The organism is Butyrivibrio sp. AC2005, from assembly GCF_000424145.1.
Classification (GTDB): domain Bacteria; phylum Bacillota; class Clostridia; order Lachnospirales; family Lachnospiraceae; genus Butyrivibrio.
Genome location: NZ_AUJI01000031.1, coordinates 1 through 57,671, shown reverse-complemented (window position 1 = coordinate 57,671; position 57,671 = coordinate 1). Strand labels below are relative to the sequence as shown.

The window sequence follows — 57,671 nt, the reverse complement described above, 5'->3', positions numbered from 1 at the left end:
GGAATATGCGTAGACACTCCTTCCATCTGCATATTGTTTTCCTGAAGATCATGAACAAGTCTTGTTACCTGTTCATTACCGGTGATGTTTGAACCATAAAGTAAAACCCCTCCATACTGATGCTTTTGAAGCGCTTCCCTAATTTCAACAGCTTCATTCAGATCGGTAACATTTTCCTCATTCCAGGTGCGAAAAGCCGGAATTATCATCTGCGATATTTTTTCGTCCATTGACATTTTGGAAATAACTCTATCAACTTTTTGTTCTGAAGCATTACTATTTTCATAGTTAGCGAAAAATAATACCCCTACCATAATGGTTGAAATAACCCCGCATGTAATAATCCTTTTTAAAGAAAGCCTCATAAGAATAATTCTCCTTTGTTATCAAAAATCAGTTAGATTCTCAACATTATCATATACAGCATACCATAGTATGTCCAACAAATGTCCATATGACAGGACTCACATCTTTTTATTGCATAAGAATTTTCTATGAAATAAAAAACCTCACGGTTTCTTTTCATACCGTGAGGCTTTTCTTTCGCATTCCTCTAAGTTCATAAAAGGCTGCTGATTTCGGTCCGATACAGCCATCGTTTGTTATATCAGTACCGCCCATAGGTGCGCTGAACATTCTGTTTCGAAAAGTAGTGCGGCCTAATGTGATTGTTTTACAAAGATTAGGATATTTTCTTTCCATTGATGATATTCCTTCCTAAAAATAAGCTTTTTTTAACAATACAAAATATTTTCTCCGATGCCTATCACCTATGTACTAATATGATACAACTTTTTGTTGTAACAAAATATTATCAATATATTATAATCTGAATATGAAAAATATAGTGAGTATTGAGGTTTTAAATGAATGAGTTTGACGGAATTGTTTTAGCAGGGGGAAAAAGTAAAAGAATGGGAACGGACAAGTCGGAGATTGTTTTTGACGGAAAGTCCTTCCTTCAGATACAGGCAGATAAACTCAGGGACCTTGGCGCAGGCAGAGTCTATGTTTCAGGTAAATCTTCACCTATTCCATATGCCCACCACATAATGGATGTAATACCTGACATGGGGCCGCTTGGAGGTCTCTATTCCTGCTTTTTGGAATGTAAATGCAGTAACGCGCTTGTGCTCAGCGTTGATGTGCCGCTTATATCACCAAAAACACTGGATAGCCTTCTGGATAAGCATTTTTCCGGAGGCTATGATGCTACTATATTGTCCCATGATGGCAAGGATGAGCCTCTCATCGCTGTTTACAGAACTGATTCCACGTCAATTCTAAAAGAACTCTTGACCGCAAAAAAGCTGGCAGTCAGAGCCTTTCTTGATAGGCTATCCTGCCAGCGTTATGAGTTTAATGGCAATGCAAAAGAATTGATCAATTGTAATTCCCAATATGATCTGAAGCTACTCTACTCATGAGCTTTATTCAATTGCAGCGGCTTCTCCACACATTCCTACCGGAATGCCCTCTCTGTTACCGCCAAACAGAATCTTCACATCACTGTCAAAAGGTATTGCCTTTCTATATTACTGTTTAAAAAACTGATCAGTTTTCAATCGTGATAAGGTCATCAGAGAAAGCTACCTGTCCCTGTTCCTTGAATGATACGTTTTTAAATTCGCCGGCATTTTGCACTATTGTCATGATCACTGTGGGATGGCCTGCTTCCCTTACCTTATCAAGATCCACCTCCACAATAGGCTGGCCTGCCTTCACAGTATCACCTGCCTTTACAAATGCCTTAAAGCCTTCACCCTTCATATTGACAGTATCAATACCGATATGCACAAGGAGCTGTACTCCTCCGGGTACCTCCATTCCGAATGCATGGAGTGTGTCGGAGAGAGTTGCTATCTTGCCATCACACGGAGCAGCAACCGTACCTTTAGCAGGCTCTATCCCAACGCAGGGACCAACCATACCCTGTGAAAAAACCGGATCCGGTATATCCTTCATCGCTACTAATTCTCCTTCTGCTGTAGCCTTCATCGTTATCGGAAACTCTACCGTCACCTTTTCTTCCTTCTTAAACTTATCAAACAGTCCCATATTTCTCCTTTCCAATAAATCTTATGATTTACCAAAATACCTTCTTAATCCTATGCAAATATTATTTCATATCTGCGCCATTTGTAGCTATGACTTTTTGATACCAGTAAATTGTAAAAAGCCGCCACTATACCGGTATAATATAGTGGCGGTTTCTTAAAGGCGTCATCTTACGCATGATTCAATCCCTCGGCAAGAAGGGCCTTATACTCTTCAAAGCTTATCTTTTTTCCTCCCATGCTCTTAAGATGCTCAGTCTCAAATTGACAATCAATCATTACATATCCATTGTCTTCCAGTATTTTGGATAGCAATATCAATGCCACCTTTGAACCATTTTCCATGTCAGAAAACATACTCTCACCAAAAAAGCATCTGCCAAGGCTGACTCCATAGAGTCCGCCTGCCAGCTGTCCATCAATAAATGATTCAACGCTTAAAGCCAGCCCATTGTCACAGAGTTTCTTATAAGCAGCTTCCATATCATCATTTATCCATGTGCCTTCCTCCGTATTCTCACGCTTCATCCGGCATCTATGCATGGTATCCGCAAAATCCCTATTAATTCTTATAGATATTTCATGCTTCCTAAAAAATTTTCTCATCGAATGTGACACATGTATTTCAGATGGGCAGATTATGAACCTCTCTTTTGGTGCCCACCACAAAATCGGATCCCCATCTGCATACCATGGAAATATTCCATTGCTATAGGCCAAAACAAGTCTGTCAACACAAAGGTCTCCCCCAATAGCCAAAAGCCCGTCATCTTCAGCAAGGCGCGGATCCGGGAACATTATTTTCTTATTATCAATCCGATAAACCGGCATAAGAATTCCTTTCTGTAGATTATTGTTTTTTCCAAGAAAAATTTAATAAAACAGGCTCTTGAAACCGAAAAAATAAAGGTATATCATAAAAGAACATCAGTTCGATTAGCGCATCTGTTATCGCACGAATACATATGTGAAAGGAGCACCTATGCCCAGAACAGACAGAGCAAGCCAGTTCCAGCCCTTTGCAGCATTAAAAGGGTTTGAGGAGGCACTCAGAGAAAAAGAGAGAATTGAAGTAGAAAAAGCTGTTCTGTCAGATGAAGCACTGGATTATCTTGATTACCAGCTCTCTACTCTTAAAGTAGGCGATATGGTCTCAGTTATCTATTATGATTACGGCGCCTATGTAAAGAAGACCGGAATATTATCGGGCATCAGAAAGGATGCCCGATACCTCACGGTTGTTACTACTGATATAAGTTTCGATACTATCAGAGAAATACGGCTTTAGCTAAGATTTTCAGCCTTTTCTCTTCCTTTTTCTGCCGGCTATAAGCCTGACAATCGCAAATATCACAGCAAATACAGCTGCCAGCATCCAGATCAGGACTATATCTATTATCAGAATGCCTATAAATGCCATTAACCTTTACCTCCCGTCGGAATCATTCCTGATTTCGGAATACAATCCTTCCATTATCCATTTCATCTATTATTGCGAGCGAAGTAACATCATATCCCATCTGCCTGAGGTCATCCCCGCCATTCTGGAAGCCTTTTTCGATGCAGATGCCAATTCCCTCGACCTTTGCCCCTGCCTGATCGCAGATCTCTATCAAGCCTTTCATGGCATTACCTATTGCAATGAAATCATCAACTATCAGCACGTGATCATCAGATGACAGATAATCCCTTGCTACGGTTGCGTCGTATTCCTTTCCGTAGGTATAGGAACTGACTCTTGATACATACACGTCATCCCCCAGGTTAAGGCTCTTCGACTTCTTTGCAAACACAACCGGTACCTCAAAATGATTTGCAACAGCACAGGCAATGGCTATTCCGGAAGCTTCTATCGTAAGAATCTTTGTTATATTCCTATTCTTATATTGTTCATAAAACGCTTCGCCAATAGCTGCAAGAATACCGACATCAATCTGGTGATTTAAAAAGCTGTCTACTTTAAGAATGTTGCCGGGATATACCTTACCATCCGACAAAATCTTATCTTCCAAAAACTTCATTGTATGTACCTCCTTGATGAAACGATAACAAACAATAAATCAGGTTCACTTTTCCTAATAATACCATTAATCAGATGCAAAAAAGACAGATTTATGAGACTCTTCGGATTGTTTTCATATCCGGAAACGTAATAAGAATAACTGATGCCTACCCCGGCTGTAACTTTGAAGAGCCTATAAGAACTGTCTATGATGAAAATGGAAATGGTACCGTTGTTCAGGGAGAAGGCGGCTGAAAAAAATTTTTAAAAAATTTTTTTAATTCTTTGCAACATTTTTCCTACGTCGTTTGTATATAAGGTAAGAGCGCAAATAAACCAGCTAAATACAAACAAAAACAAGAAAGAAGAAAAGAGGGAAAAAGGTATGAAAAGAATGAACAAAAAGCTTATGAGTGTTTTATGTATGGCAATGACAGTTTTTAGTATGACAACATGTGATGTTAAGGTATCAGCAGCGGGTTACTTCTACCCGTCATCACAGCCCAAGACAACTACTGAGAGCAATACAATCACAGGAAACAATTCAACTACCGGGAACAAGACAACTACTGAGAATAAGACAACTACCGGAAATAAGGCTCTTATTGGAAAAGAAAAATCAACTTTAAGCAGCAGCTCCTATCTCACTACAGAACAGCAGTCAATCCTTAATAAACTTGACACCGACTACACAAAGGTTAACTGGGGTGTACAGTATTCACCTAAGGGAATGGATGGAATCATTATTTCCGTAGCTCCTTATCAGGAAGGCAGATATCCTTATCTTTTAGTAGCTATTACAAATATCTATAACGAGGATGTAACCTTCTCTGCAACAGGATATGCCAAGGGACAGAACGGACAGGAAATTGCAGATATTTCATTCTATGAGGAAGCAATAAGACCCGGTAACACAATCGCAAAAGCAATATACTGTGACAACACACCGACCGGAGAGATTCACTGGGATAGCATTGAATTACCCAAAACATATGGCGAAAGCACTTATTGGGAAGGTGACTGGTCTTTTTCCACAGATATCAATGGATATTACCAGATTGACTATACTGTTAAATCTGAGGACTACATGACACCCGGATACGTAACAACTCTCCTTCTTGATTCATATGGCAACGTAATCGACGTAGCATATGATTATAACTGTGATAAAGGCTATTATGTATCAGACAGCATCCAGTTCTACGCAAAGGATTACGACAGAAAAGTTGTTGATGTCGCTATGTTTACAAATCCTTTAATCGCAAAATAACTCTTAAGGTAAGCAAATCCCCTGGCCATGACTGACCAGGGGATTGGTTTATATATGACATTAAAAAATATTTCTTAGATACCGTTTACCAAACTGCCACGCGGTCTTCGGGAGCAATATACATGCCATCTCCCTCAGTAATCCCGTAGAAGCTTAAGAAATCATCAAACTGGGCGAGGGTTGCATTTATGCGCAGATAATGTGCCGGATGCACATCAGTCAGGATCTGGTCCTTTACAGCTTCAGGCGTTGACTGATCGCGCCACAATTTCGCGTACTGTCTGAAAAACGTGTCATAATCAAATCCCTCTGTCTGTTTTGCTATATAGAGAAGGCATTTCATACTCGTCATATCGGCGATTGCCTCTGTCTTGACCCTGTCACCTGAATATTTTATGCCTTCCATCGGGACAAATCCGTCATACCATGTTACAAGTTTCGCGACACGATCCCGGAACGCCGCATAGTCCTCATCTGTCCACCAATTATTCTTGTGACCGTCTTTGTCATACTCCGCTCCGTTGCTATCAAATGCATGGGATATCTCATGGCCGATGATCATTCCGATTCCGCCCATTTTCTGCTCGAAGCTCATATCTTCATTGTAGATCTCACCGACAAGAATTCCCGCCTGAATATTGATGCTATTGTTGTATCCCGTATAGGTCGCATTGACCGATGATGCCTGAAGCTCATACTGATTCCATTTGTAAACATTGGCTTTTGTCCCTAGTAGGCTGGCTTTCAGCCCGGTTTTGAATCTCGTAATCGCCTTGACAGCTTCCAGGAGGCTTCCTCCTTCGTCAGGTCCGGCAAAGTCAAGCCCGGACCAGTCTTCCAGTTCGTCCGGGTAGACAACATTCACACGCATATTGTCCAGTTTTTCTATAGCCGCTTTCCTGGTTTCTTCACTCAGCCAGTCGACATCATTTTCAAGCATTTCCCGATAATATTTTTTGAATTCTTCAACAATACCGGTTATATCTTCTCTTTGTTGCTCGTTGCAATACTGCCTTACATACAGATTATCCATCGGGATGGGCAGGTAACCATTAATTGTTGCAAGTGCGATAAAATCATCATTTGCTTCTGCATCGAGTCCTGACATAGCGCCATATAATTTCGCAACCGCTCTGCTCGTCTCCTTATCCAAAAGATCATTCAGTTCAGATGCAGTTTTAACAGCAAGCCAGTCTTTGATCAGTGGAACGTTTTCTTCTGTATATATATCTTTCAGCGCGGAAAAGTACTCCGGAACCGTAATGCAAATAGTATCTCCTCCGGTAAATCCTTGCGCCTCCAGCATTTTATCAACCGGAATGCCCTCTGCCATTTCTGTAAACTCCCCGTAGGTATAACAATCACCGGAATCGGAATTTTTCCCCCGCTCATGTTTATCGGAAGGAATTGCTTCAGCCAGCAAAGTTTCATAGGCAATCGAATTCTCAAACATTTTTGAAGCCTCTTCTTCACTGTATCCCAATCTTACAAGCATATACTCGGCTACCTGCTTTGCCTCATTGTAAAACAGATCTCCGGCATCGGTCCGGTTCCTGTACTCTTCCTCTATACCGAGCGTCAGGCTTGGCGGATCAATATACGCTATATAAACTAAAGAATCGACCGGATCCGAATCCACATTCACCGTGAACGGATACAGCTGCATCAGATTGTCCTCCGAACACAGATAGTTGTAGAGTTCGTCAAGGCTGTCTATGTCCCTTATGGCATCCATATATGGTACCGCAGGACTAATGCCCTGAGCGTCACGATAATCCCAGTCCGTCACAAGCGCATAGAGTTTGTGCACAAGTTCCGCATCATGTCCTGTCAGACTATCATCAGTGAGCATCTTCATCTGTCTGTCACTTACGATCAGTGCGGCTTCACTCAAAGGAGTAAGCGAAGCAACCATGTCCGAAGGAGTCGTGTTCAGTATCCAGTCTTTGTTGACATATAATGCGAAATTATCCTTTAATTCAGCAGGGGTGTCTTTCGTAACATTGCCGATAATGTCCGGATTCAGCCAACGCCCATCAAGAATCTTTCCTTCGCTGGCAGCCTCAGCAAATTCTTCTCCGCCAGACTCGGCAGGCTCTTCCGACTGGGCTGGCCCGGCAGACATTTCACCTGAACATGCAGTGGTTCCAAGCAGAGCCAGTAGCAGTAAACCGCATAACTTTTTTCTCATCACATGCTCCTTTCGTCCCTCTATGCATACATTATATCAAAAAAGTGGACGTAGCAGGCTACGTCGAGTCTTTTGGAACTTCGTTATCAAGTAAGAATGCGCTTGATGGGTACCTCTTAAAAAAGCTACAGCCCCGGGGGACGATCAAACTCGTTCCGGGGCTGTTTTGTATAGTATTATACGCTTTAATAGTCTACATTACTCCTCATCGACTATCTCATTTGCTTTCTTATATTCAGCCAACATCTTCGAATAGTATTTTTCATCCGTAGCTGCCTTTGAAATATCATCAATTCTTTTTTGTCCTGTGAGCCATGCATATACATTTTGGACTTCCAGATGTTCCTCTGCTCGTCCTTCTGCACGTCCTTCCGCATGGCCTTCTGCATGACCTTCCCTTCTGGCAGCATTTATACCTGTCACCCAGTCAGCTCGCGCCATCTCTTCTTCCAATAACATAGCCTGCACCTCCTTGTCTTTTGAAAATGCATCTACTTCCTTACGGATGTCATCATACATCTCGTCGCCCTGCGTCATTTCCTTTACCTTATCGTTATTAATATCGGCAATCATAGCAAGCAATTTTAATAGTCCGATATCTTCATCTTTATTGTATCTATCAGACAAAAAGAGTTCAAGTGCCTTGTCCAGCTGCACAAACGCCATTTGCTTAAGAGCAGGAAACTCCATTCCTGTATCAGTTACAATCTTTTTCACTCTGTGAATATATCGATCTGACTTAAACTCCCTGAATACTTTAGGACTCTTAACCATCAGGACTATAACGATAACCCCCTTTACATTCCCATAATCGACATCCTTCCTACTCTGTCCCTCTTCTACAGAGAATTGAATCATCAGCATATTTGATGCATATATATCCACACGATTAAATATATAGTCCTGTGCTACAGCTTGAAATTCAACATCAAGCCGCTTGCCATCTCTTAGCCATGCCGGCACATCAGTCACAATCGCCTTAGAATACTTACTAATTGTCATTCCTTCATTAGATGCTGATTTCTCAACTGCTCCATATGACTCTCCCATTGTCCTCTGTAAAAGAAAATCAAGTCTTTCCGGATGAACATCCGGTGAAAACGCCCTCTTAGCAATAGCATCATCATAAAGATTTGCTAGACGCTCACCGCTAATAATCTTTAAAATATTCTCCTTTGTCTCTGCATCCAGGTCACTCATCTGGGCTTTTTTAATCAAGTCTTCACTGCTTGGGTTAATCCCCATTGTCCTTTGTCCTCCATGTTACAATACTTGAAAATAAGTTCATTCTTTGAATCCTTCTTAATGTTTTTCTTAAAACTTTAGACTTATTTTCATACACTAATTATATTTTCTTTACTGTCCAATAATCATACCTGCTCAACCGCATGCATGCTAGCAATTTCAATCTATACGTGATAGAATTAAATAGTACAGACATCGCAACAGATGATGATATCCGCTCCGGAATGGTCACCTGGGTAAAACTGTTTAAAGCAACTACATGGGAGGAAATCGATATGATCACAAAAGATAATCCCTCATTTGAATCTACTGCCGAATCCATATTTATCTCTAATGCTGACAAAAATGTTGTAAAAAGATGTCGAGAAAGGGAAGATTTTTATCTCGAACAGGAAGCTCGTGAAAAAGAAATGGCAAAGCTAAAACAGACTATTGCAGAGAAAAATAGCACCATCGCTGAGAAAGATGCACTATTGCAAAAATATATCGAACAATTTGGTGAACTAAAATAGAGAATGCATATCCCCTGGCCAGATGACCAGGGGATAATATTATTTAGGACATAACATATATTGCGAGTTTTTCTATCTTACAGGAATGCTTTTTATCCTTAACGCTATAATTAATACCTACCTTTAATACTGTGCCCGTGTATCCATTAAATACAGTTGAATATTGTTTTTCATCAATTTGCTCAATTGCCTTTGAACTGCTCTTATTCCACTTTAGTTCTACAATAAGTGCTGGGCATGAAGCATTTTTCTTTGGCCAAAATACCATATCGGCAAAACCTTTACCTGTTGGAAGCTCATCAATTCGTGCATAATAATCAATACTGCTTATAAAAGCCATTTTTATGACACTTCTGAGAGCCTGCTCGTTATTATAAAATGTTGGAGCAGTTATTTCTGAATGCATTTCTTCTATAATTTGTGCTACAGTATCTTCGTCCATCCTCCAAGTTGCCTCAAGAAGCTTATCTGATTTCTGGACAGCTTTAATAAGTTCTTTTTTGTTTCCGTTTTTTACTGCTCTCACAAATTCACTTTTTATCTCATCATTTGGAATAGATACTTTTTCTTCATTTTCATCATAAGCAAGATAACCTAAATGAATCAAAAGCGTTAAAACATCATCCCTGCTTTCCATCGAAGTAAGGTCATTCTGAAAAGAATTGGTATCTACTTTGACTTTTGATCCTCCAATCATATCAACTACAGAATCTTTTAAACCATCAAAGTTCATGTCTATATAATCGCGTAAGGATTCATAGGTTTCCGTTTTAACCCAGTAATTACTCATTTTCTTTCTAAGTATTGACTCCATTACCGATTTAGGATTGAAAAGATGTTCATCAGCTACATGATATCCATCGTACCAGGCTTTCAAATCGTCAAAGCTTATGCCGTGTTTATGGCACAAACCAGCCACTTCCTCTTCTGTAAATCCAATATATTCCTGCAGAGGTCTTGGCTCCACCATACTGTATTCGTAAAAATCGCTCATTGCAGACTCATGACCATATTTTTTAATAGGAAGGATACCAGTCATATAAACACCATCAAAAAGGCGATCTGTAAATGTGCTCTTAAAAAGTGATCTGAGTAGATTGATGTATTTTTCTAATATCTGCTCATTTCCTTTGAATTCTCTAAAAGGAGCATCCCATTCGTCGATGATGAGAATAAGTTTTTGACCATTGATGGCAACATACTTACTAAAAGCATCTACAAGATTAGCTTCATTAGTAACTTCCGGTAAGATATTTGAAAAATCATCTATAACATCTTTTTCTATCTTATCAATCAAATCTTCACCACTTTTTAAAGTAGAAATAAAAAATGTCATATCCAGATAAACTACATCATGCTTATTAAGATGCGTTTTAAATGAACTATCTTTGGATATATTTAAGTCCTCAAAAAGATCCATCGAATTACACTCTTTGCAGTAATACGCACACAGCATTTTGGCGCCAAAGGATTTCCCAAAACGCCGAGGTCTACTGACACATACTAGTTTTTGAGACGTTGAAAGGCATGAATTCATAAAAGAAATGAGCCCTGACTTATCGATATATTCGCTATTGCGTATAGTCCTAAAGCCATCATTCCCTATGTTTATATATTTTCTTGGCCCACTTGCAGTCATTGGAGTTTTTAACTGAAAACCATTCTTATAAACGTAATCAGTAGGTATTTCCCATCTTCCTTTTACAAGTTTTGCACCGGGTATTTTCCCTTGAGAGCACAAAGAATTTACCTGTCTTTTAGAAATATTCCACTTTTCTGCAGCTTCTTTAGATGTCATGATTTTCCCTCCATACATACATTATATCACAAAAGTGGGAAGTGGGAATCCCACTTCCCACTTTTGTGTATAGTGAGCCCCAAAAATCATAGCCTACCCCTGGCAATTATGCTTTCAGCATTTAATAATACATAATATTACGAAAATCAACCCCGGAAACGATATCGACATTTAAGAAAATCTTTTAATATAAATCCCCTTTACAAATTCAATAAATTAATGTTAACTTTAACAAGTTCAATATCACGAACAGTTATGAATTATCAATTCATAATCATTTTTCCTATTTATTTCTATTGCAATCCATTTTTTCCCCATAAACAAGGAGGATTGTTTACTTGAAAAATATTCACATGCACAAAAATTATGCTTTTATGAAAGCAAAAGGAAAAATCGGCTATAACATGACAAATGATTATATGTTCAGGACCGTCTTACAGAACAACAAAGGAACCCTTAGAGGGCTTGTCGCCTCTATCATGAACTTTAAGACAGAAGACATTAAAGATGTAACGATTGAAAATCCCATAGTTATTGGCGATGCCATGTCAGATAAGGAATATCGATTGGATATCCTTGTCACTCTCAATAGCTCTGCCACACTAAACATTGAAATGCAAATTAATAATTACAGTGACTGGACTAACAGATCTCTGGTATATCTTTGCAGGGAGTTCGACAGTTTAAGCCATGGTGAGCTTTATGAAAATCTAAAGCCTGTTTATCAGGTCAGCTTCATTGATTTCAGATTATTTTCAGATCATCCGGAATTCTTTGGAAAGTACCAAATGCGGAATGTGCTCGATGGCTACCTCTACAATAGTAATTTTAATCTGTACGTGATAGAATTAAATAGTACAGACATCGCAACAGATGATGATATCCGTTCCGAAATGGTCACCTGGGTAAAACTGTTTAAAGCAACTACATGGGAGGAAATCAGAATGATCACAAAAGATAATCCCTCATTTGAATCTACTGCTGAATCCATATTTATCTCTAATGCTGACAAAAATGTTGTAAAAAGATGTCGAGAAAGAGAAGATTTTTATCTCGAACAGGAAGCTCGTGAAAAAGAAATGGCAAAGCTAAAACAGACTATTGCCGAGAAAGATAGCACAATTGCTAAGAAGAATAGCACTATTGCCGAAAAAGATGAAACTATTGCAGAGAAAAATAACACCATCGCTGAGAAAGATGCACTATTGCAAAAATATATCGAGCAATTTGGTGAACTAAAATAGAGAATATATATCCACTGGAGCGAATATTGGATCCAGGCGGACTTATTTTTAAAAAACTACAGCCCCGGAAACGATTATCAACTCGTTCCGGGGCTAGTATGTTCATTTGCTTTCTTATATTCAGCCAACATCTTCAGATAGTATTTTTCATCCGTAGCTGCCTTTGAAATATCATCAATTCTTTTTTGTCCTGTGAGCCATGCATATACATTTTGGACTTCCACATGTTCCTCTGCTCGTCCTTCCGCATGGCCTTCTGCATGACCTTCCCTTCTGGCAGCATTTATACCTGTCACCCAGTCAGCTCGCGCCATCTCTTCTTCCAATAACATAGCCTGCACCTCCTTGTCCTTTGAAAATGCATCTACTTCCTTACGGATGTCATCATACATCTCGTCGCCCTGCGTCATTTCCTTTACCTTATCGTTATTAATATCGGCAATCATAGCAAGCAATTTTAATAGTCCGATATCTTCATCTTTATTGTATCTATCAGACAAAAAGAGTTCAAGTGCCTTGTCCAGCTGCACAAACGCCATTTGCTTAAGAGCAGGAAACTCCATTCCTGTATCAGTTACAATCTTTTTCACTCTGTGGATATAACGGTCTGACTTAAATTCCCTGAATACTTTAGGACTCTTAACCATCAGGACTATAACGATAACCCCCTTTACATTCCCATAATCGACATCCTTCCTACTCTGTCCCTCTTCTACAGAGAATTGAATCATCAGCATATTTGATGCATATATATCCACACGATTAAATATATAGTCCTGTGCTACAGCTTGAAATTCAACATCAAGCCGCTTGCCATCTCTTAGCCATGCCGGCACATCAGTCACAATCGCCTTAGAATACTTACTAATTGTCATTCCTTCATTAGATGCTGATTTCTCAACTGCTCCATATGACTCTCCCATTGTCCTCTGTAAAAGAAAATCAAGTCTTTCCGGATGAACATCCGGTGAAAACGCCCTCTTAGCAATAGCATCATCATAAAGATTTGCTAGACGCTCACCGCTAATAATCTTTAAAATATTCTCCTTTGTCTCTGCATCCAGGTCACTCATCTGGGCTTTTTTAATCAAGTCTTCACTGCTTGGGTTAATCCCCATTGTCCTTTGTCCTCCATGTTACAATACTTGAAAATAAGTTCATTCTTTGAATCCTTCTTAATATTTTTCTTAAAACTTTAGACTTATTTTCATACACTAATTATATTTTCTTTACTGTCCAATAATCATACCTTCTCAACGCATGCAACCGGATAGTAATTTCAATCTGTACGTGGTAGAATTAAATAGAACAGACATCGCAGCGGATGATGATATCCGCTCCGGAATGGTCACCTGGGTAAAACTGTTTAAAGCAACTACATGGGATGGCGCTAGATATCCGGGGGATATCTGCTTAGCGCCGACCGAAGTGAAACGGAGACATCAAGATGATCACTAAAGATAATCCCTCATTTGAATCTACTACTGAATCCATATTTATCTCTAATGCTGACAAAAATGTTGTAAAAAGATGTCGAGAAAGGGAAGATTTTTATCTCGAACAGGAAGTTCGTGAAAAGGAAATGGCAAAGCTCAAGCAAGCTATAGCGGAGAAAGATAACACAATTGCTAAGAAGGATAGCACCATTGCTGAGAAAAATAACACCATCGCCGAGAAAGATGCACTATTGCAAAAATATATCGAGCAGTTTGGTGAACTAAAATAGAGAATACATATCCCCTGGAGCAAATATTTGGTCCAGGCGGACTTATTTAAGAAAGCTACAGCCCCAGAAACAATCAACAACTCGTTCCCGGGGCTGTTTTGTATAGTATTATACGCTCTAATAGTCTGCATTTTTGTATGGTGAGCGCGCTTAAGGCATATAAAATCCCCTGGCCATGATGACCAGGGGATAATATTATTCAAGGCATAACATATTACTTATTAACTTTGTAAAGTCCAAAATATTCTCTCCTTGTTTCCTTATTCTTCTTATCATAATATGTTATTCTGATATAAGTAAAAGTAGATGTCTCCTTGTCAATATAGTTATGAGTCTTTAAATAAGTATGAACATATGAATCATCCTTATTCAGCTTAATCTTCTTGCCGTTCTTTACTTTCTTCCAAGAAATTGTCATATCATTATATCTCTCTAATGATGATGCATAAGCTGCATCTTCATATCTCTTGGTAAAATTATCTTCAGCAGTTCCGGGTATTTCCTTATAAATAGGTGTTCCAACTTCGATTTTCTTAAGCTTGAAATCCTTGTTCATTGTGACTCTAATCTTGCCTGACTTAGCTGTTGTTACATACATGCCCCAATTCTTGGTCCAAAGTGTATTTGGATCAATCTTGTCATCACTAAATGTCTGAGCAATAACTTTTCCACCAAATGTCACACTCTTAATTGCTGAACCGTCTGCCTTAGCAATGACCTTAAGAGTCTTTTTAACTGTTGTACCGTCCTTAAGGATAGCATCATATTTAAGCTTATATGTTCCAGCCTTCTTGGCATAAAGTCTTACTGTATATTCACCCCAGTCCTTTCCTTTAGGTAATTTGTCCCAATCTTTGTTAGGAACAGTAATCCAATCACCATTAGCATTCTTGTAATAATAATTGTCGTCGTCCCAATCATCATAGTCTCTACGAGTATCCTTATTGGGATCTGTATACTCGTCCTTTTTAATGACTTTTACTTTCAATCCTTTCTTATTGGACTTAAAGTTCGCAAATTTAGCATAAACTGCTGTAGTACGGAAATATTTAACTGCACCATAGTTCTGAGTTGCTATTGTAATTGCTTTGTCCTCAGTAGTCACTTCATCATAAAACTTTGAAGTCTTCCCTGTATCCTCGTTTGTATATGATACAGCATGTCCATCCGCATCATAATTTGTGATAACCTCTGCATTTGCACTAAGTGGCGCTGCCAATGTAATAGTAAGCGCTGCAGCAAGTGCCATTGCTCCTAATTGTTTTAATCCCTTCATAAGAGACCCTCCTTCATAAAAAATTTTTTATTTACGGTTTTACGTAACCGTGTTCTCGTGACACTTTTGATTCTATCACCCTATACGAAATTGTCAAGGCAGTAAACACGCACCGTTGAGCGATTTTATACTTTTTATAAAATGTTTATAATTACGTTTATATCGCAAATTCAGTAAGGACACAGTTTTTTCACATTTTAATCACAATCATATTAAAATGGTCAATAATCAAAATTTAATAATTATGATATCTTTAATAACGTAACCTAAGCAAACAGCACTGTGATTCTCATTCATAAATAGAAAAAAATGGCGGCATTACTGCCGCCAGATCTTGTTAGGAGTTTTTCTCCTCTTCCATCTTTTTGATGAGCTTGTCTATCTCTTCCTGAGAAAGCATTGCCATATCGTTTCCTTCAGCCATGATATTCCTCCGTTCTTTGTGTGATTATTTATATCATGGATACTATACCAAGTCATTAACAATAACACCCGAAATCAAATCTTCCCCGAATATGACAATTAATACAAATTTACGCTTCATTTTTCTTATATTTTTCCCATTGAATGAAGGATTCTTTCATGAAATCCTTCAAGATTCTGAAAGTAAAATAATCCATAGGACTCATCGGAAGACATCCCTATATCAACAGGATTAGCTTTAGATACAACTCACAGATTCATATTTTCTACATATTCTTTAAATCTGGGAAGTCTAAGTATAATCATCCCTCGGTTCGAACCATCAATTACACCTTTATCGATAAGGCGCTTTCTAGGTTCACTCCATTCATTATGTTTCTTCTTTGTCATATCCAGAAGTTCTGAAACATTCATAGAGTCTTTCTGTACAATAAAAGTCATAAACCATCTGTCTTTTGGCTTTAATTCACTCCATATCTTGTCATACACTTTTTGGGCCAAAGCCTCATCAACCTGGGCAAGGACCATGCCAGTTATTTTCTTTTCTTTTGATTCCCACATGTATTTGCCAAAAGCCTGGTATGCAAAAGCATAACCCTTTGTCATTACAGCCAAATCATAGGCAACCTCCTCTGAAAGACCAAGCGTTTTTTTGTAGTCTTCTCGTATTATGCCTATATTCAGAGGAGTCATATCACATTTGGTTGCTCTTAAAAAGAAAGTAAGACCATCCGTATTTTCTATACTTTCAACGTCTTCGTAAAGTCCCGCTACAATCAGGTAGATTGGCAAATCCTTCCTTATCAGTATCTGGAATTCCTGAATGAAATCAATAAGCGCATCCGTCTTTCTGACTTCATCAATAACTATGAGAACACGTTTTTTCTTTTTACGAATTTCAGTAAGAATCTGCTCTAACGCAACATCAATACTGGCAGCCGGACTTTTTTTGCTAATATTTATACCTATTCCAAAAGCGGAAAGGTTCAAGTTCGTATCTATAAATTTTGTCAGAAAGGGGACATTTGTGTAAAGATTTGCAACTAAATCATTTGTAATCGCAGAGTTTGACTTTAAATCTACCACTATCCAGTTATTATATTCTTTGATTTGTTTTTCTATGGCTGTAAGAGTAACGGTCTTTCCGGTTCCTCTTATTCCAGTCAACTTAAATGCCTGTTCTTCAACCACATCTGAATTGAGAGTATCTACTATATCATCAATAAGAAGATTTCTGCTGATATATTGAGTAGGAATCCTACCAAAACTGATTGCGTATGGATTTCTTTCTGTCATTCTGGACACCTCTAATATAATTCGTTGTCAAAAACTATAATATATTATAATTAACTATAATATAATATAATTCAATATAATTTTCTATAAAAAATATAATATTATTATTCTTGCTGTTTTCATACAATCTGAAGCAGAAATCTGAACTGTACCACAGCCATCACTCAAAATCATACTCTGAAAGACTATTAACAATAGCAGGCTCTGATGCCTCCACAATCTCTGAATTCTCGATAACAACTCTCACTACGCTATAGTACAGAGGATCCGTACTCTCAGTGGTAAAATCATCTTCATATGCCGCTGTTACAACGTATCTTACTCCCTCATCTACATTTTCTTCAGCAGTCACACAGCTTTCGTAGCTGTCTCTGTCTATACTGTTCTCTTCGTATTGAAGGGTTATCCCCATGCTATCAAATGCCTGATATTTCCATACCGCAAGATTCACGCCTCTCACCTCAGTATAGAGGCAGCCGTCCTTTATATAACAATCAATGGTAGAATCTGCTGTTTCCGTGGCCGTAGTCTCGCCGGTATCATCACCTGCCCCGGGAACAAACTGCATAATCACAAACATAATCAGGCTAAACGCGCATGATATGGCAAAAATAATCAAAAATACCTTGAAAAAGTTTTTCTGGGTACTTTCGAATTCCTTCTTTTCTTCCTGCCTCCTTTGCCTGTTCTCCTTCATCTGTTCACCGGCAAAATCCAGTACATCCTTGACCGCATCGTTAACATTGAAGCTCACATTGTAATCCTTCACCGCATCTTCAATCACAAATGTCATACCGCAAAAAGGGCATTCTGCCGTCTTTTTTGCCTCGTCAACCTCAACTACACCGCCACACTGAGTACATTTTGCAGGTACCATTTTTAAATTGTTTTCCATGTTTCACTATCCCCCATTCCTGAAACATACACCGTTTCTGTTTATTCAGTTACAATATATTTATTATATTATTTTTCGACTATCTTAATATACTCAATAATTGCTTTGCCGCTTTCTCTGTATCATAAAGTCACGCACGTTATGTGATTCCTCAAGATCAAGCGGAAATCCCAGCTTTTCTGCAACATAGATAGAAAGCTCTTCAAAAAAATCATACATTAAAAAAAGCTTTTCCCACATATCTTTGTAGTTTCCACTGGGGAAAATCCCCTCAAACCGCAACATCTCTGAATCTGTCAGATAATTCTTCAGATACTTGCTGCATGCACCTGTTGTAACCTGAAAGTCATTATCTATTCCAATCTTCCAGTTGATCATTTTGATGAACATATCCATCATATACTCTTCCATCATACGTCTGGCATAATAGAACTCGTGCCTGCAAAGTCCCTTGGTCACGTAATTGCTGATCCATCGAAATTCATTTACCGTGCCAAAAAACTCAAATTCGCCGGGCTTTTTAATAAAAAAGCACTCTTTAGAAGTTATATCCACAAGCTCGGGGAAATTATCCTTATTTACCAATACTGTACGCGGTTCACGAAACTCAGTCTGCTTCCCGATCTCGCTAACATCGATAAAGGTCAGGTCAATCCTGTTGCCATCCTTGTACTGTGTAAGGTAAGCATAGCGCGACCTGCCATTGTAGTCATAAGGCTCATTGTAGTAGTCATCTGGAGTCTGCATTATAAGAATATCCCCAAAGCGCTTCATGTAGTCGTGATCCGCGGTAAACTCCCTTATATCGGACACGAAAAATGTGATATCAAAATCAGAAAAATTGTCATGCACGGCTCCCTTTGTGACATTGGAGCCTTCCATCGAAGCAGCACGTATTCGCTCATCCTCAACTGCAGTTTTCAGGATAAGATCATACATCTCATCATAAGTTTTCATATATTCTTTCCTTTCCGTATCAGGTCTCCTCAAAACCCACCCAAATATTTCCTAAAGATTTCTTTCATAGAAAATAAAGACTTTTTTAGAATACTTTAATGCAATTATCCCAGTTTAAACACATTTAAGAACTATGATTAGTAAAACAAAAACTATAAGCTGCTTTGGATTCATAAAGGTATCATGCTATGGAGAAAAAGAGTATTTTTGATAAGAAAAAAGCAAATATTATAGATACTGTGGAGTATAACGGAAAGTACACCAATGTAACCGTACTGAGAACAAAAGCATTAGTTACCGGCGCTATCCTCCTGACAGCTGTTGTCTTTATAGCAGCACAGTTTTTCTTTATCTGAATCACCATGAGAGTCTCGATGTAGTCACAAGCTTCTCGTATCTGTTATACTCGGGCTCCTCATCAGATACACCATGCATAGAATATCCCACAGGAAGTCCCTGCGTCTCAAGTTCTTCAATCATCGGTACCAGTCCGTTCATATAGTCATTTAAATAGCATGTGATATCCTTCAAACGCTGTTTTAATCCGCCAATACGAATAGTCTGTACCTCAAATCCATAAGATTTTGCCTCATTCATCCACTGAGCTCTGAATGAGTTATAAAACTGATCCAATAACTCTATAAGAAGCGGTAAATCCTTATCCCTTATTTTAGCTAATGTATCCATATCTTTACTCTGGTAGGCTTTTCTGAGTCGCACGCCCAAATCGGCTTTTAGCTCAAGAACCTTGCATAGTCTGCCCTGCATCTCAAACAATACATCATATGCCCTTTTTCTATCACGTATGACTTTAAATAGTCTTTCTGATGCATCTCTGAAATACCCGGCTGCCTTTTCAGGAACCAGGCTGTCATATATTCCTAGCAGCGGATCATTAAACAGAAGTATTTTGGACAGATTGTTTCTCTTTTCCCCCTTGCATCCGGGATTTGCTATATCAAGCAGCATGAACTCTTCAAGTAAATAGCCTGTCACTTCTCTAAAGAACAATTCCGGCTCCGCATCTCCATTTGGCAGTTTCCCGCCAAGTCTTGCCGCTTCATATAATGCAGGAAGCACCGAAAAAATGCTGCATTCCGTGCCATCATCACCCCACATTGTCATTACAACAGAATCTATATCCAGCGACAGGCAGGCATTGATGGCAGCCCTTGTTGCATGAATACTGTAATCATTGTACGGAGTAAGTCCCAACCACCTCCATGCACCACCTGCAAAGGAGATGTTATCGGTCAATGCCTTGTGCTGTTTTAGGATTCTTTCATAATGCGCCTTGTCAGTGCTGTAATAATCCCAGTAAACAAGCTCAAGTCCGTCAGGTATCCTGACCTCTTTTGCCATTTTCTCCGAAAGCTTATCGGCCGTTTCATCATCCTCAGAGCCATAAGCACCTGCACTCATAAGCCTGAAGAACATATCACTCCACATCTGTGGCTCCAGGCCGTATTTTTTACAAAGTCCTACTACCATTTCAAGGTGCTTTAGTATTAGTTCAACTCTATTATGATAGCCATTATTATCCAGATATTTTCCCAGCCCAACCATATGAGCTTCATCCATCCCTATATTTATTTTTCGCGAAGTATATGCTTCTGAAACGGATTTCAGCAGATTGTCAATAAGCCTCTCTGTTCCGGGATCTCCTATAAGCAGAATATCATTGACATCAATGCAGCTATTGTAATCTTTATAGTCAACTATCTGGTTGATATGCGCCAATGTCTGAACATATGGGCGCAGCTCCATTCCCAGCTCTCTGGCATAGGAATCAGCTTCCCTTATCTCATCAAGGGTATATCTTCCTCTCTGATAACCAAAATAAGGCTCTCCGGGGATTTCAATCGTATCCTCTGTATAGAGCCCTACGTAATCATATCCAAGCTTTGAACACAGCTTTATAAATTCTTTAAGCGCAGAAAGCTTTACTACAGCATTTCTTGAGCAGTCTATCATAACTCCAAGTTCACGAAGCTTTACTATACTCAAAACTCTTCCTCCCACTTGAATCACACCCAATTTGACTTATCAATATGGTTATCATAACATAAGGACATGAGAATGGAATACCATGAAAAAAATAACTTAATATCGCTTTTAAGTCTATTTTTTTTGAAGTTCCCTATTGATGACTAATCGAGTCAAGATGTACATAAATCAGGACCGTGATGGATTTAGACCACCACTATATGCGCAGGAGGGCTATACAATTATGAGAATCTATAAAGCCGCTAATTACAATGAAATGAGCAGAATGGCCGCTAATATTCTCTCAGCGCAGGTTATCCTAAAGCCGGCATCCGTTCTGGGCCTTGCGACAGGTTCAACCCCACTTGGGACATATAAGCAGCTAATCGAATGGTATGAAAAGGGTGACATAGATTTTTCAGAGGTCACTTCCATAAATCTGGATGAATATATCGGTCTTTCCAGTACCCATGAGCAAAGCTATCATCACTTCATGCATGAAAACTTTTTCGATCATATCAATATAAAGCCCGGTAATATACACTTACCTGATGGAACAGCTACGGACCTGGAAAAGGAATGCAAAGACTATGATGCCCTGATAAGCGATACCGGTGGTATTGATTTACAGCTGCTGGGAATCGGGACTGACGGACACATTGGATTCAACGAACCAAGCGATGCCTTTGAACCTCTGACTCATGTGGTCAACCTCACTGACAGCACAATAAAATCCAATACGCGCTTTTTCACCGATGAAGAAGATGTCCCTAAAAGTGCCATTACAGTTGGTATTAAAACAATCATGCAGGCTAAGAAGATTTTAATGATAGTAAATGGGAAAAATAAGGCTGATATCCTTAAAGAAGCTCTTTATGGCTGTATTACACCGGCTCTTCCTGCATCAATACTACAGCTCCATCCTGATTTTACCGTGATTGGGGATGAAGAAGCCTTTTCAAGCCTTTAAATAATAAGAAGCATTACCAAATCTGCGGAGGATTATTATGAGAATATCTGGCGCTAAGGTCTATTCAAAAGATCATACTTTCAAAAATGAAACTATATATATTGATAATGATCGTATTGCCGAAACAGCATCCGATGATGAAAACTTTGATGCCTCAGGTTTAACTGCTATCCCGGGTCTTGTGGATATTCATTTTCATGGTGCTATGGGCCATGATTTTTGTAATACCGATTCAGAAGGTCTTAGAAAAATAGCTGAATATGAAGCGCAAAACGGAATACTGGCAATATGTCCTGCCACCATGACTTATAGCGAAGAGATACTTGAAGATATATGCAAAAAAGCCCAGGTATATAGCGCCGAATCAAAATTATTAATTTCAGAATCAATAAATAACATACGCAATTCTTCTATGATCGCAGATTTTATTGGCATAAACATGGAAGGCCCCTTCGTAAGCAAAGATAAGCTCGGCGCACAAAATCCCAAATACCTGGCTGCTCCTGATGTCAATATGTTTCGCAGACTTCAAAAAGCCAGCGGAAATCTCATAAAACTTATCGATATTGCCCCGGAACTGGACAAAAGCATAGAGTTTATCAGGGAATTATCCGAAGAAGTTACTGTCTCTCTGGCTCACACATCCTGTGACTACGATACGGCAACCACCGCTTTTTGCTCAGGAGCCCGTCATATGACACATTTATTCAACGCAATGCCCGGCATTAATCACAGAAATCCGGGGCCAATAATTGCCGCTCTTGAAAATAATGCCGAAGTTGAACTGATTGCTGACGGAATCCATATTCATCCTGCGATGGTCAGATTTGTATTTAATACATTTGGCGAAGATAAAGTAATTCTGATCTCAGACAGCATGGAGGCAACCGGGCTCCCGGACGGAGAATATCAGCTCGGAGGTCAAAAAGTGAACGTAAAGGGAAATCTTGCAGTTCTTGCAGACAATCCGGAAACTATCGCAGGCTCCGTTACTAATCTTTTTGAATGCATGAAAAAGGCTGTAAAGGAAATGGGTGTTCCTCTCGAAAAAGCCATCCGTGCAGCATCAGAAAATCCTGCAAAATCTATTGGAATTTTTAAAGACTACGGCTCCATTTCTACCGGTAAATATGCAAACATTATCCTCGTCGATGATGAGCTTAATATCAACCATATAATTTGGCATGGGAGAAGCTATGGATCTAAACACTATTAAATCAGATAGAATCAATAAAAGCCTACAGCCTTGAAATATCAAAGGCTGAGGCTTCTATTGATAACCTTAAAGGACTTTCTTCTTTCAGTGACCGAATGATATCCGAAGGTAATCCTTCATCATCCGTTCTTGAGAAAGTATTTGGAAAAGACGGTGCTGCTGATTTTTTCAGAAGCTGCGTTATGCCAATGCATACTGTCTAAAGAACTCTACCTCATCATCATTGCACTGTGCAGCCTCCGGGAGCCTTAAGTTGCAATGGAATACATGTCCCAGATCCCCATTTGGACTTGTATAATACTTGCTGGTAAATGGCACAGAGTTCTTTATCATTACTTCTACCATCTTGGGAAGCTCATCCTTTAAAAAGTCTCCTGTTGCAGACATAAGGAATGACGGGGGATATGCCTCTGTTATATAGTTGCCTGCATTCATAACATCAAGATCTTCATCTGTTACCTTCTTACCAAAAAGATCATCCATAAGAGATCCCATATTTTCATCTGATTCCTTTACAGATTTAATCTCAAATGCAGCACAGTTAAATGCAATACTCTTGAATTTAAACTTATCAGATACTGTAAAGTCAAATTTGTCAGCATATTCCTTGTTTGTAAGGAAAGCAGCTGTAATACCTATAAGTGTACCGCCTGCAGAATCACCTACACCAGAAATATTATTAAGGTCAAATCCGTATTTATCCTCATTGTCAACTATCCAGTTTGCTACTGCAACACTGTCTTCAAGGCTTGCAGGGAATGTGTATTCAGGCGCAAGTCTGTATGAATAACAAACTACTGCGAATCCTCTCTGACAAAGTGATGCTGAATAATATTTGTATACTTCCTTATCTCCATATACCCAGCCGCCGCCGTGAATAACTACAATCACAGGAAGTTTTTTATCCTCCGGAACATTTGCCGGTCTGTATACATCAAGCATCTGCCACTGCGGATGTTCACCCTTATCACCATACGTGATGTCACTGTATCTTTTTACATCAGAAGGAATCTCAAGTCCTTCATCTCTGATAGCATCACCTTTAGCAAAATTTGTTCTAATAAAATCACTTGCTATTGACATTTTTACACCTCTTTTATCACGAAAAATTCTTAATTCTTTACTTTTTAAAATTCTACTACTGATCTCTTTGCTTCAAGATCTGTCTGAATCTGGTCAATGTGCTTATCAATGTTCATGATGATGCAAAGTGCCAGAACTACAAGAGAAAGGATTGCTCCAAAATATCCATATCCGAAACGGATAGATGCAAGAGCAGCCTCTGTCTGAACCTCTGCTGTTCCAACATAACCACCGATAGCGATAATCCATGTGCAGATAGCAGAACCAAGACCGATACCAACCTTCATACCAAAGCTTGTGCAGCTGTTTACAAGACCTTCAGAACGAACGCCTGTCTTCCACTCGCCATAGTCAACTACGTCAGCTGTTGTAGCGAAGATACCTGACATGATAGGGCCTGTACCGAATCCCTTAACGATAAGTCCGATAACTACAAGAGGAAGATTTGATCCTGCAGCGCCGATGATCACTGAACCGATAGCCATTATAACAGCACCTGTGATCATAAGTTTTCTTTTTCCAAACTTTGCTACGAGTTTAGGCATAGCAAGGTTTACGATCATAGCAGGTATTGTTCCTGCAACTGATGTCCATGAAAGGAATGCGATGTTACCAAGTACGCTGTTGCAGAAGTAGTATGTCATTGAACCTGTTGCAACTACGTTGATGTATAAGAACATGAACATAAGCGCCTGGATGAAGAAATACTTATTCTTTAAGAGTGCCGGAAGTGCCTTGGAAAAAGGAACCTGCTCTACTTTAACTGTTCCGTCCTCTTCTGCGTCAACATGCTCTCTGACACCAAGGAAGCAAAGAATACACATTGCGCAGGCAATTGCCCCATATATTACAGAGATTGATCTCCAGCCTACACTTGCAATAAGGTTAGCTGTAATAACGTTTGTAATAAGTGATGTAACCTGTGTCATTACGAATCTGATAGATGCTGTCTGAGCTCTGTCCTGTACATCAAGTGTCATACGGCTAAGAAGTGCATTATAAGGCAGGTTGTTAGCTGTATAGATAATGCAGTTCTGGAAAATGTAGGTAAGATAGATGTAAACCAGCTTGCCGCTTGCACCCAGGGATGCCGGTACATTGAATATCATAAAAAGTGAAATTCCCATAAGCGGTGCTGTCCACAAAAGCCATGGTCTTGCCTTACCATATTTTGTATTGGTCTTATCAACAAGTGCACCCATGATAAGATCCGTTATTCCGTCAAATACTCTGCAAAGAAGCATCATTGTTCCGATGGCTGCTGCAGCGATTCCAACAGTATCTGTATAATATCCTGTCAAAAATGATGACGCCAGAGCTACAATTACATTCGCTCCACAATCTCCTATACCATATGCGAACTTCTCACTGGCTGAGAGACGTCCCTTTTTTTCTTCCTGTTGTTCATAAACTATTGCTTCCATTGTAACCTCCAATCTTTTATCGGGACCCCATATCCCGTTCAACGTATCTTAATATATAAAAATATGGCCGGTTACTCTTTACATTCTTTGGCCTAAAAATTACGTTTTCTTGACATTTTTGATTTATCCATTATAATGACCAATAATTGCTATTTTTATAACATAGAGGAAATATCATGCCAGATTTTAACACCAGGGACATCTCATATGAAGTCGTCCATTACCACACGGAACTGCCGTTTAAGATATTAAACATTCACAAAGAGGACTTATATCCAAATAAAGATTTTTCAGCTGTCAGCGATATTCTTGATCACTGGCATAATGAGCTTGAAATTGTCTATTCGTACTCTAATGGTGGAGAATATTTTACAGACGGTATTGCTCATGACCTGCAGGAAGACATTTTCATCATCGTTAACAGCCAGAGTATTCATAAAGTAATCTCAAACAGAACAACACCTTACGAGAAGCTTCCACCGACGCTTACGACTGTACTTCAGATAAGCGACTCTTTCCTTCGCAATTTTGTTCCAAACTTCGATGCGCTTTACTTTATTCCGGTTTTTAGACCCAATGAAAAAAGGCCCTCCGAGATAATGAAGGACCTCGCTCAATACGCAGATGGCAAAACCTTGAACAAGTATGAAAACATGCGCCTTATAGGTCTTGTTCATGAGCTTTTATATTATATCTGCAAGGACGATCTGAGTCTGAAAGACACTGAGATGCCCGAAAAGAGCAGAAAAAACTCTGATATCTTAAGAAAAATCATTTCATATACTGAAGAAAATTATGATGGCGCTATAAACGAAATGTCTGTTGCTGATGCCTTCGGTTATTCCGCCAGCTATTTTTCCAGATTCTTCAAATCAAATATGGGAATTACCTATAAGGAATTCCTGACAAGAATGCGCGTCAATGCTGCCAAGGACAGCCTGGTACAAACCGGAAAGTCTGTCCTTGAGATTGCAATGGACTGCGGCTTTTCAGACTCAAGAGGGCTTATAAATATGTTCAATAAATTCGAAGGCATAACCCCTCTTCAGTACAGAAAGAAGTATGGAAAAATATTATAGAATATTAACAATTACCTGCTTGTAATCAAAAAGCTTATGGCGCCCCTGAGATGTAGCCTTTACCAACACATGCAGTCTGTCTCCGCTTTTAGCGTTTTTCGGCATTGTAACCCTCGCAGCTGTGTCATCTGCTGAAAGGACAGCATCCTTTACCCTATCGGAGCTTGCTTCCCTGTAAACTCTAAAGGTTATGTCCGTAGCAAGTCCATCCGGATTCTCTGCGATTGCAGTGAGGGTTATTTCATCGCCCGGATTGCAGGTTATATCTACCCCTTCTTTAACTGTAAGCTTTGGAGAATGCTCCCCTTCCTTATAGCTTTCAGCATCAGCCCATGCTGCTCTTGCAGCAAAGTCCCTCTGAATATCAGCTACATACTGCCACATTGACTCCTGCTCCGATTCATTTCCGTCGCGGTCTACATAAATATCCTTGGAAACATCCCATACATTGCAGGCTTCGCCCTTGGAATTCCTGTAGTCTTCTACTTTATGATATCTTCCCGCTATTCCGCCATAGGAAAAATCTTCAAGAGTTCTTGTCCCCCAGGGCAAAAGTGCAAAAAAGGTGGGAGAATCTCCTTCTGAAAGAAAATCGTATTTTGCAGGCTCTGCCTTTATAAACTTTGCACCGAACCATTCCTGCCTTATATTGGGATTAGAACCAAACTGGGCATCTTCCGCTTCTCCCTCATATCGGTGTCCGTCAAGCCATGTGCAATAGCCCTTAATAAGCGCACTATTTCCATTAAGGATCTCATTTGTCATAAAGTCAGCTTTGAGCGTATCCTTACTCTCACCCTCAGGCATAATAAACCAGGGATATGCATAGCTCATCATCTGAAGGGTCTTTACAAACTGAATGCCGGGCCACTCCTCCGCTACATATTCCCTATAGGTAGCATCCTGCTCCCCACAAGCCGTGATCACAACCTTTTTCTGGATCTTTTCATGTAGCTCGTTCCACTCCGGTTTATTCCCATATTCCTCCTGAATATCCCTGAGCGCTCTGGCAATGGTATTTGTTCCGCCCCATACCTGTAAATACAGGGTTCTGTCGTCGTCATCAAGAATGTGCTTTTTTATGAGGTCTGAGCCCTCGGATGCTTTCTCCATCTCGCCTTCATAACCTATATTTCCGATTTTTGTGATGGACCGCAGATAGTCTGGAGTCGGATACCCGTCTGCGTGCTTTACAAGATTAGGATAATCTTTTTCATAATCATCGATTACCTCCCACATCCAGTCCGTTCCCGGCCATCTGTAGGGTGCATCAAAAGGTCCTGATATCTCAGCAAACTCAGAATCGAAATCATCAATCGCTTTTTTCTCAGGCTTTACTGCCCCGGGAATTCCTATCCAGTGAAATTTTGATGAGGTCTGCACAATGCCCTGAAGCTCAACTTCATTTGCATAAAACAAAAAGTGTCGCAGGGAATTCTGATCATCCACCTCTGCGTCCTGTGTTATTATTGTGCGTATTTTCATGATAATCTGCCTCCCAAATAATATAATTCATGCCTTCCACTGCCCAGGGTAATATCATCCTTACCCTTAAGCTGCACAGTTGCAGTAGCGCCGGCAGGTATCTCAATTGTGTATCTGTAATGGTGAAGATTTTCATCTCCATCCGCTTTATCATTATCCGCAAGCTCCCATCCTGCACGTATTACCCCATAGGGCGATTCAAAATGTCCCTTCACAAAGCTATATGCAGCTCCCGGATAAGGTCTCACATAAAAGTGCCTGTAGCCCGGAACATCTTCATCTCTCTGAATTCCCAGTACATACATGTAAAACCACTCAAGTACTGCCCCCAGAGAATAATGGTTAAATGAATTCATACTATTATGTCCACCAAATCCATTTTCAAGCGTGAAAGAATCCCATCTCTCCCAAATACTTGTAGCTCCCTGCGTAACAGGATAAAGCCATGAGGGACACAAAGTCTGAGTCATAAGGCGATATGCATCCTCTTTGTGACCTGTCATAGTCAGAGTGGGATTTAGAGGTGCAGTTCCGAAAAATCCGGTTTTAACCAGGTATCCTGTGTCTTTTGTCTTATCTCTTAATCTCTCACCAACTTTATCAATAAGATCCTCTGTTACCATTTTGAAAGAAAGAGGAAGTGCATAGGAGCACTGAGTATTATTCCTGGTCTTCCCTGTTTCACTATCAAAATATGTATCAGCAAATTCAGCCTTCAGTTCCTCGTAAAGAGCTTTGTATTCACCGGCCTTTTTCTCATCTCCGATGGCAGCTGTCATTTTGGACATTATATAAGCGTTGTATCCATAAAAAGCGTGGCATATAAGAGCGATATCGGTTTCTTCAGGCGCAAGCCAGTCCCCAAGAGTAAAGCCTCTCGCCAGATCCTTACCTTTCCATAGCTCTGCAGAATAGTCCATGAACTTTGTCATAGCCTCATAGTTATCTTTTATTACCTGAATATCCCCATACTGCTGGTATAGTTCCCAGGTTACATGAAGTCCGCTGCTCTCATAGGTATAGCCTCCAAAGCCGCCACCTATGGGCGCTATGTCAGGATATTTTCCGTTATCCTCCTGAAGATCCCTAAGGTCCATAAGCCAATTTTCATAGAACATCCTTGTGTCCGCATTGAAGGTGGCTGTTCTTGCAAAAATCGAGGTATCGCCATCCCATCCCATACGTTCATTTCTCTGCGGACAGTCAGTTGGAATACCTATAAAATTGGACTGCTGCGATCTTCTGACATTCTGAATAAATTTGTTTGTAAGTTCATCTGAGGTTTCAAGTGATGAGTTCATGTTGTAAGCAGAGGAAAGAACCAGCATTTTCACATCAGACAACTCCGGTTTTTTGCTGACTCCGCTAATTTCAATATATCTGTAGCCTCTGAAGGTAAACCTTGGTGTATAGTCCTCTCCATTCTCATCTCCTCTGAAGGTATAGAAATCAGTACAGTCAGCATCCCTCAGGTTTTCAACCATAAGCGTGCCCGCCTTACCTTTGAATTCTTCAAGGTCAGGGTATAAAAGCTCTGCATATCTGAGTGTTGCCACATTCCCTTTCTTTCCCTTTATATGAAGCTTGGGAACTCCGGCTACATTTACACCCATGTCATAGATATAAATACCCTTAGAAATTTCTGTTACTGATTTTGCTGTAAGCTCATATGCGATCTTTATTCCATCGCCTCTCTGCCCGATGAATGAAGTCTCGGACACATTTACTTCAGGCCATGCAACAGGCCCCGATGACATAGTTTCGGATCTTCTGATCTGTGTAACAGCAATTTCAGAAGGCTTTTTCCAGGACGTATCGTCGTATCCCACCTGAGAAAATCCCTCTACAATATCAAGCCTTGTAGCATCAAAATGCTCACCATGGAAAAAGCCCGCATAAGTCCACGGTCCCTCATCAAAATATTTCCAGTTCGCTGTATCCGTAACAATATTCTGCAGAGAATCATCCTCATATGTGATCTCTATTCTTCCAAGAAATGACTCCCTGTCACCATAGTAATTAAAATTACCAAGCACAAAGGTCTGGGCATCACTCCACCAGCCAGAGGCGAGAATAACACCGATTGCATTATTTCCGTCCATCATATAATCGGTGATATCAAAGGTCTGATACATCAGATGTCTGTCATACTGAGTGTTTCCGGGATTAAACCAGGTATCAGTAATCTCATTTCCATTTATTCTGCACTCATAAATACCCCTGGCAGTCGCATAGAGTCTGGCCTTTTTTATCTTTTTATCCAGAGTCTTAAATTCTCTTCTCAGCATCGGTATAGAGGTGTGACTTGGATTTTTTGTCACCAAAGCATCAGATTCCCTGGTACTGTATACCATGCTTCCTGCTATTTCCTTGGAGTTACTGTCAGAAGAAATCGCAGCATCAAAACGACAACCTTCTCTATCGCTATACACAACTGCAAAGGGTTTTCTTAAATTTCTGATTTCAACAAGTGATATCTCTACTTCCTGACCCTTGGGAACGAAAAAGCCTATTTCATTCAGTCTCGGATATGTATTAACATCATTTGCTCCAAGGGGATTAATGGTTCTTGGAGACTCCACTTCTCCAAAAAATGACTTCTCGATTGTTCCATCCACTTTTACATCATCTATATATGTCGATCCACCACTTACCACGATCCACATCCCAAGAAACTACATGGGGCGTATGGCCTGCGAACGTTTATATGATCGCATAACAAAGTACGATCATCTCCCTATCAATATCCATATAAACGGTTATCTGGTAAAAAGAGGCTCGGTAGCACCCTTAAGTAAAAAAAGCTAAATTTTATATATTTTTTCAGGACTTAAGATGATCTTCCAGTACTTCTCAGCTTCCTTTTCAAAACAAACAGACAGATAAAGCACATAGTAATCTGTGTAATTGTCGAGCAAGGTGTTGCCAGTCCTATATGAAAGAGCGATACAGGCTCCTGCTTACTCATTAGATATGACACGGGAATCCTCACAAGGAAGGCTCCAACAATGCCCTGAAGCATGACAAATTGAAAAATTAATAAACAACCACTCCCATCACTGCAGCAATGCAAATCAGTACTATGGGAGATATCCCTGATTTCATTATTTTTCTGGAACCAAAGTAAACAGCAGCCAGAACAGAGCACACTACTACTGCTTTTAAATCAGGTGCAAGATTTGTTCCCTTAATGACAGTGTTATGCAAGATCATGCTGATACCCATAGACAGGATTATACCCATGATACACGGTTTCAATCCCCTAAGCACAGCTTGTGTATAAGGATTTTTTAACAGTCCCTTGAGCAGAATCATTATAAGTACAATGATTACAAACGCAGGAAGGACAACTGAAAATGTTGCTATCAAAGCACCGGGAATCCCTGCTGTCATGCTACCTACATATGTAGCCATGTTTACCATAATCGGTCCGGGTGTGCTTTCGCTTACAGCAATCATATAAGCGAGCTTTTCATCATCAAGCCATCCATAATACAGGACTACATCCCTTATAAGTGGTATTGCTGCATAAGCTCCACCAAAAGAAAACAGTCCGACTTTCAGAAATCCAAGGAAGAGATCAATATATATCATATGCTTCGTCCCTCCCCTTTTATTTTCGTCCTGACGCAAAATATCATAAGACTGCATAGGCCTGCTGCAATCATTAAAGATATTGATGATATCTTTATGGAAAAAAGATTTACTGCCATCATAATAAGAAAAACAGTTATTAATACAAACAGCTGGAATGGTTTCTTTGGCATTTTCCTTATCATCTTAAGAGCTGCGTCCAATATCAGTATACCTACTGCTATCTTTATTCCTTTAAATGCGCTGGCTATCCATGCTATTTCAAGAAAGCTGTCAAGGAACATCGAAATCAGATAGATGATAATAAATGACGGAATGATTACTCCTACTGTGGCTGCGACTGCTCCTGCTATTCCACGCTTTTTATATCCCACATAAGTAGCACAGTTTATCGCAATCGGACCGGGTGTTGATTCAGCGATGACTGTAATATCCATCATCTCATCATGGCTGATCCACTTTTTCTTTTCCACGCAGATATCCTGTATCAGCGAGATCATGGCATAGCCACCACCAAAAGTAAATAGTCCAATTCTGAAAAATGTGCAAAAAAGTTCAATGACCACAATGACCTCCGCAGTGATGGTCCTCATCATGATGATCACCACATGTATGTTCTTCCCCATGATGATTACACTTAACTTCCGGATTATAATCCAGTGCCCCGTCAAGGAATGCCTTTACTGCTCCGTCTGCGTCTCCTGATACTCCTCCATACAGTTTAATTCCAGCTTCACCAAGTGCTGCCTGCGCTCCACCGCCAATTCCTCCACAGATAAGCGTATCAACCTTACCTCCCATAAGGAATCCTGCAAGGGCGCCATGTCCCTGTCCGTTTGTATCTACTATTACTTCATTAACAATCTTTCCATCTTCCACGTCATAAACCTTAAACTTCTCAGTATGACCAAAATGCTGAAAAATCTCTCCATTATCATATGTTACTGCAATTCTCATGTCGTTTTCTCCTTTTTCTCTTATGCCCTTAAAATTCTCGCTCTGCATGATATTAAATCTGACATTGCCGCCCGAAATTGTAAGACTCCGCCCTTCGACCAACATCTCAGCAATCTTTTTACGTGCGCTCTCATACATGGCTGTTACAGTTGTCCTGGCAACTCCCATTTCTCTGGCGCACTGTTCCTGGGTCATTCCTTCCCTATCCAACAAACGCATTGTTTCAAACTCATCAAAGGTTAGCTGTATGGCGTCTCCTTCAATGTTCTCTGACGGACAAAAACCAAACTGTCCGGGAAGACCTGCTATTTTTCTGCATTTCGTAAGCTTAGGCATAGTTCATCCTTTCTGACATATGTCAGAATATATGCTATCAGTGATATTGACATATGTCAATAATCACGCGTATTACAAAAAAGAAGCCTAAACCACATTCAGTTCAGACTTCTTTAGCAATATAATATTCAAATTGAACTAATTTACATAAACATATATTCATGCATAGCAAACCTCCAATAGAGACTTCGTACAATACGCAGAATTATCCTATAATTCGATTATGCTATATGGCTCAGATAGCTTCAAATAAAAAAAATATTAACCAGGCATTACATTTATTTTTCATAAAAACTAATCCACAGGCCGTCTTCTCTGTTCTCACCGATTCCTTCAAAGCACTTACCGTAGAGTCTGGCCTTTATAGTATCACTATCTGTAATAAAAGTAGGGACTGTATGGAAGGGCATCGTTTTGTTAGAATCATCAAACCATCCGTTATTTTCTATATAGATGTGTGCATCATTGCCATTTTCATCTTTTCCGGTAAGCATATATCTTGCTGACATATGACGCACCCCGGCAGCATTTACTATCTGTGTGTCAACGCCACATGGCTCGACGATTCCTGTCAAAAGGTCACTCTTAACTGTTCCTTTAAAAGGTATCATCAGTACTTCCTCGCAGTCACTTTTCATCATCACTGCCTGACCATTCATGTCAATATGAATCTCCATTATAGGTTCTTTTTTTTTCATACTATTTTCACTCCTTCCGGTGCTTTTATTGATATGTTGCATTCCTCTGATTCCTGTGATTTTTCCCAGCTCACTTCGATTTCGCCTACCGGTAACTTCACAGTACCTCTGGCCCATTCAAGATACTCTGTATGTGGCCTCACAATAATCTTACCACATCCGGGCTCTATAGGTCTTACACCAAGTATTGCGCTCGGAAGCTCATATAGAGCAAGCGCTCCCCACGCGTGGCACTCAGATCTGGAGTAATCTTCTGATTCGATACTGGTAGTACATCTGTAGTTGACCATGTTCTTCCATGAGTCCCAATAATCCCTGGTATATTCGTAAAGCTCTAATTCTTCCAAAGCTCTGAATAGATAAAATCTCATTGCAACTGTGCACTGTGCAAATCCGGATCCCTTTATGGTACGTAGCAAATTCTTTCTGCCTTCCTCCTGTGACAGAACCCCTGTAAGAACTCCAAATACCTGCCCATGCTGACTTGCATCGCTACTACCGGGTCCATCAGCTAGCATTCCGTCCTCTCTCATACAGCTATGCCTGATTGCTTTTTTCATACGATCAGCCCTATCCAAATATTCCGACGCTGTATCTATTCTTCCTATATATTCCATAAGCTCGGAAGCCTTTTGGAGCCCCAACACATATAGTAAGCTCTCCATTGTTATGGGCCCGTTAAGGCCTGCAGGGGGCATTCCTGTTGTAGGATTCCACTCCACCGCCCAGTCAATAAATGACCAGTACCGTGCTTCCATCAACTTTCCGCCTATCTTTTCGACAAGACCATTTTTATCCAAATGCCTGTCAAAATAGTCAAGAATCTTATCAACTACAAAAATGTATCTCCTGATTAGCTTTTTATCTCCAAAATACATCATATGATCATGAAGTATCAGGATATAGTATATGGAAAATCCCGGAATAACATTTGCATTCACATTGGGATAGCTGCTGTTTAAAAGCCCGTTAGACCTCTGACTTCTTGCAAAATCATCTATCGCTTTCCTTGCCAGTCTGTCATCCGCGGAAACCGCATAAGTATATAGTATCTGAGCTCGTGTATCCATCACGTACTGAAGCTGTTCATAAAAAGGGCAGTCCTCATAGGATTCATGCATACATCTCTTAAGGGTTCTTTCGCTTATATTCCAGATAGCTGCAAAATCATTATCGGAAGTTTCTACCTTTGTAACTACATCGAGCGGATAACCGGTCTCTTCGTAACTGAAGGCCTTTATGTGCAAGTCTTCATCTGAGGTTTCAATTGTAAGCTCAATCATACGAAATGTTCTGAAAAAATATGGATCATAAACTTCCGGTTTATCAGCTGTCCCAAACCCACCTACTTTATAAACATCAACATATCCCGTAAGGTGCCCATTTTTCACATCAAGTCTGTCTTTTTTTACCGGTACTTTGGTTATAGGTGACACTTCATCCTGAACATAACATTCAGACTGCAGTATGGATATACAGCTCTTTTTGCCTCCATAAACCTCAAGATGAAGATATCCTGTCATCTCTTCACCGGCATCAATGACCACTCTTACCTTACTATCCGAAGGAATCGATATTATGGCGTTTCCGTTTAAAAAAGACTCCCATTCTTCATTGGATTTATCCGTTTCATTTTCCAAAAGTCCTGTGAAATTCCGCGATTTTCTGTACATGTATGGAATCGTTCTGGGATTTATATTTCCGGGAGATATGGCTTCATCGATTATCCCCTTTTTGTAAGAAGCTGCCTCTTCCCAAGAGCCATCATCGTAATCAGGCAATAACCACCCATGAAGAGCTTCATCTCCTTTTGAAACCTCATGTATCAGAAGCGGAGCAAATCTTTCTTCTTCCGGAGGGAACTTTATATCTCTGTTAATCATGCATTTCCAGTTGCTGTCAGCGGATATATCTAAATTTATTTCCTTGCTGTCTTTATCCGCGATTGTTCCCGAAAAATAGAGCCCCGGGATCTCATTTCTGAACAATCCATGATTCCCCAGCTTACTTTCTATTGGATATCTGAGTACAATTACACATATAGCATTTTTGCCTATTTGTAAAAAAGGAGCGATATCAATCGTGTCATAATACCACACTTCTCTATCTCCCCTTGATGGACCAACTTCAGCAAGTCTTCCGTTTACATACAGTTTATATCTGGTATCAGCGGAGATTTTTATCTCCGCCGATACTGCTTTTTCATTCAAAATAAAGGTTCTTCTAAAATATACCAGCCTGGTTTTTTTCTTATCTTTATGTTTCCAGGATTGGCTCCAGATCCAATTATTCAATGCCTTTTTCCTCTTTAAGTTTGTTTAAATCCCTGTCGAGATTAAAGAACACTGCTATCATTACGAAAATAACAGCACACATTATCATTGGAATATAGTTATACATGAACTTGATAGCTGTTATAAAGCTCTCAGGCTGAGGAAGTCCCTGCGCGTCCAGTGTGGCATCAAAGCCCGCTGCAGTCATGACCCATCCGAAGATTGCCTGTCCGAGACCAAGTCCCAGCTTCTGTGCTGCTGATGTACCCGCATTACCCATTCCTACAGCATTGATTCCGGTCTTGAGCTGTCCGTAAAGAATAGCATCCGCAACGATTCCCATGGCCATACCACCTGACATTCCAAGTCCTATTCCCTTAAGTACGTTGCAAACTATCATCAAAGGCTTGCTGGTATCCACAAAACCAAATCCCAAAAATCCGATAGCCATAAGCAGCATTCCAAGTGCATATATAGGACGCTTTCCAAATTTTTTCATAAAAAATGGTGTTGCAAACATTATCGCAAACTGCGCTATTGAGATTGCATTATTCATCCATGAGATCTGGCCCATATCACCAAATACATAAATAGCATAGTAAACGCCACCTATTGAATAAAAAATGATTACAAAAAATATAACAAGCATTGCAAAGAACATCATGACCCAATACTTGTTGGATAAAAGTGCTTTGATAGCAGTCCAGGTGCTGACACTATCTTCTGTCTTTTTATCCTCGTGGCGCGCTTGTGTTTCATTCACTCTTTCTTTTGTGGTAAATACAGTAATGATGCTTGCTACTACCATTATTGCGCATAGAATACCAACCGTTATTGTATAAGCCCCCTGAGTATATGTTCCCGGAACCTCAACAGCTCCTGAAAAATATGTGAGCATTACAGTGAAAACCGCATTTACAAATACATTGCCAAGTGTCTGGAAAATCTGCTGGATATTCCCCAAAAAGCCTCTCTCATATGCATTCCTTGTAAGCAGAGATATGAGTGAGTAAAAAGGAACCTGCATAAAAGTAAGGCACACAGCATTAACGATGTTATACATGATAAAAACATATACATACTTAACTGCCTCAGGAAGAGAAGCCGGTACCGAAAAAAGAAGAACTGTAGAAATTCCAAAGGGAATGCACATTCTAAGGAGCCATATTCTTGCCTTACCGAGGCTTGAATTTGTCTTATCAACAATTCTTCCTACAATCAGGTCGGATACTCCGTCAAATACCTTTGATACCGCTATCAGCGTAGAGATGATTGCCACATTTAGAAATGCCACATTGGTAAAATAGACTGTCAGAAATGTACCTATAATACCATTGATCATGTTCCAGCCAAAGGCCGCAGTTCCATAGCCTATTCTTTCATTCCATCCCAGAACCTTATCCGGGTCATTGTGTTTTGTTGCTAAATCTAACATAAGTTACCTCCCATATATGTTGAACATAATTCATCTGATAGTCGTAGTTTAGAATTTTTCAGACCATGTAAATATCTTTATATTGTTTTCTATGTTCATATTTTGACATTTTTTATCTCATAGGAATTTCCTCGTATGAAATAAAAAACTCTCTATCGCAGTTATTCACCACAATAGAGAGATCGTAAAAACAATACTATTCTAAGATAAACAAAACTATTCTAAGATTTATGCTTCATAAAAGCGCATGTCACCCCATACCTTCATAAGAACTGTTCTGTCAAGGATTTCTGTTCTGCTCTTTCTGTCATATATGCGCACTGGAGACTTTGCGCCTTCAAATCTGTCCCATTCTCCTGAAGGATTTCCTTTTTTTATAAAATTCACCCATTCTCCGTGCATTTCTGATGAAATCTGTTCAAAAACGCCTGTTATTTCACCATCATAGACAAATTTCGCAAATTCATGCTCAGGCTTTACAAATACCGCAGGAAGTTCAAAGGCATGAGATGCTTTCCATCCTGTAGCTTCTCCGGATTTTGTTACCAGCTCATATCTGTACATCCAGACATCCTCTGTGTACTTTTTCTGTGCCATGGCAACCTTAACAGAAGGCACTTCAAAAGCATAGTCAGTTGCGAAACGTATAAAAGAATCCTCTTCGGAAGGATGATAATAATCCACTATTTTAGGTAATGACGATATATTAGCATTTTTTTCAAGCATCTCCGTGATCATCGTCCAGCTGTTGGGAAAACCCGTATTCTCAGGATGTACAAACATGGTTCCTTCATCTTTATTTGTACCTATTATCAGCTTTACGCCTTCTGCAGAGCCTCCGCGAATGGCATCTAAAGGTCTTACCGGCATAAGATCATCCTGTACAGGCCCCGGTAAGAACATTCCGGGATTTTTATACTGGTGCTTTGCTGCGACATACTCATTTCCAAACAAAAACATTCTTGGGTCATCGGTACGAAGCTTTGCCAAGTCCTTTTCTGTCCAGTGCATCCCTTCAAGAAAAAGATCGATGTTTTCACGTGCCATATTATGCGTCATCACACAATTAGGGAGTCCGCTCTGAACTATTGCCTGCGTGAACTTTCCCTTAACTCCGGGGCACGCAAGCATATTCACAACAGAAGCTCCGCCGGCAGACTCACCCGCAATAGTTATTCTTTCAGGGTCTCCGCCAAAAGCTTCAACATTATCATATATAAAATTGAAAGCCATTATCTGATCTGACAGGCCACAGTTTGATTCAAAATCCTCACATCCGGGATAAGTTGTAAAATCATAGAATCCCAGTACGTTAGTCCTATAATTGAATGAGAAGAACAATATTCCGTCTTTAGCAAAGGCCTCCCCTGTGTACATAGGGTCTGAGGTATAGCCTGTGTTATAACCACCACCATAAATCCATATGAAAACAGGCAGTTTTTCACCGCCGACCGGTCTTTCCACATTTACAGTCAGGCAGTCCTCATCTCCCATTACATGGCCATTGTTCAATTGAATCGGTGCATTACCATACTCCCTGGCACAAAAAGTACCCTTCCATGGCTGCTTTTTGACAGCTCTCTTAAACCTAAGCTGTCCAATAGGCGGTTCAGCATACGGTATTCCCAGGTACCTGATAATTCCATTTTCCTCGTATCCCTGAACCTGTCCCAAAGTAGTTGTTATAATATTTTTCTGCATCTTGTCCCTCCTTAATAATGCCGGGGTATCCACTTTATAATTGTATTTTTTAACTCATAATCCGATGTGATAATAACTTGTTTTCACCCAAGTATAATTCATAAATGCATACACTAATATCCTAATTTTGTATCTTTTGTATTTATTTTGTGGTATCTTGATTTTATCAGAAGATGATCGCGGAGGACTCCCTATGGCAAAATCCAGGAACAGCAAAGACATGAACCGATTTCTTATTGCAGAGGAAGAAATCGATGACTATGAAGAGACCTGGAGACACACTTATAATCAGGAGCAGAGTCTTATGGATGCTGTTCGTGAGGGGCACACTGATACCGCGATTGAGCTCTCACATCTTATGGATAACGACTCAGGCAGGCTCTCCACAAATGAGCTTGAGCACTGGAAAAAAGTTGCCATAATAGGCATTTCACTATGTTCTCGTGCAGCAATTGAAGGTGGACTTCCTCCAAAGGATGCTTTCAGAATAAGCGGTTATTATATTCGCCGTACTGATCACTTTAGCGATTCCGAATCAATGCTGACACTTCGCGATGATGCTATCAGAGATCTCACGAATCTGGTTTCTGATGGTATAAAATCAAGACAATATTCCATTTATACCAGACAATGTATGGATTATATAGAAAAACACTATAGAGAGAAAATCTATCTTGATGAGATCGCAGAGCTTTTAGGAATTAGTCCCAGCTATTTATCGAGACTATTTAAATCTGAAACAGGAGAGAATATTCAGGATTATCTTGTCCGAATACGGGTAGACAGAGCCGCCAATCTTCTGCGTTTCTCCGATGAAAGCCTGTCACGCATTGCGCAGTACGTTAATTTTCCTTCCCAAAGTTATTTTGGGCAGGCATTTAAAAAACTGCGAGGTATCACCCCCGCAGCTTTTCGTAAGCAATATCAATCTATAGACTGGACGCCATAGGCAGATTTTAGAACGTTTTTTCGTCGATATTTATTCATTATAGTGTGACTTCATCCTTAAAAATAGATATTTCACGCGTTTTTCATGCCATTCTCCCAGTTCTTCCTTTACTCTAAAAAAGAACTCCTTTCTTTGAATTTTTGATGATCGGAACCTTTGATTCATCCTTATCATCAATATGTTTTCCTGTATACTTTTTTGTCTCTTGCGCTATTGTTCCTGAAAGTAGAAGAACTGCCACAATATTCGGGACTGCCATAAGACCGTTCAGGATATCTGCCACTCCCCAAATTGTATTAAGATCTACTAAAGCCCCGACAAGGATTCCACCTATCCATAAAATTTTGTATACTGGAATACTTTTCTCTCCAAACAAATACACTGCACATCGCTCGCCGTAGTAATACCATCCCAGCATAGTTGAAAACGTGAATGTAATAAGCCCAAATACAAGTACCGGCCTGCCTATATACGGAATAATGGAAAAAGCCAGGGATGACAGCTCAGAGCCATCACCACTTGCCCCATCTATAAATGGATGCTTGATGATACTTGAGACCAGCACAAGCCCTGTCATAAGACAGAGTACAACGGTATCCCAAAAGGTTCCTGTCATGGAAACAAGCGCCTGTCTCTTGGCATTTCTGGTCTGTGCGGCTGCTGCAACGAGTGGTGCGGAACCCATTCCGGATTCATTGGAAAAAAGCCCTCTTGCAATTCCAAACCGGCATGCAGTAGCTATGCTGCCTCCGATAAATCCGCCACCTGCAGCTCTTGTAGAAAATGCTGCGGAAACTATAGTGATAATTGTATCATCCATAACATCTGCATTTATTACCAGTATTATTAAACAGCCAATAACATAAAACACAGCCATAAAAGGAACAAGCTTTTCAGATACTTTTGTAATGGACTTTACACCACCTATGATGACAATTCCCACTAATGTGCAAAGTACCGCCGCTGTAATATACGTAAGCATTCGCCCTGAAGCTTCATTCGTAGCAAAATTCTGCCTTACATTTGAAGCTACAGCATTAGCCTGAACAGAGCATCCTATACCAAGTCCGCAAACAGATGCAAGCAAAGCAAATACTATTCCCAGCCACTTTAGCTTAAGTCCTCTATGCAAAGCATACATTGCTCCGCCGAGCATGGTTCCGTCTTCACTCTTTACGCGATATTTCAGCGCAATTATTGTCTCTGCATACTTTGTGGCCATTCCAAAAATGCCTGTAAGCCACATCCAAAACACTGCCCCGGGGCCTCCCAGAGAAATGGCCGTTCCCACTCCTATAATGTTTCCTGTTCCAACAGTGGACGCCAGCGCAGTTGTAAGCGCTCCAAACTGGGATACATCCCCTGGTGCTTCCGGATCCTTTGTTACAGAAAGCTTTATTGCCTTAAAGATATCTTTTTGTATGAATCCCGTCTTAAAAGTCATGAAAAAATGGGTGCCCAATAACAGGATAATCATCGGCCACCCCCATAAAAAACTATCAATGCGCTCTATTGCTGACACAATACTCATTTATCTACCCCTGGTTATATTTATTTCATATTACCTACAATTTTACGATTTGGTGATGCTATTTACAATTAAATAAGCATAAACATTCCGTTACATGTGTTATACTGTTTAATGTTGGAGGGAATAACATGGGGAAAATTGAGGAATTAGAACAGGAACTGGCGGATCTTAGACGCCAGGTGGCAGATATACAGTACGGCCTTGATCATGCACAGGACACAGTCAGAGAACTCAAGGCTACAATTATAAACGAAGCAAATCGTAATAGCATACCTGCGCAGCAGCCGGTATATAATCAGACATACGCTCAGCCGGGCTACAGTAATCAGGCAAAGCCGGCATACGCGCCTACTTATCAGCCTGCATGGCAGCAACAACCGGTAAATCAGCAACAGACTGCAAACCCGCAGCCCCAGGTAAATCAGCAGGCTGTAGAACAACAGCAGCCTCTAAATCAGCAAGTTGGCTCTGCTATACCAAACATTGCTCCACAACCGCAACGAACCTATCAGCAGGGAGCTCAGCCAACGTATCAGCCTGGGTATCCGCCAACATATCGTCCGGGATCAAAACCACATGCAGGAAGTATCAATGAATCATGGATTGGTAAGCATCTCATGGGAGTGTTCGCAAGCATTCTCATTTTTATCGCGCTTATTCTCTTTTCGAGCCTTATTATTCCATATCTTGGCACTACATTTAAAATTGTGTTTATGTTTGGCGTAAGCATAGCACTTACTGCATTTTCCTATATCATGCACAAAAAGAAGCCGGAAAACACCTTTTACACGGCGCTTTTGGCATGCGGCTTTGGGTGCTGCTATCTTTCGGTACTTGTCACAAGAATTTATTTCAAGGCCTTCAATGACCTTGTTATGTATGTGCTTTTACTTATTTGGACAGCAGTTGTTCTGTTCATCCCCGGAAAAGGTGAGAAGCTGTCTCAAGCTATCGGAAATGCAGGCTTTGTCATAGCTGTAGGCCTTTCAGCCGGACTTAAGGATGCAAACCTCTTACTTCCCATGCTCGGATATATACTTATAAGCGCAGCTGCCCACCAGTTTGCCTTTTGGCACAACAAAATCCAGCGAAATATACAGATTATAGTTAACATGGTGGTTGTCTTAGTTTTCTCCCTGATAATCATGGGAAGCCTTGGAAAAACGCCACAAGCAGCAATAACATTTGCTATCATAATGGCATTTTCAGCTCTGATCTACATTTTTCTGCTTTTTGCAGGCACTATTTCTTTTGAAAAAAGCAGCTATTATTATGCCCCCATGGCCGCATTTCTTATCCTGATTGCCCATATCGGATTTGGAATAAGCATGCCACAGAAGGCATTTGTTACAGTAGTTGTTCTGATCCTTATAACCATTGTGGGCGAAATAGCGTTAATAATTAACTTGAATAAAGAGAATGATCAGGTTCCTGTTCTATTTTCTGTAGGCTGGATCAGCTTTTCCATGCTTATTACAGAGATGTATACCTATGTCAAGGTTATTGAGCTCCATAACAGCGGAGCATTCTTTATTGTGGCAGCACTTATATTCATCTATGGAACAATTAAGGAGAAAGACTTATTCAAGAATCAGGCATTGGCCATTGGAATTTCCCTGACTGTATTGGAGCTTTTGGGAAAAGCGAACTTTATTTTCTGCCTGATAGCCTTTGGCTTTGCATTCCTTTGCTTCCTTACAGAATGCTTCATTATCGGCAAATCAAGCGATCGAAAAATCTTTACTCACCTCTACAGTCTGGTTACTCTTGGTCACCTGTCATATGCAATATTTGAGGGAATCTTTGAAAAATCAGGCTCCGAGCTTGCTCAATTCATTATAATACCAATTGGTATTGTTAATGCAGTGGCAGTCATTCTAAAGCTGTATAGAGACAAGGAGGGCAATGAAAGCTCCAATATCAGACTTACACTGGATATAATCAACGGCCTGCTCCTTGTAATATCACTTTTCAACATGTTTAATCTTGATAAAGCGCCTGTGACACACGCTCTAAGTGTGGCTTTCACAGCAGCTCTCGCTATGCTAAACGTCCGCAGACACCTCGGCAGTAAGTCTCAGGAGAAGCTCTATGCCGGCATTAAGCTGGGAGTAGTCATCCTTGCTGCTCTTCTTAGCTATGACGCTAAACATTACATTATAAGCGTCGTAATGCTGTTATTTGCCATCATCTGTATCGTGGTTGGATTCAGCAAAAAATTTGGCGCAAAAGAGCTTCGTATTTATGGTTTGGTGCTATCTATGATCTGCGTTGCAAAGTTCGTCATGATAGATATCAGTTATGCCAACACCCTTGGCCACGCCCTTAGCTTCCTTGTAAGCGGAATATTGTGCTTTGGAATCAGCGCAATATACAACTATTTTGAAAAGAATGAATATTAAATAAGCATGAAAAAGGGCGTCGCCCAGATGTTCAATCATCCGGAGCGACAGCCCCTGACAAAGCAACGCTAATTACTTCTGTACTTTTGAAATCGGAATATATGCTCTCTCTGTAGTCTTATTCTTCTTATCATAATATGTTATTCTGATAAGAGTAACTGTAAACGTCTGTTTCTCCTGAATAGATTCCGTCTTTTTGTCAATACTATGTGTAGACGTATCCACCTTAGAAAGCTTAATCTTCTTTCCATTCTCAACTTTCTTCCATGTATAAACACCGTCGTGAATTGTAGATGTTTTATATGCCAGACGTCTTGTAAGATAACCATCCTCATCCTTAGTAATCATAACAGGCGTTCCAACCTCGATCTTTTTAAGCTTGAAGTCTTTATTCATTGTAACCCTTATTTTTCCAGACTTCTTTGAAGTTGTATTTATACCATAGCCCTTTGTCCATACTCTGTCAGATTTATCGAATGAATCAGTACCAACTGTTACATCTAAAAGCTGTCCCCCAAAGGTCACACTCTTAATTGCAGAACCATCTTCCTTGGCAATAACCTTAAATGTCTTTTTAACAGTTGTTCCATCCTTAAGCTTTGCATCATAGCTTACTTTATATGTTCCAGCCTTCTTTGCATAAAATCTTACTACATATGTTGCTATATCGGTTCCCTTAGGTAATTTAGTATCCAGATCCTTCTTTTCAACCTTAACTATCTCACCATTAACATTCCTATAATATGCATTACCATCCTTATCAATAAAATTGCACATATATGTTTTTTCTGCCACCGGAGTCGGATCATTATATTCCTGCCTAGAAATCACTTTTACCTTGAGCCCATCCTTATTAGACTTAAAATTTTCAAATCTTGCCACATCAAGTGATGTCGTAAACGTCTCAGTCTCATTATAAGACTTCGTCGATATTGTCTTTACCTTAAGTTCTGACTTATAAATATCTGCCCAAGTCCCATATGACTCAGTAAAGTCTATGTATTCCCATTCCTCACTCTCTTGAATAATTTTATATCCATCCTTCTCAGAATAACTAACCTTTGTATCCTCGTTGGTAAAAGTATAATTTTTCTCTTTCCCATTCTCATCATATTCCCATGTTGCTATAACTTCCGCATTTGCGCTGATTGGCGCAATCATTGTGATAGAAAGCGCCATTGCCAATGCACTGGCACCTATTTTTGCGATATTTCTCATATATATTTACCTCCGTCATAAGACATTTTTACTTTGTATGGTTTTATTGATCACTTCTGAGTCTTTTCAATTGTAAGATAAGCTCTCTTAGTCTCTTTATTTTTCTTATCGTAATAAGTAATTCTTATATATGTAATTGTCGCTGTAGACTTCTTTGAAAAAGTAGTGTCCTTGCTATAAACACCTACTTCTGCCTCATCAACCTCGCTCAGTTTAATCTTTTTACCATTCTTTACTTTCTTCCAAGTGCATGTAATCTCACCGTCTACCATATCCACTTCTGAATTTGCAGGTGTATAGCCGACAATCTTTCTGTCAATATCCTCTGTCTTTTGTATAGAAGGTGTTCCGATTTCAATCTTCTTAAGCTTGAAATCTTTATTCATTGTAACCCTGATCTTTCCGGACTTCTTTGAAGTCGTATTAATACCATAGCCTTTTGCCCATACTCTGTCAGATTTATCGAATGAGTCTGTATCAACTGTTACATCTAAAAGCTGTCCACCAAAGGTTACACTCTTGATAGCAGCACCATCTTCCTTAGCAATAACCTTAAATTTCTTTTTAACAGTTGTTCCATCCTTAAGCTTTGCATCATAGCTAACTTTATATGTTCCAGCCTTCTTTGCATAAAATCTTACAATATAACTGCCAAAATCAGCACCTTTAGGGCAGCTCTTATGATCCTCGCTGCCATCTTGTATTATTTCACCGTTTATATTTTTATAGTATGCATGTTCTTCTTTATCTACATAATCATAAAAAGGTGCCTTTATTTCTGATGGATCAGTATATTCATACTTGCTGATAACTTTTACTTTTAATCCCTTCTTATTTGACTTAAAGTTTTCCAACTTTGCAGTATCTGCTGATGTAACAAAAAGCTCCGTCTCATTGTAAGACTTAGTAGCTATTGTCTTTGTCTTCAATTCTGATTCAAGCGCAAATCTGATTCCATCGATTGTTTCGCCTGTGAGAGGATCGTAATTACGTCTCGCAGTATAGAATCCATCCTTTTCAGAAAGGCTCTTCTTTGTATCCTCATTTGTGTAAGTGTCTTTTTGAAAACCCTTATCATCATTTTCCCAAGTTCTTATAACCTGGGCATTTGCGCTTAAAGGCGCAATCAAAGTGATTGAGAGTGCCATTGCGAGCGCAGTAGCACTGAGTTTAGAAATTTTCCTCATATGAAATTACCTCCAACATAAGAATTAAGATATGTTGACGTCTTTCCGTTGACGCCACCACGTGACAATTATTATTCTACGGGATGGATTTTTCGTGTCAACACGGCTATTACGCCATAATTAAGGCTTTTAATATTATTTATAAAATGTTTATAATTACGTTTATTATAAAAGCGTGATAAAAACACAATTTTTCACAATTCAATACAAACAATTTATGATTGTCAAAAGAAAAATTTTATAATATTAAATTTTTCTTAATTGATCCTCATATAGCATCATTTATCTATATGGTTTGACTGTCTTTGCCTGGGTCATAGTTGTTGATAATCATTACAATTGAGAAAACAATAATTATCGCAGCTATGAGCAATATACAACTATTCCGAAAAAAGTAGCGACATGATTGAATATTAGCTAATATATGTTACAATCGAATTAGCTAATATGAAAGGAGGTTGTTATTATGGTCGAAGCAATAGCAACTGCTACAGAAATGAAAAATCAGTTTGGAAAATATCTTCAGATGGTCATAAATGGAAATGAAGTTATCATAACAAAGAACGGTCAGGAAGTAGGTCGATTAATTCCTAAAGCTAAAACCGTATCATATCTTACAGATTCTCTTACAGGAATTCTTAAGGGTAATTATGACTACAATGATGCCAGAGAGGAAGCTTTAAGAGAGAAATATGAAATTACTGATTGATGCAAATATACTGCTCGATGTACTTCAAAAAAGAGCGCCGCATTATAAATATTCATCACTTATATGGAAGCTATGTGAAACCGGAAAAGTTACCGGATATGTTTCCGTGCTTACATTTATGAATTTGATTTATATCATGAGAAAAGAGCTTTCTCCTGAAAAGATAGACAATATCTACAAAGCACTTTCTCTGATATTCACTTTTGAAGATCTTACAGAGGAAGACGTTAAAAATGCACTTGAAATGCAGTTAAAAGATTTTGAAGATGCTGTTCAGATTCAGACTGCAAAAAGAATAACAGCTGATTTTATTATCACAAGAAATGTAAAGGACTTCATCAAGAGTCCAATTCCAGCATATACTCCGGAAGAATTGCTGAATCGCGTAGAATTTGATGATTGAATAAAAATGAAATAGCCATGCACCACGGCTCATGAAGCACATAATAATCCCCGGAACAATAATGTTCCGGGGATTGTAGTATAAAGATTTAACTTTGTCACGAATCAAAACAATTACTTATAACGTAAATAAAAATATGATATATTCCTGATATAAACTATAACAGATTATTTCTGAATTCTATAGAGAGTAAGTACTTGTCTATGAGTTGTCTTATTCTTCTTATCATAATATGTAATTCTTATTTTTGTCTCTGTCATTACTCCCTTTGATTCATAAACTGTATGACTAGCATCATAACTATCGCCTACTGATGAAGTATCTACCTTACTAAGCTTAATCTTCTTACCATTCTTAACCTTTTTCCATGTATAATATCCTTCTCCATTAGCAGGGTCAAGGCTGGATGCTGGATTCTTCTTATAAAATATGGACTTATTACCATATTTATCTGTAGCAGAATCAACAACAGGTGTACCTACCTCAATCTTCTTAAGTTTAAAGTCTTTGCTTGCCATGGTAACTTTAATCTTGCCGGACTTAGCTGTAGTTACATTGGTACCTGAACCCTTTGTCCAAAGATTATTCTTTGATGCTTCCTTTTCATCATGTGAAGTGTAAATATCTTTCCCTGCAAATGTAACTGACTTAATAGCTGTACCATTTTCTTTAGCATAAATCATTAATGTCTTTTTTACGGTTGTTCCATTCTTAAGAACTGCATCGTATGTAACCTTATATTTTCCTGCCTTCTTTGTGAAGAATCTAACTTTATAAGAACCATAGTCATATCCTTTAGGCATATCTGTTGCAAGCTTTGCTGCTTCAACCTTAACAGTCTTACCATCTACATTCCTGTAATAGCCGTTACCATCTTTATCAAAATAATTTACCCACGAAGATGACTTAGGATTGGAAGGATCCGTATATTCCTCTTTCTTAATCACCTTAACCTTAAGAGCTTTTTTATTGGACTTAAAGTTAGTAAACTTTGCAACATCGGTTGTTGTGGCAAATGTAAGATATTCAGTATAAGAATTTGTGCATATTGATAAAGCAGTTCTCTCAGATGCTACTGCAGAGGCAGTCGGCCCCTCATACTTATCGTAATCCCTTGTATTTATCGACTCACCAGTATCTTCATTCGTATACTTGGTATTGGTCTTCCTACCATTAGCATCATATTCGTACTCTGAAATAACCTCTGCATTTGCACTGATAGGCGCTACTAACGTAACAGTAAGCGCTGCAGCAAGTGCCATTGCCCCAAATTGTTTTAATCCCTTCATACAAAAGCCTCCTTCATAAAAATTCTTTACACGGTTTACCGTAACCGTTTCCTCGTGACTACTATGATTGTATCACCCATCAAAAATTTGTCAAGCCGCTTAAATGGCGGTTTTTAGGCATTATATAAACTCAGTATAATGTCTTTAATAGCGTCTATATTGCCATTTTATAGGATTACAGTTTTTATCATAATATTCGCAATAATATTGAGCAATTCACCAACTTTCGATAATTTGTGCGCACTAATATTCATATTTTCGCAAACTTATGATTGGACAAGTAATAATATAGCCCCTACCGGCACTCAAAGACCAAAAACCTACCACTCACATCAAAAATGATGTATCATATACTCTGCATCAAAAAAAGAGGTACTGATTTATGCTACAAGCTTTTAGAGTTTTCCTGGCATGGTTATCGTTTTTATTGACCATGCTGACTGCGGCTCTCGATTTATTTAATCCCCCAATGAAATATTCTCTGCAATTTCCTCATGGAACGGCTGACACTCCCGCAGGCAGAACCATTGTGGTAAGCATCTTTGGAGATTATGAGGACTATACGTGGGATTTTGATTCTGATATTGATCTGAACACAAAAGATAAAGTAAACCGCTACTTAAAAATAGCAGGTGATTTTATTGAAGATGCAGCAGCCGCCTATGATATATCATCGGAGTTTATTACAGATTTCTATGAGAACCCGGATCTGTGCTATCAGGTTTCTCTTGACTACGATATGTCCGATCAGTATATGCGCGACGATATTGTCATGAAGTATATTCACAAAAACATTGATACAGATGCTTTGATGGAGAAATATGATGCTGACAACCTGATATTTTTCTATATCATGAACACAGATTATAAAAACCGCTCCACCACCAGTACAAGAGACTGGTACGAGGGCATGAAATATCCCTATGAGGTAGTATATCTTTTTACAATTGACGATGTTGAGGCCAATTGTCCTGCTGTATATGCACATGAGATGCTTCACACCTTTGGAGCACCTGACCTGTACCAATGTGACGAATACTATAGTATTGATAAAAAGGCCCTGCAATATATAGAGCGTAATTATCCTAACGAAATCATGTATACCTGCTCTGACCGGCGTAGTGGAAAATATCATTATGACAGAATCACCAACAAAGTCAGCAGCTTAACCGCATACTACACAGGTCTCACAGACAAAAGTGATATTGTATCAGAGCTTGGACTTAAAGAAAGTCAGCATATAGCTGGTAATTAACGAAAAAAGGCTTCGCCTAGATGATTAATCATCTATAGCGACAGCCCCTTTAAATCACATCATATCGGATTTCCATCTTCACTTTTATGAATCGAAGAACTGACGACCATCATCGGTAACCAGTCTGTCTGACTGAGGATACTCAAATATAGCCTGATTATCTGCGTTCTTCTCGAGGTAGTCAGCAAACCTTTCAGCGTGCCACTTCGCAAGCCAGAGGTTATGCATAAGGTAGTTTCCACAGTTCTCCTCGTTGGAGCCCGGAACGCTGTCTGCGTCTGCTACAGATTTGAAAGCTCTAAGAAGAAGATCATGAATCTCCTTGGGAGCACGATTTCCCTTCAGAATAAGATAAAATCCTGTAAGGCATCCCATAGGTCCCCAATAGATTACTTCATCCTTCCAATCAGGATCATTGCGAAGATAAGTTGCAATGAGATGCTCCAGTGTATGCATTGCAGCCACATCCACTGCAGGCTCCTTATTGGGCTTTGTAACTCTTACGTCATAGGTTGTAATGATTTTGTCCCCCAGCACATCCTGTCTGCTTATAAAAATCCCGGGGATTATTTTTGTGTGATCAACTGAAAAACTCGGTATTAAATCCATCTTATACCTCCAATCAAAAATGTCATTATGTCTATACTATACACTATCCTTAACAATAAAGGGCATATTTCTTTATTTTTCCTCTCATAACGTCTATACTATGAGAAAAGAACGAAGGGGGCACGTGATCATTTGGGGTTAATCGGTCACATAATACTTTATGCAGCTACTGAATCTGTTGTTTTATGTATGTCTTGTTTTTCTTCCACTTATTTGCATTGTATTTCTCACTGAAAAAAAGCTATGGAGCAATCCGTATGTGCAAATTCTGCTAACACTAGGACTTATCATTATTCTGGCTGCAGGAGCACTTTTCATAGTGGATTTCCATATTGCGGCTTTAATTATGCAGCTCCTGCTTCCGGCACTAGTTATAGTAGCTGGTGTTTTTATTTTTATCGCCCTTATTCATTTTCTTGTAAACAAAGGCTTTTTTAGGGGAAAACGTCTTATTGGTGTTGTTCTCTTTATCGTGCTGCTACTTGCTCTTGTTATAGGAGCTGTAAGACATAGGGTTAATGCGCTAAACACCATCGGCAAAGTAATAAACACAAATATGTGTCATACAACCGTTATTTACCGGAGTTACGACCTTTCTTCATGAAAAATGCATATATTCCAAAGCAAGCTGCAGCAAAGAATATTCCAGCCGGATACGCAATACTACTGCTGAGCCCAAATCCCTCTTTTGCCATTAAAATATATGTCAAACTGACAGCTGACATAAAGGTTGCAGGAAATGCTGTAATCAGGCTGTGATACCACTTGTTATCTTTTTTCAGAAAATATGCAGTTGCAACCCAAAGGCTTACCATTGCCAGTGTCTGGTTGCTCCATGAGAAATATCTCCACAAAACATTGAAATCCAACTGCGTAAGAAATGCTCCTACAGTCAGAAGCGGCAGTGTAATATAAAGACGATTCTTTATTGGCTTTTGTTCAAGGCCCGTTATCTCGCCAAGTATCAGCCTTGCGCTTCTAAACGCAGTATCTCCAGAAGTTATGGGGCATGCCACAACGCCTATTATTGCCAGTACACCACCAACTGTGCCAAGCATTCCGGTTGAAATATCATAAACTACGCCTGATTGTCCAAGTCCTGATAAAGCTTCACTAAGGGCTCCCGTTTCACCATAGAAGGCAACTCCTGCAGCCGCCCAGGTCAATGCTATAACAGATTCTGTCAGCATCGCACCGTAGAATACTTTTCTTCCCTCCCGCTCGGAAGATATGCATTTTGACATCATTGGAGATTGAGTCGCATGAAAACCGGATATAGCTCCACAAACCACGGTTATAAACATATACGGTCAGATAGGAAGCCCATCCGGATGCAGATCCCTAAATTCAATCTCAGGGACAGAATATCCCCCGACAATGATTCCCCCTAATATACCAATAGCCATAACTATCAGTACTACGCCAAAAATCTTCTCAACTATTTTTCCGTAACTTAAATAGCCAATTATTAAAACACAAAACGAAAGTATTAATGATTTCATTTTGAAGCTCCTTTAATATCACATACCAGCAAGTGCCAGCAGTGCCTCATTAGCATTACCGTTTTTATCAAACAATGCCTGATTAGCCATTGCATTCCCTGCTTCCACGGGATCATGCATGTAATCACAGCCTTTAGGACTTCCCCACGTACAATCAGGGATAGGAAGCCATTCCGGTTCCCAGTAAAAAACTCCTATTCCATGATTGTCACTAACTCCTCTTACTGCTTCATAGAGATCTTTGAGGAACTTTGCCTGCCCCTCTTGTGATGCGGGATATCCTGTAGCCTTCTCTTCGTTCTCTCCGTAAACAATACCTTTGCATCCAAGATCATCAAGAGTATAGCCTATTGATGTCTCTGCTACGATTACATCCTTATCATATCTTTTGCTTATGTCATTCATATTATCAACAAGTTCTTTGATGCTTCCATTCCAGTGTGGATAATATGACATTCCTATAACATCATAGTCTATATTATAAGGTTCCAGTGCCTTAAACCAGTCCCTGTAGAGCTCATTATTTGTCCCAAAATCGAGGTGTAATACTATCTTGCTCTCAGGACAGACATGCCTTGCAGCTTTTATTCCTGCTTTAAGAAGTCTTGCCATATTGGAAACCCTGTCTATATGTCCATCCGGCCACAGAAGTCCTTTTGTTATCTCATTCCCGATCTGTATCATCTCCGGTATAAGATCGTTCTTCTTAAACTCCTTAAGAACCAGTGCCGTATAACCATACACTGTTCCTTCAAGCTCTGCTCCGCTTATCTTTGACCATGCCTTGGGTTTGACCTGCTTTGCAGGATCTGCCCAAAAATCACTGTAATGTATATCCAGAAGTACCTGCATACCATTTTCTTTAGCACGTCTGGCAAGTTCAAGTGTAGTTTCAAGATCATTGGTTCCTCCGCCATAGCTTTCGCCATCGCTGCTATATGGATCTCTCCAAAGTCTTAACCTTATCATATTTACTGAGCATTCTTTTAATATGCTGAATATATCTTCTTTATTCCCTTTTAAGTAATAACATGCCCCATGATTTTCGAGCTCTTTTATCATAGAGACATCCATTCCCTTAATAAACTGCATCATTACTCCTTCACAAGTGTCAGGTCATCAACTGTTCCCCATGCACCTGGTGCAAGAGAAATCTTCACGCCTACTTTTACATCCTGACCATCAACTTCTATTCCTGATAATTCCTGTGTATCCCATGCAACATATCCATTAAGTGAAACTGGTATCTCTGTTCTCTCACCACCCACTTCTACGTAGAAGCAGGCTGTTCCATCTGTATCACCGGCATTATCACCCTGGATATGTCCTGTGAATTTGTACTTTCCACTTTCAAGACCTGTTATGGTCTGCTCTGCCGTAAAGTTAACATCAGAAGAACCAGAATAGAAATGAAGTGACTGAACACCTTCAAAAGCATCCGTATCCCTATCATAGACATCAAGTTCTTCTGTCACGTTATCAACATTTGTAACTACCCAGGGATCAAATTCAGGATTTTCAAAACTTCCATTTACAATAAAATTCCCTTTATCATCCGGCTTAGCTGCGCTTACTTTACTTGCGCTTCCGCAACCTGTCTGTAATGCAAAAACCATTGTTGTGAGCATTAAAGCGATCATCCTTCTTTTCATATGTCATCCTTCGATAAATAATTTATTTATTTACTAGTAAATGTTTTACTTGTTTTGAATTATAATACTCCCCTTTTTAGAATTCAATCCAGGTAAATAAGTTTTGTAGGAATGCTAAAACGCTCAAGTATATTTTTGTTTATTAATCACAAAAGCTGCCCCATAGGACAGCTTTTAGCAATTATGTTTTCTATATTTTCAAGTGCTTTTTCTCATTACCGGAAGCCCGTTAACAAACACGGTTTTAGTGATTTTGCTCCCTCCAAGTACTTTGCTGCGGAGCAGATCCAATGCTGCTTCACAGATTGCTTCATGATCAACATGGAATGTCGTAAGCGGCGGAGACACGTATCTTGCCACATTTATATCATTTATGCTAAATACTTTCACATTTTCAGGTACGCTTACACCTTTTTCATTAAATGCCTGTAATAATCCGACGGACAATGTATCACACGCTACACAGATTGCCTTCGGTAGGTCGCCTTTTTTAACCATCTCAAGACCTGTCTTATAGCCTGCATCTACAGTAAATGAATCCGTGATGTGTATATGCTTCTCATTAAGATGACCATAATAAAGCATACTCTGTCTAAAGGACCACTCTCGTACATCCATGGATGGTTCCCCGGTATCGATATTTCTATCGGTCCCTCCAACGAATCCAACATCAGTAATGCCATTGTCCATAAAGTAATCGACCATCTGAGTAACAAATGAATCAAGGTTTGGTCTTACTGCATCAAAAAGTTTTTCATCCGGCGATGTCCCGATAAATACGCCTTTTTTGCATATTTTATAGAGTGCATTTATCTCCTTACGGTTCATCCATCCGATAGCAATAAAAGCAATTGTTCCTTTTGGAATAGCCGTCATTCCATCTTCCCTTGTTACTATCGTCATGTCTATATTGACCTTGGCCGCCTGCTTTATCAATTCCTTTTTGAAATTCTGATAGTAGATATCCTCAAGTTCATCTATTTTTTCACACCAGTAGAGAAGAACCACGTTTTCTATCTTTGGATAAATAACCTTTTTCTTATAGCCTACCTTCTCTGCTGCGGCAAATATCGCTTCTTTAGTTTCAGGGCTTACAGAAATACCTTCGTCATAATTAAGAACCCTGGATACTGCTGCGCTGGATACGCCGACCATTTCGGCAATCTCCTTAATTGTAGCCATGAAGACTCCTCTGTAAAATATTTATCTAATCTAATAAATAATTTACTACATTTTGGTAATTATATCAACATCTTTCATTTGAAAACAGCCACTCTTTCACCTGTTCATCTCGTCCTGCAAGAACCCAGCTGCAGTGAGGATTTATACCGTACTTTTCCTTAAGATCACCAGCTTCATATTCTGTATAATGGAGATCCGGATGTTTGTCTTTTAGCTCTGCGTAAATATCCCGTGAACCCAGATGAGTACTTACTACGCTATTTTCTCTGTATGATGCTTTTACAATATTGTCGTCAGCTGCATGGATAAGCCATATGGGTGTTTTCAGAAGATTGCTTAAGTCTCTAAATCCCGTAGCCCCACATATGGAAACAGCACCAGCAAACATTTCAGAATGGTACTTTAATATCTCAAGACATCCAACGCCTCCCGCGCTGTAGCCATAAATGTATATCCTTTCAGGGGCTATGGTAGCATACTGTTCCATGAATCTCTTCACCAGGACGCATGCCTGTCTCTTCATATAGCTCACGTCTAGCGGCTTGCATTGCTGTTTCACCAGCTTCCACGTGTCCTCCTGGATTTTCGTAACTTCCTCTGCGTTTATGCCAGCATAGCACCCACTGATCATTGTACTTCGTAAAGATTACGACAAATTCGATATTATCAAGCTGCCCCAATAAAAAGTTCCTTATTTCCATGAAATATCTATTCTCCCTTGCAGTTCGCTGCTTTTTTATGATATATCCCCTTGAAAATCATACAATAGAATAATAAGCACAAGCACGGACTTCCGCTTGTAATTGACAATACTTTCGGAACTCCTTATCTTATAAGACCCATTGAGCACGGCGCTGATATCGTTGTTCATTCAGCAACCAAGTTCATCGGCGGTCACGGCACAACTCTTGGCGGTGTTATCGTTGAATCAGGAAAATTTAACTGGAAGGAGAGCGGCAACTATCCTCAGATCGCAGCTCCCAACCCCAGCTATCACGGGGTATCCTTCTATGATGCAGTAGGTCCTACAGCTTTTGTTACATATATCAGAGCTATTCTTCTTAGAGATACAGGTGCATCAATTTCACCATTCAATGCATTTATGCTTCTTCAGGGCGTTGAAACCCTTTCTCTTCGCCTCGACAGACATACAGAGAACACCAAAAAGGTTGTGGAATTTCTTGCTTCACACCCTCAGGTTGAGAAGGTTAATCATCTTTCACTTGCAGATCACCCGGATCACGCGCTTTATGAGAAATACTTCCCTAACGGAGGTGCATCAATCTTCACCTTTGAGATCAAGGGCGGAAAAGAGGCAGCATGGAAGTTCATCGATAACCTTGAGATCTTTTCACTGCTTGCAAATGTAGCAGATGTTAAGAGCCTTGTTATCCATCCTGCATCTACAACACACTCACAGCTCTCTGATGAGGAGCTTCTTGATCAGGGCATCACACAGAGCACCATCAGACTTTCTATCGGAACAGAGCATGTTGATGATATAATTGCAGACCTTGAGAAGGGCTTTGCAGCAGCTAAATAATAGGATTATTCGAACGAAAGGATAAGCCAGGCGGACATGCTTGCATGTTCATATGGCTACGCTAGCGGAGAATCTGACTAAAAATCGCCCCAAGTGCAGTTGTTGATGCACTTGGGGCGATTACTATATCTCATAAATGTATGGTCCAGCCTGTAATGATTTTGCTTTTCACTTTTTTCATGGTCGCCTCGTCAAGGTGCGGCCAGTTTACGATTGTTCTGGCTCTGTTAACAACAAGGTATGCATTATCGGCACATAAAGCAATGGGTGTATCCGACAACGAGTCTGAATAGAAATTCTCTATAACAGGAAAATCTCTGTCAATGATGTATCTGGCTTTACCTTTGGCATACATCAGATTATCGACATATACCCCTGTCTCAGGATCAACCTCTGTCGCAACATACTCAACACCAAGCCTCTTTGCTATTGGTGCAATTAAAAAGGAAGCAGAAGTACTGATAATAAGGTCATCATCCTTTTTCTGGTCCAGATACCACTGTGCTACCTTGTTTTCATTTTTATCCCAAAACAGCTCTACCTGCTTTTCGAAATCGTCGATTTTTCCTATGTTTTCATATAATTTCCTGATTAAACGATGTAGCGGAATCTTTCCCAGCTTGTATAAAACCACATTCCATGCAATCTTGGGAAAATATGTGATTAAAAGTTTTGGATGTCTTATCATGCACCAGATCGCAAAATCAAACGTACAATTCGGATAATAAATTGTGCCGTCAAAGTCATATACATTCATATGGATAGTCTCTTTCGTGCATGTTTTATGGTGTTTTTATATGATCTCTCGGAATCTTGAGTGATCATGCCAGCTAAATTCTGGCAATTGAACTTTGACAAGTGAATATTACCCAAGATGAAAAAAAGATGCAAAACAGGGCATGAATAATAGACATAACACTGTTGCTATGCCTGAGAATGCTGTATGATATTTACGAGATCATGCTACATTACAAACCAACTTTCTCAGGGCGGATTCGTAAGGCAGATCCCATGCATCCAAATGTTGTAACATGAGGATGTGATAGAGGCGGCAGTACCACATCTTTGTTGAGCGGTGCCTGCCGCTTTCTAGCTTGAAGTCTATTTTCTC

Annotated in this window: 57 protein-coding genes and 1 pseudogene (1 of these 58 running past the window's edge); 19 read left to right on the top strand and 39 right to left on the bottom strand. The window is 39.6% G+C overall.

Going from position 1 to position 57,671, the window contains the following annotated elements; all coding sequences use genetic code 11:
• Both G602_RS0109520 and G602_RS0109515 read right to left on the bottom strand, forming a co-directional pair.
• Positions 1 to 365: the 5' portion of a glycoside hydrolase family 3 protein gene (locus G602_RS0109520; protein ID WP_026658814.1), read on the bottom strand. The gene continues 1,648 nt to the left of window position 1, outside the view; only the first 365 of its 2,013 coding nucleotides appear in the window; it begins with the start codon at positions 363 to 365; its stop codon lies beyond the left edge, outside the window.
• Between the two features lie 157 nt (positions 366 to 522).
• Positions 523 to 702 carry a hypothetical protein gene (locus G602_RS0109515; protein ID WP_026658813.1) on the bottom strand — a complete coding sequence of 60 codons (180 nt, stop codon included), beginning with the start codon at positions 700 to 702 and terminating at the stop codon, positions 523 to 525.
• 164 nt (positions 703 to 866) lie between these two features.
• On the opposite strand from G602_RS0109515, the gene mobA reads away from it, so the two are divergent.
• On the top strand, positions 867 to 1,427 hold the full coding sequence (mobA, locus tag G602_RS0109510) for a molybdenum cofactor guanylyltransferase (RefSeq protein WP_026658811.1): 561 nt from the start codon (positions 867 to 869) through the stop codon (positions 1,425 to 1,427).
• A gap of 127 nt (positions 1,428 to 1,554) precedes the next feature.
• Here mobA and G602_RS26000 read toward each other — a convergent pair whose 3' ends face one another.
• Both G602_RS26000 and aat read right to left on the bottom strand, forming a co-directional pair.
• Positions 1,555 to 2,058, bottom strand: coding sequence for a PTS sugar transporter subunit IIA (locus tag G602_RS26000; protein WP_044931688.1), 504 nt, complete (start codon positions 2,056 to 2,058; stop codon positions 1,555 to 1,557).
• Positions 2,059 to 2,228: 170 nt separating this feature from the next.
• Positions 2,229 to 2,888 (bottom strand): leucyl/phenylalanyl-tRNA--protein transferase, encoded by a 660-nt coding sequence (gene aat, locus G602_RS0109500; RefSeq protein ID WP_026658810.1) that lies wholly within the window; start codon positions 2,886 to 2,888, stop codon positions 2,229 to 2,231.
• Positions 2,889 to 3,039: 151 nt separating this feature from the next.
• On the opposite strand from aat, the gene G602_RS0109495 reads away from it, so the two are divergent.
• Positions 3,040 to 3,345, top strand: a complete 306-nt coding sequence (locus G602_RS0109495) for a hypothetical protein (RefSeq protein WP_026658809.1) — start codon at positions 3,040 to 3,042, stop codon at positions 3,343 to 3,345.
• 9 nt (positions 3,346 to 3,354) lie between these two features.
• Here the strand turns inward: G602_RS0109495 and G602_RS31720 are convergent, their stop codons facing one another.
• Positions 3,355 to 3,477 (bottom strand): hypothetical protein, encoded by a 123-nt coding sequence (locus G602_RS31720; RefSeq protein WP_256374972.1) that lies wholly within the window; start codon positions 3,475 to 3,477, stop codon positions 3,355 to 3,357.
• Positions 3,478 to 3,499: 22 nt separating this feature from the next.
• Positions 3,500 to 4,078, bottom strand: a complete 579-nt coding sequence (locus G602_RS0109485; RefSeq protein ID WP_026658808.1) for a xanthine phosphoribosyltransferase — start codon at positions 4,076 to 4,078, stop codon at positions 3,500 to 3,502.
• A gap of 74 nt (positions 4,079 to 4,152) precedes the next feature.
• Here G602_RS0109485 and G602_RS30290 point away from each other — a divergent pair, with 74 nt between their 5' ends.
• Both G602_RS30290 and G602_RS0109475 read left to right on the top strand, forming a co-directional pair.
• Positions 4,153 to 4,314 carry a hypothetical protein gene (locus G602_RS30290; protein WP_155829769.1) on the top strand — a complete coding sequence of 54 codons (162 nt, stop codon included), beginning with the start codon at positions 4,153 to 4,155 and terminating at the stop codon, positions 4,312 to 4,314.
• Positions 4,315 to 4,444: 130 nt separating this feature from the next.
• A complete protein-coding gene (locus G602_RS0109475; RefSeq protein WP_026658807.1) occupies positions 4,445 to 5,329 on the top strand; it encodes a hypothetical protein in 885 nt (294 codons plus the stop codon).
• An 85-nt stretch (positions 5,330 to 5,414) separates the two neighbouring features.
• Here G602_RS0109475 and G602_RS0109470 read toward each other — a convergent pair whose 3' ends face one another.
• Both G602_RS0109470 and G602_RS28840 read right to left on the bottom strand, forming a co-directional pair.
• Positions 5,415 to 7,520, bottom strand: coding sequence for a M13 family metallopeptidase (locus tag G602_RS0109470; RefSeq protein WP_026658805.1), 2,106 nt, complete (start codon positions 7,518 to 7,520; stop codon positions 5,415 to 5,417).
• Positions 7,521 to 7,718: 198 nt separating this feature from the next.
• The gene (locus tag G602_RS28840) at positions 7,719 to 8,765 is read right to left on the bottom strand and encodes a PD-(D/E)XK nuclease family transposase (protein ID WP_049945157.1); all 1,047 of its coding nucleotides are present in this window, start codon (positions 8,763 to 8,765) and stop codon (positions 7,719 to 7,721) included.
• A gap of 275 nt (positions 8,766 to 9,040) precedes the next feature.
• Here G602_RS28840 and G602_RS0109460 point away from each other — a divergent pair, with 275 nt between their 5' ends.
• A complete protein-coding gene (locus tag G602_RS0109460) occupies positions 9,041 to 9,277 on the top strand; it encodes a hypothetical protein (protein ID WP_026658804.1) in 237 nt (78 codons plus the stop codon).
• Positions 9,278 to 9,320: 43 nt separating this feature from the next.
• On the opposite strand, the gene G602_RS0109455 is transcribed toward G602_RS0109460, so the two are convergent.
• Entirely contained in the window at positions 9,321 to 11,075 is a 1,755-nt protein-coding gene (locus tag G602_RS0109455; RefSeq protein WP_026658803.1) for an AAA family ATPase, read from the bottom strand.
• 338 nt (positions 11,076 to 11,413) lie between these two features.
• On the opposite strand from G602_RS0109455, the gene G602_RS0109450 reads away from it, so the two are divergent.
• Entirely contained in the window at positions 11,414 to 12,319 is a 906-nt protein-coding gene (locus G602_RS0109450; RefSeq protein WP_026658802.1) for an Rpn family recombination-promoting nuclease/putative transposase, read from the top strand.
• 77 nt (positions 12,320 to 12,396) lie between these two features.
• Here G602_RS0109450 and G602_RS0109445 read toward each other — a convergent pair whose 3' ends face one another.
• Positions 12,397 to 13,437 carry a PD-(D/E)XK nuclease family transposase gene (locus tag G602_RS0109445; RefSeq protein ID WP_026658801.1) on the bottom strand — a complete coding sequence of 347 codons (1,041 nt, stop codon included), beginning with the start codon at positions 13,435 to 13,437 and terminating at the stop codon, positions 12,397 to 12,399.
• Between the two features lie 329 nt (positions 13,438 to 13,766).
• Between G602_RS0109445 and G602_RS0109440 the strand changes: the two genes are divergently transcribed.
• Entirely contained in the window at positions 13,767 to 14,045 is a 279-nt protein-coding gene (locus G602_RS0109440) for a hypothetical protein (protein ID WP_026658800.1), read from the top strand.
• Positions 14,046 to 14,259: 214 nt separating this feature from the next.
• Here the strand turns inward: G602_RS0109440 and G602_RS0109435 are convergent, their stop codons facing one another.
• The 4 genes from G602_RS0109435 to G602_RS0109410 form a co-directional block, all read right to left on the bottom strand.
• Positions 14,260 to 15,321, bottom strand: a complete 1,062-nt coding sequence (locus tag G602_RS0109435) for a hypothetical protein (RefSeq protein WP_026658798.1) — start codon at positions 15,319 to 15,321, stop codon at positions 14,260 to 14,262.
• Between the two features lie 672 nt (positions 15,322 to 15,993).
• Positions 15,994 to 17,040, bottom strand: coding sequence for an ATP-binding protein (locus G602_RS0109420; protein ID WP_026658797.1), 1,047 nt, complete (start codon positions 17,038 to 17,040; stop codon positions 15,994 to 15,996).
• Between the two features lie 160 nt (positions 17,041 to 17,200).
• Positions 17,201 to 17,935 carry a hypothetical protein gene (locus G602_RS0109415; protein ID WP_026658796.1) on the bottom strand — a complete coding sequence of 245 codons (735 nt, stop codon included), beginning with the start codon at positions 17,933 to 17,935 and terminating at the stop codon, positions 17,201 to 17,203.
• Positions 17,936 to 18,028: 93 nt separating this feature from the next.
• Entirely contained in the window at positions 18,029 to 18,892 is an 864-nt protein-coding gene (locus G602_RS0109410; RefSeq protein WP_026658795.1) for an aminoglycoside 6-adenylyltransferase, read from the bottom strand.
• A gap of 188 nt (positions 18,893 to 19,080) precedes the next feature.
• On the opposite strand from G602_RS0109410, the gene G602_RS30285 reads away from it, so the two are divergent.
• The gene (locus G602_RS30285; RefSeq protein ID WP_155829767.1) at positions 19,081 to 19,248 is read left to right on the top strand and encodes a hypothetical protein; all 168 of its coding nucleotides are present in this window, start codon (positions 19,081 to 19,083) and stop codon (positions 19,246 to 19,248) included.
• A gap of 1 nt (position 19,249) precedes the next feature.
• Here the strand turns inward: G602_RS30285 and G602_RS25990 are convergent, their stop codons facing one another.
• Positions 19,250 to 20,899 carry a beta-N-acetylhexosaminidase gene (locus tag G602_RS25990; protein ID WP_049945156.1) on the bottom strand — a complete coding sequence of 550 codons (1,650 nt, stop codon included), beginning with the start codon at positions 20,897 to 20,899 and terminating at the stop codon, positions 19,250 to 19,252.
• A gap of 223 nt (positions 20,900 to 21,122) precedes the next feature.
• On the opposite strand from G602_RS25990, the gene nagB reads away from it, so the two are divergent.
• Complete coding sequence (nagB, locus tag G602_RS0109395) at positions 21,123 to 21,848, top strand: glucosamine-6-phosphate deaminase (RefSeq protein WP_026658794.1); 726 nt, start codon at positions 21,123 to 21,125, stop codon at positions 21,846 to 21,848.
• 37 nt (positions 21,849 to 21,885) lie between these two features.
• Positions 21,886 to 23,064 carry an N-acetylglucosamine-6-phosphate deacetylase gene (gene nagA, locus G602_RS0109390; RefSeq protein WP_026658793.1) on the top strand — a complete coding sequence of 393 codons (1,179 nt, stop codon included), beginning with the start codon at positions 21,886 to 21,888 and terminating at the stop codon, positions 23,062 to 23,064.
• Positions 23,065 to 23,244: 180 nt separating this feature from the next.
• On the opposite strand, the gene G602_RS0109385 is transcribed toward nagA, so the two are convergent.
• Positions 23,245 to 24,147, bottom strand: a complete 903-nt coding sequence (locus G602_RS0109385) for an alpha/beta hydrolase (protein WP_026658791.1) — start codon at positions 24,145 to 24,147, stop codon at positions 23,245 to 23,247.
• A gap of 44 nt (positions 24,148 to 24,191) precedes the next feature.
• A complete protein-coding gene (locus tag G602_RS0109380; RefSeq protein WP_044931683.1) occupies positions 24,192 to 25,571 on the bottom strand; it encodes an MFS transporter in 1,380 nt (459 codons plus the stop codon).
• A gap of 176 nt (positions 25,572 to 25,747) precedes the next feature.
• On the opposite strand from G602_RS0109380, the gene G602_RS0109375 reads away from it, so the two are divergent.
• The gene (locus tag G602_RS0109375) at positions 25,748 to 26,650 is read left to right on the top strand and encodes a helix-turn-helix transcriptional regulator (RefSeq protein WP_026658789.1); all 903 of its coding nucleotides are present in this window, start codon (positions 25,748 to 25,750) and stop codon (positions 26,648 to 26,650) included.
• On the opposite strand, the gene G602_RS25985 is transcribed toward G602_RS0109375, so the two are convergent.
• Complete coding sequence (locus G602_RS25985) at positions 26,645 to 28,135, bottom strand: DUF1593 domain-containing protein (protein ID WP_049945155.1); 1,491 nt, start codon at positions 28,133 to 28,135, stop codon at positions 26,645 to 26,647. The genes G602_RS0109375 and G602_RS25985 overlap by 6 nt on opposite strands.
• Complete coding sequence (locus G602_RS25980) at positions 28,132 to 30,792, bottom strand: alpha-L-rhamnosidase (RefSeq protein WP_049945154.1); 2,661 nt, start codon at positions 30,790 to 30,792, stop codon at positions 28,132 to 28,134. Before G602_RS25980 ends, G602_RS25985 begins: the two co-directional genes overlap by 4 nt.
• Here G602_RS25980 and G602_RS32205 point away from each other — a divergent pair.
• Positions 30,698 to 30,943, top strand: a complete 246-nt coding sequence (locus G602_RS32205) for a substrate-binding domain-containing protein (protein WP_081675948.1) — start codon at positions 30,698 to 30,700, stop codon at positions 30,941 to 30,943. The two genes, G602_RS25980 and G602_RS32205, sit on opposite strands and share 95 nt — an antisense overlap.
• Before the next feature lie 228 nt (positions 30,944 to 31,171).
• On the opposite strand, the gene G602_RS0109360 is transcribed toward G602_RS32205, so the two are convergent.
• From G602_RS0109360 to G602_RS0109330, 7 genes are all read right to left on the bottom strand, one after another.
• Positions 31,172 to 31,729 carry a chromate transporter gene (locus G602_RS0109360; RefSeq protein ID WP_026658788.1) on the bottom strand — a complete coding sequence of 186 codons (558 nt, stop codon included), beginning with the start codon at positions 31,727 to 31,729 and terminating at the stop codon, positions 31,172 to 31,174.
• A complete protein-coding gene (locus G602_RS0109355; protein WP_242835558.1) occupies positions 31,726 to 32,295 on the bottom strand; it encodes a chromate transporter in 570 nt (189 codons plus the stop codon). Before G602_RS0109355 ends, G602_RS0109360 begins: the two co-directional genes overlap by 4 nt.
• Positions 32,285 to 33,022, bottom strand: coding sequence for a NifB/NifX family molybdenum-iron cluster-binding protein (locus G602_RS0109350; protein ID WP_026658786.1), 738 nt, complete (start codon positions 33,020 to 33,022; stop codon positions 32,285 to 32,287). Before G602_RS0109350 ends, G602_RS0109355 begins: the two co-directional genes overlap by 11 nt.
• Positions 33,023 to 33,300: 278 nt before the next feature.
• Positions 33,301 to 33,720, bottom strand: a complete 420-nt coding sequence (locus G602_RS25975) for a DUF3237 family protein (protein WP_044931676.1) — start codon at positions 33,718 to 33,720, stop codon at positions 33,301 to 33,303.
• The gene (locus G602_RS0109340) at positions 33,717 to 35,930 is read right to left on the bottom strand and encodes an alpha-L-rhamnosidase-related protein (protein ID WP_242835556.1); all 2,214 of its coding nucleotides are present in this window, start codon (positions 35,928 to 35,930) and stop codon (positions 33,717 to 33,719) included. Before G602_RS0109340 ends, G602_RS25975 begins: the two co-directional genes overlap by 4 nt.
• A 76-nt stretch (positions 35,931 to 36,006) precedes the next feature.
• Positions 36,007 to 37,428, bottom strand: a complete 1,422-nt coding sequence (locus G602_RS0109335) for an MFS transporter (RefSeq protein ID WP_026658783.1) — start codon at positions 37,426 to 37,428, stop codon at positions 36,007 to 36,009.
• A gap of 228 nt (positions 37,429 to 37,656) precedes the next feature.
• The gene (locus G602_RS0109330) at positions 37,657 to 39,129 is read right to left on the bottom strand and encodes a carboxylesterase/lipase family protein (protein ID WP_026658782.1); all 1,473 of its coding nucleotides are present in this window, start codon (positions 39,127 to 39,129) and stop codon (positions 37,657 to 37,659) included.
• A 193-nt stretch (positions 39,130 to 39,322) separates the two neighbouring features.
• On the opposite strand from G602_RS0109330, the gene G602_RS0109325 reads away from it, so the two are divergent.
• Positions 39,323 to 40,078, top strand: a complete 756-nt coding sequence (locus G602_RS0109325) for a helix-turn-helix domain-containing protein (protein ID WP_026658781.1) — start codon at positions 39,323 to 39,325, stop codon at positions 40,076 to 40,078.
• Positions 40,079 to 40,190: 112 nt separating this feature from the next.
• Here the strand turns inward: G602_RS0109325 and G602_RS0109320 are convergent, their stop codons facing one another.
• Positions 40,191 to 41,609 (bottom strand): alanine/glycine:cation symporter family protein, encoded by a 1,419-nt coding sequence (locus G602_RS0109320; protein ID WP_026658780.1) that lies wholly within the window; start codon positions 41,607 to 41,609, stop codon positions 40,191 to 40,193.
• A gap of 128 nt (positions 41,610 to 41,737) precedes the next feature.
• Here G602_RS0109320 and G602_RS0109315 point away from each other — a divergent pair, with 128 nt between their 5' ends.
• Complete coding sequence (locus G602_RS0109315; RefSeq protein ID WP_026658779.1) at positions 41,738 to 44,011, top strand: DUF2339 domain-containing protein; 2,274 nt, start codon at positions 41,738 to 41,740, stop codon at positions 44,009 to 44,011.
• 72 nt (positions 44,012 to 44,083) lie between these two features.
• Here the strand turns inward: G602_RS0109315 and G602_RS0109310 are convergent, their stop codons facing one another.
• Complete coding sequence (locus tag G602_RS0109310; protein ID WP_026658778.1) at positions 44,084 to 45,229, bottom strand: hypothetical protein; 1,146 nt, start codon at positions 45,227 to 45,229, stop codon at positions 44,084 to 44,086.
• A gap of 50 nt (positions 45,230 to 45,279) precedes the next feature.
• Complete coding sequence (locus G602_RS0109305) at positions 45,280 to 46,416, bottom strand: hypothetical protein (RefSeq protein WP_026658777.1); 1,137 nt, start codon at positions 46,414 to 46,416, stop codon at positions 45,280 to 45,282.
• A 466-nt stretch (positions 46,417 to 46,882) separates the two neighbouring features.
• Here G602_RS0109305 and G602_RS0109300 point away from each other — a divergent pair, with 466 nt between their 5' ends.
• Together G602_RS0109300 and G602_RS0109295 are read left to right on the top strand one after the other, a co-directional pair.
• Positions 46,883 to 47,125 (top strand): type II toxin-antitoxin system Phd/YefM family antitoxin, encoded by a 243-nt coding sequence (locus tag G602_RS0109300; protein ID WP_026658775.1) that lies wholly within the window; start codon positions 46,883 to 46,885, stop codon positions 47,123 to 47,125.
• Positions 47,109 to 47,528 (top strand): type II toxin-antitoxin system VapC family toxin, encoded by a 420-nt coding sequence (locus tag G602_RS0109295; RefSeq protein ID WP_026658774.1) that lies wholly within the window; start codon positions 47,109 to 47,111, stop codon positions 47,526 to 47,528. Before G602_RS0109300 ends, G602_RS0109295 begins: the two co-directional genes overlap by 17 nt.
• Positions 47,529 to 47,695: 167 nt before the next feature.
• Here G602_RS0109295 and G602_RS0109290 read toward each other — a convergent pair whose 3' ends face one another.
• Complete coding sequence (locus G602_RS0109290) at positions 47,696 to 48,817, bottom strand: hypothetical protein (protein ID WP_026658773.1); 1,122 nt, start codon at positions 48,815 to 48,817, stop codon at positions 47,696 to 47,698.
• 382 nt (positions 48,818 to 49,199) lie between these two features.
• On the opposite strand from G602_RS0109290, the gene G602_RS0109285 reads away from it, so the two are divergent.
• Entirely contained in the window at positions 49,200 to 50,072 is an 873-nt protein-coding gene (locus G602_RS0109285; protein ID WP_026658772.1) for a hypothetical protein, read from the top strand.
• Positions 50,073 to 50,156: 84 nt separating this feature from the next.
• Here G602_RS0109285 and G602_RS0109280 read toward each other — a convergent pair whose 3' ends face one another.
• On the bottom strand, positions 50,157 to 50,681 hold the full coding sequence (locus G602_RS0109280; RefSeq protein WP_026658771.1) for an S-ribosylhomocysteine lyase: 525 nt from the start codon (positions 50,679 to 50,681) through the stop codon (positions 50,157 to 50,159).
• Between the two features lie 259 nt (positions 50,682 to 50,940).
• On the opposite strand from G602_RS0109280, the gene G602_RS0109275 reads away from it, so the two are divergent.
• The gene (locus G602_RS0109275) at positions 50,941 to 51,285 is read left to right on the top strand and encodes a hypothetical protein (protein WP_155829765.1); all 345 of its coding nucleotides are present in this window, start codon (positions 50,941 to 50,943) and stop codon (positions 51,283 to 51,285) included.
• On the opposite strand, the gene G602_RS25970 is transcribed toward G602_RS0109275, so the two are convergent.
• From G602_RS25970 to G602_RS31800, 7 genes are all read right to left on the bottom strand, one after another.
• Entirely contained in the window at positions 51,254 to 51,985 is a 732-nt protein-coding gene (locus tag G602_RS25970; protein ID WP_330369113.1) for a carbon starvation CstA family protein, read from the bottom strand. The genes G602_RS0109275 and G602_RS25970 overlap by 32 nt on opposite strands.
• Before the next feature lie 6 nt (positions 51,986 to 51,991).
• Entirely contained in the window at positions 51,992 to 52,183 is a 192-nt protein-coding gene (locus G602_RS31870) for a hypothetical protein (protein ID WP_049945152.1), read from the bottom strand.
• Positions 52,184 to 52,201: 18 nt separating this feature from the next.
• Positions 52,202 to 53,278, bottom strand: coding sequence for a glycoside hydrolase family 53 protein (locus G602_RS0109265; RefSeq protein ID WP_242835555.1), 1,077 nt, complete (start codon positions 53,276 to 53,278; stop codon positions 52,202 to 52,204).
• Positions 53,278 to 53,835: a hypothetical protein gene (locus tag G602_RS0109260; RefSeq protein ID WP_026658767.1), complete on the bottom strand. Its 558-nt coding sequence runs from the start codon at positions 53,833 to 53,835 to the stop codon at positions 53,278 to 53,280. The genes G602_RS0109265 and G602_RS0109260 overlap by 1 nt, the downstream gene beginning before the upstream one ends.
• Before the next feature lie 198 nt (positions 53,836 to 54,033).
• Positions 54,034 to 55,017 carry a LacI family DNA-binding transcriptional regulator gene (locus G602_RS0109255; RefSeq protein WP_026658766.1) on the bottom strand — a complete coding sequence of 328 codons (984 nt, stop codon included), beginning with the start codon at positions 55,015 to 55,017 and terminating at the stop codon, positions 54,034 to 54,036.
• Between the two features lie 64 nt (positions 55,018 to 55,081).
• Positions 55,082 to 55,504, bottom strand: a complete 423-nt coding sequence (locus tag G602_RS28830) for a prolyl oligopeptidase family serine peptidase (RefSeq protein WP_081675943.1) — start codon at positions 55,502 to 55,504, stop codon at positions 55,082 to 55,084.
• Positions 55,476 to 55,718 (bottom strand): NUDIX domain-containing protein, encoded by a 243-nt coding sequence (locus G602_RS31800; protein WP_081675941.1) that lies wholly within the window; start codon positions 55,716 to 55,718, stop codon positions 55,476 to 55,478. Before G602_RS31800 ends, G602_RS28830 begins: the two co-directional genes overlap by 29 nt.
• A gap of 77 nt (positions 55,719 to 55,795) precedes the next feature.
• On the opposite strand from G602_RS31800, the pseudogene G602_RS25960 reads away from it, so the two are divergent.
• Positions 55,796 to 56,560 (top strand): annotated as a pseudogene (locus G602_RS25960) (O-acetylhomoserine aminocarboxypropyltransferase/cysteine synthase family protein); the annotation flags it as partial.
• A gap of 130 nt (positions 56,561 to 56,690) precedes the next feature.
• On the opposite strand, the gene G602_RS25955 reads toward G602_RS25960, so the two are convergent.
• A complete protein-coding gene (locus G602_RS25955; protein ID WP_049945151.1) occupies positions 56,691 to 57,317 on the bottom strand; it encodes a haloacid dehalogenase-like hydrolase in 627 nt (208 codons plus the stop codon).
• Between the last annotated feature and the right edge of the window lie 354 nt (positions 57,318 to 57,671).

Bases quoted from the DNA above. Each gene is read 5' to 3' on its own strand.
- G602_RS0109515 (WP_026658813.1), bottom strand. From the start codon at position 702: ATGGAAAGAAAATATCCTAATCTTTGTAAAACAATCACATTAGGCCGC.
- mobA (WP_026658811.1), top strand. From the start codon at position 867: ATGAATGAGTTTGACGGAATTGTTTTAGCAGGGGGAAAAAGTAAAAGA.
- G602_RS26000 (WP_044931688.1), bottom strand. From the start codon at position 2,058: ATGGGACTGTTTGATAAGTTTAAGAAGGAAGAAAAGGTGACGGTAGAG.
- aat (WP_026658810.1), bottom strand. From the start codon at position 2,888: ATGCCGGTTTATCGGATTGATAATAAGAAAATAATGTTCCCGGATCCG.
- G602_RS0109495 (WP_026658809.1), top strand. From the start codon at position 3,040: ATGCCCAGAACAGACAGAGCAAGCCAGTTCCAGCCCTTTGCAGCATTA.
- G602_RS31720 (WP_256374972.1), bottom strand. From the start codon at position 3,477: ATGGCATTTATAGGCATTCTGATAATAGATATAGTCCTGATCTGGATG.
- G602_RS0109485 (WP_026658808.1), bottom strand. From the start codon at position 4,078: ATGAAGTTTTTGGAAGATAAGATTTTGTCGGATGGTAAGGTATATCCC.
- G602_RS30290 (WP_155829769.1), top strand. From the start codon at position 4,153: ATGCAAAAAAGACAGATTTATGAGACTCTTCGGATTGTTTTCATATCC.
- G602_RS0109475 (WP_026658807.1), top strand. From the start codon at position 4,445: ATGAAAAGAATGAACAAAAAGCTTATGAGTGTTTTATGTATGGCAATG.
- G602_RS0109470 (WP_026658805.1), bottom strand. From the start codon at position 7,520: ATGAGAAAAAAGTTATGCGGTTTACTGCTACTGGCTCTGCTTGGAACC.
- G602_RS28840 (WP_049945157.1), bottom strand. From the start codon at position 8,765: ATGGGGATTAACCCAAGCAGTGAAGACTTGATTAAAAAAGCCCAGATG.
- G602_RS0109460 (WP_026658804.1), top strand. From the start codon at position 9,041: ATGATCACAAAAGATAATCCCTCATTTGAATCTACTGCCGAATCCATA.
- G602_RS0109455 (WP_026658803.1), bottom strand. From the start codon at position 11,075: ATGACATCTAAAGAAGCTGCAGAAAAGTGGAATATTTCTAAAAGACAG.
- G602_RS0109445 (WP_026658801.1), bottom strand. From the start codon at position 13,437: ATGGGGATTAACCCAAGCAGTGAAGACTTGATTAAAAAAGCCCAGATG.
- G602_RS0109440 (WP_026658800.1), top strand. From the start codon at position 13,767: ATGATCACTAAAGATAATCCCTCATTTGAATCTACTACTGAATCCATA.
- G602_RS0109435 (WP_026658798.1), bottom strand. From the start codon at position 15,321: ATGAAGGGATTAAAACAATTAGGAGCAATGGCACTTGCTGCAGCGCTT.
- G602_RS0109420 (WP_026658797.1), bottom strand. From the start codon at position 17,040: ATGACAGAAAGAAATCCATACGCAATCAGTTTTGGTAGGATTCCTACT.
- G602_RS0109415 (WP_026658796.1), bottom strand. From the start codon at position 17,935: ATGGAAAACAATTTAAAAATGGTACCTGCAAAATGTACTCAGTGTGGC.
- G602_RS0109410 (WP_026658795.1), bottom strand. From the start codon at position 18,892: ATGAAAACTTATGATGAGATGTATGATCTTATCCTGAAAACTGCAGTT.
- G602_RS30285 (WP_155829767.1), top strand. From the start codon at position 19,081: ATGGAGAAAAAGAGTATTTTTGATAAGAAAAAAGCAAATATTATAGAT.
- nagB (WP_026658794.1), top strand. From the start codon at position 21,123: ATGAGAATCTATAAAGCCGCTAATTACAATGAAATGAGCAGAATGGCC.
- nagA (WP_026658793.1), top strand. From the start codon at position 21,886: ATGAGAATATCTGGCGCTAAGGTCTATTCAAAAGATCATACTTTCAAA.
- G602_RS0109385 (WP_026658791.1), bottom strand. From the start codon at position 24,147: ATGTCAATAGCAAGTGATTTTATTAGAACAAATTTTGCTAAAGGTGAT.
- G602_RS0109380 (WP_044931683.1), bottom strand. From the start codon at position 25,571: ATGGAAGCAATAGTTTATGAACAACAGGAAGAAAAAAAGGGACGTCTC.
- G602_RS0109375 (WP_026658789.1), top strand. From the start codon at position 25,748: ATGCCAGATTTTAACACCAGGGACATCTCATATGAAGTCGTCCATTAC.
- G602_RS25985 (WP_049945155.1), bottom strand. From the start codon at position 28,135: ATGAAAATACGCACAATAATAACACAGGACGCAGAGGTGGATGATCAG.
- G602_RS32205 (WP_081675948.1), top strand. From the start codon at position 30,698: ATGGTTCTTGGAGACTCCACTTCTCCAAAAAATGACTTCTCGATTGTT.
- G602_RS0109360 (WP_026658788.1), bottom strand. From the start codon at position 31,729: ATGATATATATTGATCTCTTCCTTGGATTTCTGAAAGTCGGACTGTTT.
- G602_RS0109350 (WP_026658786.1), bottom strand. From the start codon at position 33,022: ATGCCTAAGCTTACGAAATGCAGAAAAATAGCAGGTCTTCCCGGACAG.
- G602_RS25975 (WP_044931676.1), bottom strand. From the start codon at position 33,720: ATGAAAAAAAAAGAACCTATAATGGAGATTCATATTGACATGAATGGT.
- G602_RS0109335 (WP_026658783.1), bottom strand. From the start codon at position 37,428: ATGTTAGATTTAGCAACAAAACACAATGACCCGGATAAGGTTCTGGGA.
- G602_RS0109330 (WP_026658782.1), bottom strand. From the start codon at position 39,129: ATGCAGAAAAATATTATAACAACTACTTTGGGACAGGTTCAGGGATAC.
- G602_RS0109325 (WP_026658781.1), top strand. From the start codon at position 39,323: ATGGCAAAATCCAGGAACAGCAAAGACATGAACCGATTTCTTATTGCA.
- G602_RS0109320 (WP_026658780.1), bottom strand. From the start codon at position 41,609: ATGAGTATTGTGTCAGCAATAGAGCGCATTGATAGTTTTTTATGGGGG.
- G602_RS0109315 (WP_026658779.1), top strand. From the start codon at position 41,738: ATGGGGAAAATTGAGGAATTAGAACAGGAACTGGCGGATCTTAGACGC.
- G602_RS0109310 (WP_026658778.1), bottom strand. From the start codon at position 45,229: ATGAGAAATATCGCAAAAATAGGTGCCAGTGCATTGGCAATGGCGCTT.
- G602_RS0109305 (WP_026658777.1), bottom strand. From the start codon at position 46,416: ATGAGGAAAATTTCTAAACTCAGTGCTACTGCGCTCGCAATGGCACTC.
- G602_RS0109300 (WP_026658775.1), top strand. From the start codon at position 46,883: ATGGTCGAAGCAATAGCAACTGCTACAGAAATGAAAAATCAGTTTGGA.
- G602_RS0109295 (WP_026658774.1), top strand. From the start codon at position 47,109: ATGAAATTACTGATTGATGCAAATATACTGCTCGATGTACTTCAAAAA.
- G602_RS0109290 (WP_026658773.1), bottom strand. From the start codon at position 48,817: ATGAAGGGATTAAAACAATTTGGGGCAATGGCACTTGCTGCAGCGCTT.
- G602_RS0109285 (WP_026658772.1), top strand. From the start codon at position 49,200: ATGCTACAAGCTTTTAGAGTTTTCCTGGCATGGTTATCGTTTTTATTG.
- G602_RS0109280 (WP_026658771.1), bottom strand. From the start codon at position 50,681: ATGGATTTAATACCGAGTTTTTCAGTTGATCACACAAAAATAATCCCC.
- G602_RS25970 (WP_330369113.1), bottom strand. From the start codon at position 51,985: ATGTTTATAACCGTGGTTTGTGGAGCTATATCCGGTTTTCATGCGACT.
- G602_RS31870 (WP_049945152.1), bottom strand. From the start codon at position 52,183: ATGAAATCATTAATACTTTCGTTTTGTGTTTTAATAATTGGCTATTTA.
- G602_RS0109265 (WP_242835555.1), bottom strand. From the start codon at position 53,278: ATGATGCAGTTTATTAAGGGAATGGATGTCTCTATGATAAAAGAGCTC.
- G602_RS0109260 (WP_026658767.1), bottom strand. From the start codon at position 53,835: ATGAAAAGAAGGATGATCGCTTTAATGCTCACAACAATGGTTTTTGCA.
- G602_RS0109255 (WP_026658766.1), bottom strand. From the start codon at position 55,017: ATGGCTACAATTAAGGAGATTGCCGAAATGGTCGGCGTATCCAGCGCA.
- G602_RS28830 (WP_081675943.1), bottom strand. From the start codon at position 55,504: ATGGAACAGTATGCTACCATAGCCCCTGAAAGGATATACATTTATGGC.
- G602_RS31800 (WP_081675941.1), bottom strand. From the start codon at position 55,718: ATGGAAATAAGGAACTTTTTATTGGGGCAGCTTGATAATATCGAATTT.
- G602_RS25955 (WP_049945151.1), bottom strand. From the start codon at position 57,317: ATGAATGTATATGACTTTGACGGCACAATTTATTATCCGAATTGTACG.